This is a genomic window from Staphylococcus sp. MZ3 (genome assembly GCF_018622755.1).
GTDB classification, from domain to species: domain Bacteria; phylum Bacillota; class Bacilli; order Staphylococcales; family Staphylococcaceae; genus Staphylococcus; species Staphylococcus aureus.
Genome location: NZ_CP076026.1, coordinates 2,536,720 through 2,594,390, shown reverse-complemented (window position 1 = coordinate 2,594,390; position 57,671 = coordinate 2,536,720). Strand labels below are relative to the sequence as shown.

Annotated in this window: 50 protein-coding genes and 1 pseudogene (2 of these 51 only partly in view); 34 read left to right on the top strand and 17 right to left on the bottom strand. The window is 32.9% G+C overall.

Annotation, left to right across the window (positions count from 1 at the left end; all coding sequences use genetic code 11):
• Both KI230_RS12785 and KI230_RS12780 read right to left on the bottom strand, forming a co-directional pair.
• A protein-coding gene (locus KI230_RS12785) for a DMT family transporter (protein ID WP_072384847.1) crosses the window boundary here: on the bottom strand, window positions 1-920 show its 5' portion. The gene continues 16 nt to the left of window position 1, outside the view; 920 of the gene's 936 nt are visible here — the first part of the coding sequence; the start codon lies at window positions 918-920; the stop codon falls past the left edge of the window.
• Window positions 921-1,102: 182 nt separating this feature from the next.
• Window positions 1,103-1,306, bottom strand: a complete 204-nt coding sequence (locus tag KI230_RS12780) for a hypothetical protein (protein WP_001177186.1) — start codon at window positions 1,304-1,306, stop codon at window positions 1,103-1,105.
• A 549-nt stretch (window positions 1,307-1,855) separates the two neighbouring features.
• Here KI230_RS12780 and KI230_RS12775 point away from each other — a divergent pair.
• From KI230_RS12775 to KI230_RS12755, 5 genes are all read left to right on the top strand, one after another.
• Window positions 1,856-2,899 (top strand): PTS sugar transporter subunit IIC, encoded by a 1,044-nt coding sequence (locus tag KI230_RS12775; protein ID WP_000353634.1) that lies wholly within the window; start codon window positions 1,856-1,858, stop codon window positions 2,897-2,899.
• A gap of 2 nt (window positions 2,900-2,901) precedes the next feature.
• Complete coding sequence (gene sdaAB / locus KI230_RS12770) at window positions 2,902-3,582, top strand: L-serine ammonia-lyase, iron-sulfur-dependent subunit beta (protein ID WP_001140234.1); 681 nt, start codon at window positions 2,902-2,904, stop codon at window positions 3,580-3,582.
• Between the two features lie 13 nt (window positions 3,583-3,595).
• Entirely contained in the window at window positions 3,596-4,495 is a 900-nt protein-coding gene (gene sdaAA, locus KI230_RS12765; protein ID WP_000460421.1) for an L-serine ammonia-lyase, iron-sulfur-dependent, subunit alpha, read from the top strand.
• 18 nt (window positions 4,496-4,513) lie between these two features.
• Entirely contained in the window at window positions 4,514-4,612 is a 99-nt protein-coding gene (locus KI230_RS12760) for a hypothetical protein (protein WP_031789447.1), read from the top strand.
• 61 nt (window positions 4,613-4,673) lie between these two features.
• Window positions 4,674-4,844 (top strand): hypothetical protein, encoded by a 171-nt coding sequence (locus KI230_RS12755; RefSeq protein ID WP_001549802.1) that lies wholly within the window; start codon window positions 4,674-4,676, stop codon window positions 4,842-4,844.
• Between the two features lie 493 nt (window positions 4,845-5,337).
• Here KI230_RS12755 and KI230_RS12750 read toward each other — a convergent pair whose 3' ends face one another.
• Entirely contained in the window at window positions 5,338-5,829 is a 492-nt protein-coding gene (locus tag KI230_RS12750) for a GNAT family N-acetyltransferase (protein ID WP_000617355.1), read from the bottom strand.
• A 193-nt stretch (window positions 5,830-6,022) separates the two neighbouring features.
• Here KI230_RS12750 and srtA point away from each other — a divergent pair, with 193 nt between their 5' ends.
• The gene (gene srtA / locus KI230_RS12745) at window positions 6,023-6,643 is read left to right on the top strand and encodes a class A sortase SrtA (protein WP_000759359.1); all 621 of its coding nucleotides are present in this window, start codon (window positions 6,023-6,025) and stop codon (window positions 6,641-6,643) included.
• 161 nt (window positions 6,644-6,804) lie between these two features.
• Here the strand turns inward: srtA and yydJ are convergent, their stop codons facing one another.
• Together yydJ and yydI are read right to left on the bottom strand one after the other, a co-directional pair.
• Window positions 6,805-7,527, bottom strand: a complete 723-nt coding sequence (gene yydJ / locus KI230_RS12740; protein WP_000763020.1) for a YydJ family epipeptide exporter permease subunit — start codon at window positions 7,525-7,527, stop codon at window positions 6,805-6,807.
• A gap of 14 nt (window positions 7,528-7,541) precedes the next feature.
• Window positions 7,542-8,177: a YydI family epipeptide exporter ATP-binding subunit gene (gene yydI, locus KI230_RS12735; protein WP_000773921.1), complete on the bottom strand. Its 636-nt coding sequence runs from the start codon at window positions 8,175-8,177 to the stop codon at window positions 7,542-7,544.
• Window positions 8,178-8,497: 320 nt separating this feature from the next.
• On the opposite strand from yydI, the gene KI230_RS12730 reads away from it, so the two are divergent.
• Window positions 8,498-9,298, top strand: coding sequence for a Cof-type HAD-IIB family hydrolase (locus KI230_RS12730; protein WP_000237540.1), 801 nt, complete (start codon window positions 8,498-8,500; stop codon window positions 9,296-9,298).
• A gap of 246 nt (window positions 9,299-9,544) precedes the next feature.
• Here the strand turns inward: KI230_RS12730 and KI230_RS12725 are convergent, their stop codons facing one another.
• Window positions 9,545-10,537: a D-lactate dehydrogenase gene (locus tag KI230_RS12725; protein WP_045176560.1), complete on the bottom strand. Its 993-nt coding sequence runs from the start codon at window positions 10,535-10,537 to the stop codon at window positions 9,545-9,547.
• A 269-nt stretch (window positions 10,538-10,806) separates the two neighbouring features.
• Here KI230_RS12725 and KI230_RS12720 point away from each other — a divergent pair, with 269 nt between their 5' ends.
• Window positions 10,807-11,478, top strand: coding sequence for an NAD(P)H-dependent oxidoreductase (locus tag KI230_RS12720; protein WP_000069098.1), 672 nt, complete (start codon window positions 10,807-10,809; stop codon window positions 11,476-11,478).
• 120 nt (window positions 11,479-11,598) lie between these two features.
• Here KI230_RS12720 and KI230_RS12715 read toward each other — a convergent pair whose 3' ends face one another.
• Together KI230_RS12715 and KI230_RS12710 are read right to left on the bottom strand one after the other, a co-directional pair.
• The gene (locus KI230_RS12715; RefSeq protein WP_045176562.1) at window positions 11,599-12,405 is read right to left on the bottom strand and encodes a VOC family protein; all 807 of its coding nucleotides are present in this window, start codon (window positions 12,403-12,405) and stop codon (window positions 11,599-11,601) included.
• A 174-nt stretch (window positions 12,406-12,579) separates the two neighbouring features.
• Window positions 12,580-12,864, bottom strand: coding sequence for a GNAT family N-acetyltransferase (locus KI230_RS12710; protein ID WP_000067112.1), 285 nt, complete (start codon window positions 12,862-12,864; stop codon window positions 12,580-12,582).
• A 225-nt stretch (window positions 12,865-13,089) separates the two neighbouring features.
• Here KI230_RS12710 and mhqR point away from each other — a divergent pair, with 225 nt between their 5' ends.
• The 3 genes from mhqR (at window position 13,090) to mhqD (ending at window position 15,185) form a co-directional block, all read left to right on the top strand.
• Window positions 13,090-13,524, top strand: coding sequence for a MarR family transcriptional regulator MhqR (mhqR, locus tag KI230_RS12705; protein WP_000376235.1), 435 nt, complete (start codon window positions 13,090-13,092; stop codon window positions 13,522-13,524).
• Between the two features lie 77 nt (window positions 13,525-13,601).
• Window positions 13,602-14,561 carry a ring-cleaving dioxygenase MhqE gene (gene mhqE / locus KI230_RS12700; protein ID WP_045176565.1) on the top strand — a complete coding sequence of 320 codons (960 nt, stop codon included), beginning with the start codon at window positions 13,602-13,604 and terminating at the stop codon, window positions 14,559-14,561.
• A 30-nt stretch (window positions 14,562-14,591) separates the two neighbouring features.
• Window positions 14,592-15,185, top strand: a complete 594-nt coding sequence (gene mhqD, locus KI230_RS12695; RefSeq protein ID WP_045176566.1) for a methylhydroquinone degradation carboxylesterase MhqD — start codon at window positions 14,592-14,594, stop codon at window positions 15,183-15,185.
• Between the two features lie 104 nt (window positions 15,186-15,289).
• Here mhqD and KI230_RS12690 read toward each other — a convergent pair whose 3' ends face one another.
• The 4 genes from KI230_RS12690 to KI230_RS12675 all read right to left on the bottom strand — a co-directional run bounded on the left by KI230_RS12690 (window position 15,290) and on the right by KI230_RS12675 (window position 20,515).
• The gene (locus tag KI230_RS12690; RefSeq protein WP_176430956.1) at window positions 15,290-16,366 is read right to left on the bottom strand and encodes a YkvI family membrane protein; all 1,077 of its coding nucleotides are present in this window, start codon (window positions 16,364-16,366) and stop codon (window positions 15,290-15,292) included.
• A gap of 343 nt (window positions 16,367-16,709) precedes the next feature.
• Window positions 16,710-18,674, bottom strand: coding sequence for a fructose-1,6-bisphosphatase (locus tag KI230_RS12685; protein ID WP_000192168.1), 1,965 nt, complete (start codon window positions 18,672-18,674; stop codon window positions 16,710-16,712).
• A gap of 373 nt (window positions 18,675-19,047) precedes the next feature.
• A complete protein-coding gene (locus KI230_RS12680) occupies window positions 19,048-19,818 on the bottom strand; it encodes a DUF2705 family protein (RefSeq protein WP_000536959.1) in 771 nt (256 codons plus the stop codon).
• A gap of 1 nt (window position 19,819) precedes the next feature.
• Window positions 19,820-20,515, bottom strand: a complete 696-nt coding sequence (locus tag KI230_RS12675; RefSeq protein WP_000382901.1) for an ABC transporter ATP-binding protein — start codon at window positions 20,513-20,515, stop codon at window positions 19,820-19,822.
• A 408-nt stretch (window positions 20,516-20,923) separates the two neighbouring features.
• Between KI230_RS12675 and KI230_RS12670 the strand changes: the two are divergent.
• Window positions 20,924-21,023 (top strand): annotated as a pseudogene (locus tag KI230_RS12670) (hypothetical protein).
• Window positions 21,024-21,031: 8 nt separating this feature from the next.
• On the opposite strand, the gene uptA reads toward KI230_RS12670, so the two are convergent.
• A complete protein-coding gene (gene uptA, locus KI230_RS12665) occupies window positions 21,032-21,643 on the bottom strand; it encodes an undecaprenyl phosphate transporter UptA (protein ID WP_000435045.1) in 612 nt (203 codons plus the stop codon).
• Between the two features lie 546 nt (window positions 21,644-22,189).
• Here uptA and KI230_RS12660 point away from each other — a divergent pair.
• The 13 genes from KI230_RS12660 to galU all read left to right on the top strand — a co-directional run bounded on the left by KI230_RS12660 (window position 22,190) and on the right by galU (window position 40,608).
• The gene (locus tag KI230_RS12660; protein WP_000660709.1) at window positions 22,190-23,467 is read left to right on the top strand and encodes a pyruvate MFS transporter; all 1,278 of its coding nucleotides are present in this window, start codon (window positions 22,190-22,192) and stop codon (window positions 23,465-23,467) included.
• Window positions 23,468-23,660: 193 nt separating this feature from the next.
• On the top strand, window positions 23,661-23,864 hold the full coding sequence (locus KI230_RS13810; protein WP_001621913.1) for a hypothetical protein: 204 nt from the start codon (window positions 23,661-23,663) through the stop codon (window positions 23,862-23,864).
• A 511-nt stretch (window positions 23,865-24,375) separates the two neighbouring features.
• On the top strand, window positions 24,376-26,199 hold the full coding sequence (locus KI230_RS12655; protein WP_000586390.1) for an FUSC family protein: 1,824 nt from the start codon (window positions 24,376-24,378) through the stop codon (window positions 26,197-26,199).
• 138 nt (window positions 26,200-26,337) lie between these two features.
• Window positions 26,338-26,754 (top strand): DUF2188 domain-containing protein, encoded by a 417-nt coding sequence (locus tag KI230_RS12650; RefSeq protein WP_001117046.1) that lies wholly within the window; start codon window positions 26,338-26,340, stop codon window positions 26,752-26,754.
• Window positions 26,755-26,984: 230 nt separating this feature from the next.
• Window positions 26,985-27,677 carry a GTP pyrophosphokinase gene (locus KI230_RS12645; RefSeq protein ID WP_000289136.1) on the top strand — a complete coding sequence of 231 codons (693 nt, stop codon included), beginning with the start codon at window positions 26,985-26,987 and terminating at the stop codon, window positions 27,675-27,677.
• A gap of 164 nt (window positions 27,678-27,841) precedes the next feature.
• On the top strand, window positions 27,842-28,606 hold the full coding sequence (locus tag KI230_RS12640) for a MerR family transcriptional regulator (protein ID WP_000074018.1): 765 nt from the start codon (window positions 27,842-27,844) through the stop codon (window positions 28,604-28,606).
• Window positions 28,607-28,759: 153 nt separating this feature from the next.
• Window positions 28,760-29,440 (top strand): GntR family transcriptional regulator, encoded by a 681-nt coding sequence (locus KI230_RS12635; RefSeq protein ID WP_000990133.1) that lies wholly within the window; start codon window positions 28,760-28,762, stop codon window positions 29,438-29,440.
• 24 nt (window positions 29,441-29,464) lie between these two features.
• The gene (gene gntK, locus KI230_RS12630; protein ID WP_049296623.1) at window positions 29,465-31,018 is read left to right on the top strand and encodes a gluconokinase; all 1,554 of its coding nucleotides are present in this window, start codon (window positions 29,465-29,467) and stop codon (window positions 31,016-31,018) included.
• A gap of 116 nt (window positions 31,019-31,134) precedes the next feature.
• Window positions 31,135-32,493: a gluconate:H+ symporter gene (locus tag KI230_RS12625; RefSeq protein ID WP_000481425.1), complete on the top strand. Its 1,359-nt coding sequence runs from the start codon at window positions 31,135-31,137 to the stop codon at window positions 32,491-32,493.
• Window positions 32,494-32,875: 382 nt separating this feature from the next.
• A complete protein-coding gene (locus tag KI230_RS12620; RefSeq protein ID WP_001790696.1) occupies window positions 32,876-32,977 on the top strand; it encodes a hypothetical protein in 102 nt (33 codons plus the stop codon).
• Window positions 32,961-36,092 (top strand): fibronectin-binding protein FnbA, encoded by a 3,132-nt coding sequence (fnbA, locus tag KI230_RS12615; RefSeq protein WP_045176586.1) that lies wholly within the window; start codon window positions 32,961-32,963, stop codon window positions 36,090-36,092. Before KI230_RS12620 ends, fnbA begins: the two co-directional genes overlap by 17 nt.
• Before the next feature lie 680 nt (window positions 36,093-36,772).
• On the top strand, window positions 36,773-39,562 hold the full coding sequence (gene fnbB, locus KI230_RS12610) for a fibrinogen-binding adhesin SdrG C-terminal domain-containing protein (protein ID WP_214958281.1): 2,790 nt from the start codon (window positions 36,773-36,775) through the stop codon (window positions 39,560-39,562).
• Window positions 39,563-39,741: 179 nt separating this feature from the next.
• Window positions 39,742-40,608, top strand: a complete 867-nt coding sequence (gene galU, locus KI230_RS12605) for a UTP--glucose-1-phosphate uridylyltransferase GalU (protein ID WP_000721337.1) — start codon at window positions 39,742-39,744, stop codon at window positions 40,606-40,608.
• Between the two features lie 210 nt (window positions 40,609-40,818).
• On the opposite strand, the gene sarU is transcribed toward galU, so the two are convergent.
• Window positions 40,819-41,562 (bottom strand): HTH-type transcriptional regulator SarU, encoded by a 744-nt coding sequence (sarU, locus tag KI230_RS12600; protein WP_000386367.1) that lies wholly within the window; start codon window positions 41,560-41,562, stop codon window positions 40,819-40,821.
• Window positions 41,563-41,885: 323 nt separating this feature from the next.
• Between sarU and sarT the strand changes: the two genes are divergently transcribed.
• The 4 genes from sarT to KI230_RS12580 all read left to right on the top strand — a co-directional run bounded on the left by sarT (window position 41,886) and on the right by KI230_RS12580 (window position 48,837).
• Window positions 41,886-42,242 (top strand): HTH-type transcriptional regulator SarT, encoded by a 357-nt coding sequence (gene sarT / locus KI230_RS12595; RefSeq protein ID WP_000998872.1) that lies wholly within the window; start codon window positions 41,886-41,888, stop codon window positions 42,240-42,242.
• A gap of 304 nt (window positions 42,243-42,546) precedes the next feature.
• Window positions 42,547-47,046: an E domain-containing protein gene (locus tag KI230_RS13870; RefSeq protein ID WP_214958280.1), complete on the top strand. Its 4,500-nt coding sequence runs from the start codon at window positions 42,547-42,549 to the stop codon at window positions 47,044-47,046.
• A 383-nt stretch (window positions 47,047-47,429) separates the two neighbouring features.
• Window positions 47,430-48,623, top strand: a complete 1,194-nt coding sequence (locus tag KI230_RS12585; protein ID WP_000966101.1) for an MFS transporter — start codon at window positions 47,430-47,432, stop codon at window positions 48,621-48,623.
• Window positions 48,604-48,837 (top strand): hypothetical protein, encoded by a 234-nt coding sequence (locus KI230_RS12580; protein ID WP_010956661.1) that lies wholly within the window; start codon window positions 48,604-48,606, stop codon window positions 48,835-48,837. Before KI230_RS12585 ends, KI230_RS12580 begins: the two co-directional genes overlap by 20 nt.
• A 106-nt stretch (window positions 48,838-48,943) precedes the next feature.
• On the opposite strand, the gene KI230_RS12575 is transcribed toward KI230_RS12580, so the two are convergent.
• From KI230_RS12575 to KI230_RS12565, 3 genes are all read right to left on the bottom strand, one after another.
• Window positions 48,944-49,252: a hypothetical protein gene (locus KI230_RS12575; protein WP_000217723.1), complete on the bottom strand. Its 309-nt coding sequence runs from the start codon at window positions 49,250-49,252 to the stop codon at window positions 48,944-48,946.
• 143 nt (window positions 49,253-49,395) lie between these two features.
• Window positions 49,396-49,662, bottom strand: coding sequence for a SaeRS system activator ScrA (scrA, locus tag KI230_RS12570; protein ID WP_000678764.1), 267 nt, complete (start codon window positions 49,660-49,662; stop codon window positions 49,396-49,398).
• 283 nt (window positions 49,663-49,945) lie between these two features.
• Window positions 49,946-51,754, bottom strand: a complete 1,809-nt coding sequence (locus tag KI230_RS12565; protein ID WP_001792493.1) for a phospho-sugar mutase — start codon at window positions 51,752-51,754, stop codon at window positions 49,946-49,948.
• A 131-nt stretch (window positions 51,755-51,885) separates the two neighbouring features.
• Between KI230_RS12565 and KI230_RS12560 the strand changes: the two genes are divergently transcribed.
• From KI230_RS12560 to KI230_RS12540, 5 genes are all read left to right on the top strand, one after another.
• The gene (locus KI230_RS12560; RefSeq protein WP_000755946.1) at window positions 51,886-52,278 is read left to right on the top strand and encodes a (deoxy)nucleoside triphosphate pyrophosphohydrolase; all 393 of its coding nucleotides are present in this window, start codon (window positions 51,886-51,888) and stop codon (window positions 52,276-52,278) included.
• 1 nt (window position 52,279) lies between these two features.
• On the top strand, window positions 52,280-55,141 hold the full coding sequence (locus KI230_RS12555) for a DEAD/DEAH box helicase (protein WP_045176479.1): 2,862 nt from the start codon (window positions 52,280-52,282) through the stop codon (window positions 55,139-55,141).
• Window positions 55,142-55,443: 302 nt separating this feature from the next.
• A complete protein-coding gene (locus KI230_RS12550; protein WP_001549768.1) occupies window positions 55,444-56,220 on the top strand; it encodes a tandem-type lipoprotein in 777 nt (258 codons plus the stop codon).
• Window positions 56,221-56,331: 111 nt separating this feature from the next.
• On the top strand, window positions 56,332-57,126 hold the full coding sequence (locus tag KI230_RS12545) for a tandem-type lipoprotein (protein ID WP_000972290.1): 795 nt from the start codon (window positions 56,332-56,334) through the stop codon (window positions 57,124-57,126).
• A gap of 113 nt (window positions 57,127-57,239) precedes the next feature.
• Window positions 57,240-57,671 carry the 5' portion of a tandem-type lipoprotein gene (locus tag KI230_RS12540; RefSeq protein WP_214958279.1) on the top strand. 342 nt of this gene lie beyond the right edge of the window, so only the first 432 of its 774 coding nucleotides appear in the window; the start codon lies at window positions 57,240-57,242; its stop codon lies beyond the right edge, outside the window.

Below are 57,671 nucleotides of genomic sequence, written 5' to 3'. Positions count from 1 at the left end.
TCAGGTTGTCTTTTAAGTGATAGTAATAAAATTAAAATCATAATAAGAATGATGCCTACGATTTGAAATGGTTTGAATGCCACATGTAACCATAGACTGCTTGCGATAACGGCTACGACAGGTTCAACAGTTCCGAATAATGTTGTTTCTTTCGCTGATATGTATTGTAAACTGTCGATAAAGAAATAAAATGCGAGTGCGGTACCACCGATAATACCAAAGATTAAAAATAATATAATTGATATGTCCCATTTAGTGATATCAATGTGCCAAATTGGATGGCGTAAATTCATCGCAACACCAGAAATAAGCATTGCCCACCCGACAATTAGAATCGAACCGAAGCGGTTAAGTAGGTCTGAAGGATAAATTGTGTAAAAAGCGAGTGCTACACCAGCTAAAATCCCCCAGAATAAACTTGCAGGATTGACGACTAAATTAGAAAATGAACCATTCGTTAATAATAAAAATGTTCCTAATAGTGTCATGATAATAGCAAGCACATCAAATAATGTTAGTTTTGCAACGCCTCTTATGACAAACCAAATAATAATATAAACTGGCGCAATGTATTGTAGTAATGTTGCAATCGCAGCATTACCTGTATTAATAGATGCCATATAAGCATATTGTACAACTAACATGCCCAGTATACTGAAGGTAAGTAATTTGCCTAACATACGTCGATCTTGGAATACGCTAAATATAGAACGTTTGGGTTGCATCATTTTGTACATAATAAGTAAGAAAACACCACTGACTAATAGTCGAGCAGTGACGTACCAATCGACATTAATATTCTTATATTTGAACAAGAAATCAGAAACAGTACCACCTAATCCCCATAAACAAGCACCGACAATGGCAAGTATAATTCCTTTTAAACGCAAAGCTGAATGATTATTCGCCAAGTATCTCACCCCTTTAAAACTTAACACCAACAACTTAAAATATGTCGGTGTATGATAATGATTTAATTCATTATATCGACTTTTAAGAAAGAGTGAAATGAGAAAATAAAAAAATCATCTAAGATGTAGTGGTCTAGATGATAGATAAATGAATCGATATGGGAAATGAATGTTGAAACACAGAGGATAAACTATTTAAATGAGATTTCAGGAAGACTCAAATGTTTTTGCGTAAGAGATCCATGATGAGAATGCTGACTATCTAACACGAAATGTGATACATCATGTCCAGTCATACTCGTATATAAAATAATGACTAAATAAGAAGTGAACGTTATAAAGATAAGTGCTAAATAGATAGAAATTGCAACTTTAACGGAATGACTCAATTGCACCTTTATCGCCTCCACTAAGTTATACTAAATATTTTCATCTTCAGTATAACCAGCCATTGTTAAGTTGATGTAAATTTAGCTTTAAAAAAAGTAAAGATTCAACCTATAGACTATCATCATTCCTATCAGAAAACTAAAAATAATATCCTACTTTAATTATCTTATTGCAAATATATGTGTAATAAGTTATTTTTGAATATAGTGTGCGGTTTTATAAACACAGCACAAAAACAAAAAATAAATAGCTCGAAAGATAAAGTGTATAAATATTAAAGATTTTTAGAAATATTACTCACTTTCAGATGTAAAAAAGTTATCAAAAAACTGTCACACAACTGTTTGAAATATAGAGTAAAAAGTTAATTAGTAAATATTAATGACAACATAAGTAGTTTTTGAAACAATCCATTTTAAAAATCTTTCACAAATATGAAATATTTCACTTAAATATTTGATTTGATAACAGATAAAAGTTGAAAACGTTTTCTTAAGGGTGTACGATGTTTATGGTCTGAAAATAAAATAAACATAGAGAGAGGTTTTTGGGAAATGGATATTCTGTTAGGTGTAGGCACATTAGTCTTGGTTTTAGTGATCATGACGCTATTTTTAAAGTATGCACCGTACGGTAAACAAGGACTACAAGCATTATCCGGTGCAGCTTGTGCGACATTTCTACCACAAGCATTCTTAAGTTACGCTATTGGTGGCGTATTTGATATTAAATTTCTACAAGATATTGGGGATTTAGCAGGAAGTTTAAGCGGTATCGCAGTAGGTATTCTAACGTGCTTAAACTTAGGCGTTGCACCAGTATTTGCGGTTATTGTTGGTTTAGTATTACATGACTTTAAATTATTACCAGCATTCATCGCAGCTTATGGCGTAGCTTTTTTAATTAAATGGATTGAAAAGAAAGTTCCAGAAGGCTTGGACTTAATTGTGGTGATCTTATTTGCACCAGCAATTGCTTTCGGACTTGCATCAATCATTACACCTGGTGTGCTAGCAACATTAAAACAAATAGGTAGTGCTGTCACTGCGGTAGGTGATAACAATCCATATGCATTAGCGGTCATTTTAGGACTAGTGATTCCTGTTACAGGTATGACACCGCTAAGTTCAATGGTATTAACAAGTTTATTAGGACTGACAGGTGTTCCTATGGCTATTGGAGCACTAACATGTACAGGTAGCTCATTTGTTAACCTTATTTTATTCCGAAAATTAAACATTGGTGGACCGTCAAAAGCATTTGCAGTTTGTATTGAGCCATTGACGCAAATTGATTTAATAGCGCAATATCCAGTACAACTATATGGTACAAATGCACTGATTGGGGTCGTCAACGCATGTATCGTGACATTTAGCGGACTAGTAATAGGTGTCAAAGGTATGGCAACACCAATTGCAGGCGCCATCGTATTGTTTGGCTTTAATAATGCAGTGACATCAATTGTAACAATCGCAACAGTGATTATTGTCAGCATTGTCTTAGCCTATATTATTGGAACACTAATTAATAAGTTTAATTTAATGAATATCAACTTTAAAATGCCGAGCAAAAAGAATCATATTAAGGAGAGTGTTTAATTATGGCAAAGAGCTATGATTATCAAAGTGCTTTCGATATTATCGGACCAGTTATGATGGGACCTTCAAGTTCTCATACGGCTGGTGCAGTAAAGATTGGGAATTCAGCACGCGCAATATTGGGAGATATTCCTAAAAATATTGAAATACATTATTATGAATCATTTGCTCAAACACACCAAGGACATGGTACAGATGTCGCTATTGTGGGTGGAGCAATGGGATATTCAACATTTGATAACCGAATTAAATCTTCATTAGAAATTGCAGCTGATGATGGTATTAAAATAGATATCATCGAAGAAGAAGGCGATAGTATTGGTCAACATCCAAACTGTGCTTATATTAAATCATCTCGTAATGATGGTCGCTACATTGAAATTATCGGTATTTCAATCGGTGGTGGTACAATTAAAATTAAAGGTATTCATATAAATGGACTAGAAGTAGATTTAAATCATGGATTACCAATTTTAGTTGTTGACGGAAATATGACTAAAGCACAAGTAAATCATTTCATTAATGATATCAACGATATGAAATTAGACTGTAAAGATGAATTTATTAAGATAGATGAAGATAAATGCTTGGTTGTAATACCATTAAATAAAGCAATCTCAGAATCGACATTAAATACAATTAAAGAGAAATACAGTGACGTAAACGTTTCCTATATAAATTAGAGGGGGAATAAACATGTTTGATTCAATTAGAGAGACTATAGATTATGCCGTAGAAAATAATATGTCATTTGCGGATATCATGGTTAAAGAAGAAATGGAATTAAGCGGTAAATCACGTGATGAAGTGCGAGCGCAAATGAAACAAAATTTAGATGTCATGCGAGACGCAGTAATCAAAGGGACGACAGGTGATGGCGTTGAAAGTGTAACGGGCTACACTGGTCATGACGCTGCTAAACTACGTGATTATAATGAAACACATCATGCTTTGTCTGGATATGAAATGATTGATGCAGTCAAAGGTGCCATTGCAACAAATGAAGTCAATGCTGCGATGGGTATTATTTGTGCAACGCCAACAGCTGGTTCCTCGGGTACCATCCCCGGTGCACTTTTTAAATTAGAAAAAACACATGATTTAACAGAAGAGCAAATGATTGATTTCTTATTCACTTCAGCATTGTTTGGGCGTGTCGTAGCAAACAATGCAAGTGTAGCTGGTGCAACAGGTGGCTGCCAAGCTGAAGTTGGTTCAGCATCTGCAATGGCGGCAGCTGCAGCAGTAGCTATATTCGGAGGATCACCAGAAGCATCCGGGCACGCTATGGCATTAGCGATAAGTAATTTATTAGGTTTAGTTTGTGACCCAGTAGCCGGACTTGTTGAAATTCCTTGTGTTATGAGAAATGCAATTGGTTCGGGTAACGCTTTAATTTCAGCAGATTTAGCATTAGCAGGTATTGAAAGTAGAATCCCTGTTGATGAAGTTATTGAAGCAATGGATAAGGTTGGTCGTAACCTTCCTGCATCATTACGTGAAACTGGATTGGGTGGACTAGCAGGTACACCAACAGGCGAAGCAATTAAACGTAAAATCTTTGGCACAGCTGAAGATATGGTTAAAAATAATTAATGAGATAACAATAAGATATTGATAAAAAAGAAGCATCTTTCTGGATCATTAGTACCAGATAGATGCTTCTTAATTATCTCTGAAGAAGTTGAAAAATTTATGGGAAATACATGCTAATCAAAATAGTGATTGCAAAAGCGCCCCTGTATATCTAAAATAACTTAAAAGGAGTGATGATATGCTAAGACTATCAATCATCTTTATAGCATTCATCATTAACACAACGATTACATATGGATATACGACTGAGGGAACGTGGGTCAATCTATTATTTAAATCTTTATCGCTCAGCATGATTATCGTTTTCATGTTCTACTATATTCGTTTTGTTATTGAGAAAAAGCGTTAAATCAAAGCTATGGGGATAGTATTTGAAAAGAATAAATAAAAGGGACAATGTAAATCAATGTAATATGCTCTACAAAGTTATATTGGCAGTAGTTGACTGAACGAAAATGCGCTTGTAACAAGCTTTTTGGGCCCCAACACAGAAGCTGACGAAAAGTCAGCTTACAATAATGTGCAAGTTGGCGGGGCCCCAACAAAGAGAAATTGGATTCCCAATTTCTACAGACAATGTAAGTTGGGGTGGGACGACGATAAAGAAATACTTTTTCTATAGAAATTAGTATTTCTTATGCATGAGTTTTACTCATGTATTCCCATTTTTAAGTACACATTAGCTGTGGCTAATGTGTAAGAACCACTACATAATAAATCATTAGTGGCTCTTTATCATTTCTGTCTCACTCCCCTGAGAAGTTTAAAATTTTATATGTTGGCTTGTTATGTTAAGTGAATTGACATGGTCGTCTTGTTTATATTATGTGATTCAAACATTACTAGTCTTGTAAATCTAATTCGTAAAATGCTAAATCTAACCATTGATTAAATTTAAAACCTACATTGGTCAGTGTGCCGGCATGCTTGAAAGCAAACTTTTGATGTAATTTAATACTCGCTTCATTAGAAGCATCAATACCAGCAACAAGTGTACGATAACCTTTAGCTTTTGCCTCTACAATTAAACGCTGTAATAATTGACTAGCGATACCTTTTCCTCTAGCTGAAGCATCGACATAAATAGAATGCTCGATAGTATATTGATATGCTGGCCAAGGTCTAAACGAACCGAACGTCGCAAATCCTAATACACTTCCATTTTCCTCAAATACAAAGATAGGCTCATGATTACGTTGTTTCGTTTCAAACCATGCGATACGTTCGTCTATGGTTTGCGGTTTATAAGTATAAACAGCTGTTGTATTAATAATGGCATCGTTGTATATCGCTAATATAGCGTTTAAATCTTCTTTTTTAGCACATCGAATCATAATAATTCCCCCTTAGTAATTATTAAAAGCGTTTCGTTATTTGAATGCAAATATGTGTAATGAAATCTAACGTAAAAGCATACATGTAAATTTTATAGTATAAAATGAATTGCTATGAGTCATTTTGAAATTAATGGTATACTATATGAAATGTTAATAGGCATTGTGAAATGTATAAAAGGAGCCTTAACGTATGAAAAAATGGACAAATCGATTAATGACAATCGCTGGTGTGGTACTTATCCTAGTGGCAGCATATTTGTTTGCTAAACCGCATATCGATAATTATCTTCACGATAAAGATAAAGATGAAAAGATTGAACAATATGATAAAAATGTAAAAGAACAGGCGAGTAAGGATAAAAAGCAGCAAGCTAAACCTCAAATTCCGAAAGATAAATCGAAAGTGGCAGGCTATATTGAAATTCCCGATGCTGATATTAAAGAACCAGTATATCCAGGACCAGCAACACCTGAACAATTAAATAGAGGTGTAAGCTTTGCAGAAGAAAACGAATCACTAGATGATCAAAATATTTCAATTGCAGGACACACTTTCATTGACCGTCCGAACTATCAATTTACAAATCTTAAAGCAGCCAAAAAAGGTAGTATGGTGTACTTTAAAGTTGGTAATGAAACACGTAAGTATAAAATGACAAGTATAAGAGATGTTAAGCCTACAGATGTAGAAGTTCTAGATGAACAAAAAGGTAAAGATAAACAATTAACATTAATTACTTGTGATGATTACAATGAAAAGACAGGCGTTTGGGAAAAACGTAAAATCTTTGTAGCTACAGAAGTCAAATAATCTATTACGCTAATGGATGAATATATTGAGTGGAAAACAGTCTTGATTGCGAGACTGTTTTTTTGTTTGGTATGAGGTAGCAATGACGACGTGTCATTGGTGGAGATTGTAAAAATACATAATAAAAAGGAGCGACAATGGATGCCGCTCCTTTTTATGTACTACATACCGATTTTCAACCATCTCTTTCTACTTAGTAATAAGACAATAGTATTAACTATAAATAGAAGAACGAAGAATGATACTGTATTTATAATTTCAGTAGGACACATAAATGTTGACTCGTTATTCAATATTTTTTCTACGGCACGATACATCGTATTGCTCGCCTCAAATGGAGCAACGATACCAAATATATTTTTATTAATGGCAACTAAGATGACTGAACCAATCCAATATACAATGCTGATACCTAAGCTGATTAAAATATTAGGTGAAACCATACTAATCGTTCCAACAACTAAGATATATTGTAAGATAACGAGTGAAAATAAGATTATTAATAGTAAGTAATGTGAGAAATCCGAATATATAATTGAAATAATTGTGATACTTAGAATTATGAACACTAAACATTCAAAAAATAACACTGCTACCTTTTTATAGAAGAAGGTAAAGATATTATCGCCAATCAGCTTGTAAAATAATATATTTTTATTCGAATACTCTTTATTAATAAAATATGCAATAACAAATGAAAATAGTAAGAACCCTAATTGCGTTGCAACAGTATATGAACTGAAGAAAAACTGGCTATAGCTTAAACTTTTAACTTTGTCTATTCCTATTGGTAAAAAATACCCAAGTAAGAAAAGGAATATGAATAGCACACCAAGCGTGTAAATAATTTTATTGGAAATACTTTTTTTAAATTCTAATTTCAAAGTGGACACCTCAATTATAAATTAATGTAATCATTTATGACTTCTTCTTTTGATTGGTACTCTTCTATTTGAAGGTCTTTAAAAATAAAGTATTTACCCGGCAAAGCACTTAAATCGGATAAATTATGTGTAATATTGATAATAGTTTTAGTTTGATGGCTTTGAATAAAATCATTTAAAAATTCATAAATTTCATTAACTGTTTTCTTGTCTAAAGCGTTTGTAACTTCATCTAATATGATTAAATCATGATCTTCCAATAAGAAACTTAATAATTTAAGCTTTTGTTTTTGACCATCACTCAAGTTTTTTAGTAGTACGTTAGACGGTATTGCTTCGATGTTTAGTATGTTATAAATCTTATCGAATGTTTGTCGATTGTTTTCAAATTTTGATTTTAACAATGATAATAAAAAATCTTTTGTTATATCATTAGGAATATTTGATGAACTTGATATTAAGGTTACATTTTGAGAAATGGACTTAGGGATATTTCCACTATTATTTAGTAAGAAATCTTTAGCTAATAAAGATTTTCCTACACCATTTTTACCAACAATGTGATTGATCTGACCAAGATAGAAATTTAAATCACAATTGTCAACTAGTTGTTTGTTTTTAACTTTTAAAGAATAGTTATTTAGTTTCATGTATACAACTCCTATGTATAAAGGGATTTATTACACCGACATTTAATTATATTTTTAAAAATTCTTTCACATTATGTATAGATGTTATAAATTAGTATATCACACTATATTTTGTCCAAATGATAAATATAACGTTATATTTTTACAATATTCTGAAATTTATGTTCGCCTCCGAATGCTATATCCAGTGTAATGTGTTTTGCATATATGAAAGCAATTTCAAAATGTGAATATAGGTTCATTGTGGTATGACAAACTTCATTGCTTGTCATGAGATGGATATAATGAAGACGACTAAAAGAGCAATGAGGAGGATAATCATGGTTAAGGCTATTGCGGTAGATATGGACGGGACGTTTTTAGATTCGAAAAAGACATACGATAAATCAAGATTTGAAGCGATTTTTACTGAACTTAGAAATAGAGATATTACATTTATTGCTGCGAGTGGCAATCAATATGCGAAGTTGAAGTCTATTTTCGGGGATAGAGATATGTATTTTATTTCTGAAAATGGTGCAGTTATTTATAATGGCAATGAGTTATATAATTATAAAAGCTTTAATCGTCAGGTGTTTCAACAGGTTGTCGATTATTTAAATATGAACCAAAGTATTGATCAACTCGTCATCTGTGGTTTGAAAAGCGCGTATATTTTAAAACATACTTCTGAAGCATTTAAAGAAGATACGAGATTTTATTATCATCAGTTAAAAGAAATTGACAGTCTACAGCAATTACCTGAGGATGATTATGTCAAAATAGCATTTAATATTAATCGTGAGACGCATCCGAATGTTGACGAAGAAGTAGCAACGCAATTCAGCAATGATATTAAACTTGTCTCAAGTGGGCACGATAGTATTGATATTATTATGCCAAACATGACTAAAGGACAGGCTTTAAAACGATTGTTAGATAAATGGGGAATGTCTTCTTCAGAGCTCATGGCCTTCGGAGATGCGAATAATGATAAAGATATGCTTGCGTTCGCTAAGCATAGTTATGTGATGGAAAATAGTCATGATGAAGAATTGTTCAAGATTGCCTCTGCTGTCGCTCCAAGTAATGATAAGCAGGGTGTTTTAACGATTATCGAACAAGAAGTATTGAACAAGTAGGTAGTACATCATCAATGAAGCGGCTATTATGATACTAAATACATGTTAAATGAAAACTCTGAATACGAATCATCAAACATTAATATATCTCAAACAGGTTAGGCAATAATGCCATAGTAAAATAAGCGCACTACAATCAGTTGAATAGATGATAAAATAAAGCAGATTTTAATCAAACCGATTTTGATACAGATATACAAAATAAAAAGCAAAGGCACATGGCGCGCCTTTGCTTTTAAATATATATTAATTTAAACGTGTTTCACATGTACCAGTGTTAATGACAGATAATGCTGCGTTTAAACCACCTTCAACAAGGTTTTGTACTGCTTCATCAGAGAAGAAAGCAATATGTGGTGTTACTAAAATTCTTTCATGTTCGATTAACTCTAATAATGTTTTATCGTCAATGTCTTTATTAGTCCAGTCATTTGTGAAGTATGCTGCTTCATTTTCATAAGTATCAATCGCAGCACCTAACAAAGTACCATCGTTCACTGCATCGATTAAATCAGGTGTATTGATGACTGCACCACGTGCTGCGTTAACTAAGATTGCACCTTTTTTCACATGATCAAACATTGCTTTATCGAATAAATGATAGCTTTCTTTGTTCGCTGGAACATGTAAAGAAATAATATCGGCATCTTTAATAGCTTCTTTAACACTATCTTTATAAGTTAAAAAGTCTAAATCTTTATTAGGATAAGCGTCATAAGCTGTAATTGTAGCACCAAATCCTGCATATATTTTAGCTGTAGCAGCACCGATACGACCCGTACCGATAATTGCAACAGTCATATTTTTAACTGGTTTAGACATGATTTCTGCTTGCCAAGTAAAATCATGTGCTTGTACACGGCGTTCAATATCTGGGAAGCGACGCACTAATTGTAGGGCGATAGAAACAGAATACTCTGCAATTGTTTCAGGTGAATAACTAGGAACGTTAGATATCACAATGTTGTGTTTTTTAGCTAAATCTAAATCATACATATCAAATCCAGCAGTACGTTGTGCAATTTGTTTAATACCGTAAGATTCTAATTTAGGATAAACGTCATTTTCTAACTTACCAAATTGCATTGTAGTTACGCCATCGTAATCTTTTAATTGATCGACTGTAGCACTTGATAATAGCTCTTTAGAAGTAGTTACTTCGACATTATTCTTTTTCCCCCAATTTAATGCCATCTCTTTCTCATAATCACGCGTACCAAAGAACATAATTTTTGTCATTATTAAAAACCTCGCTTTTAAAAGATTGAAAAGTAAATGAGTGAAATTAAAGATTATTTACATTAAAATCACGCCACAATTTAATTGTGAAAAATATCACAAATATATTATAACACTAAATTTCCCAAAATTCAAAAGTGTGTTTTATTGCAGAAAACTTATAACATGTGCACAAGTTATAGCGAATTGCAAACGGATTACTTTAGTCTTTTTAAAACATGAAGTATAATTTGTATAGTAATAAATATAAAAATTGGAGGCTATGTTCAATGAGCAATATGAATCAAACAATTATGGATGCATTTCATTTCAGACATGCGACTAAGCAATTCGATCCACAAAAGAAAGTTTCGAAAGAAGATTTTGAAACAATATTAGAGTCAGGTAGATTGTCTCCAAGTTCTCTTGGGTTAGAACCTTGGAAGTTTGTCGTGATTCAAGATCAAGCGTTACGTGATGAATTAAAAGCGCACAGTTGGGGCGCAGCAAAACAATTAGATACAGCGAGCCATTTTGTGCTAATTTTTGCGCGTAAAAATGTAACGTCAAGATCACCGTATGTACAACATATGTTAAGAGATATTAAAAAATATGAGGCACAAACGATTCCAGCTGTTGAACAAAAATTCGATGCATTCCAAGCAGATTTCCATATTTCTGATAATGATCAAGCCTTGTATGACTGGTCAAGTAAACAAACGTATATCGCATTAGGCAATATGATGACGACAGCCGCATTGTTAGGTATTGATTCATGTCCGATGGAAGGTTTTAGTCTGGATACAGTGACAGACATTTTAGCAAATAAAGGTATCTTAGATACTGAGCAATTTGGTTTATCAGTGATGGTTGCATTTGGCTACAGACAACAAGATCCACCGAAAAATAAAACACGCCAAGCATATGAAGATGTTATTGAATGGGTTGGACCAAAAGAATAAATAGAATACAGTATGTCTAAATATATAAAATTAAAAAGTTAGCAATAAAAAAAGCCTGCGATTACATAAATGAATCGCAGGTTTTTGCGTGAAAAAATTGTATTAATAAAGTATGGATGATTATTTTTCTGGAACAAGGTCAGTATTTGAATGAACTGTGATGTCAAACCCTTCTGGTGCCGTAAATGTATGTGTTGAGGCGTCGGGTTGATAAATATCAACATGTGTTAATCCATAACTTTGTGCATTGTTTTGTCTTGCTTGATTGGATTGCCAAGTATTAGCAGCAATATGATGGTGATAATGATTCGTTGACATAAATAGCGCACGTGGAAAATCAGACACATGTTGGAATCCTAATTGTTCAATGTAACATTGATATGCTGCGTCTAAATCATGTGTTTTTAAATGTAAGTGTCCAATCATGCCTTTTGCTGGCATTCCTTGCCAACCTTCATCAGTACGATGTGTTAATAAGGTTTGGCTATCAACTTCTAAAGTATCCATTTTAACTTTGCCATTTTGCCATTCCCATGAAGATGAAGGTCTATCGCGATAGACTTCAATACCATTACCTTCGGGGTCGTTGAAATATAAAGCTTCACTTACTAAATGATCACCAGCGCCAATGCCCATATTTTTTTGTGCCACGAAATATAAGAAGTTAGCTAGATCCTCAGTAGTTGGTAATAAAAATGCTATATGAAAAAATCCTGCTTCACGTGGGGAAGTCTGACGGCCGTCTTCTAATAAATGTAACGTTAGAGTATGGCCACCAGTCCCAACAGATAATACGGTTGTGTTATCGTCAGAACTTTTAACGGATAGTCCTAAAATGTTTTTGTAAAATGTTGTCATTAAGTCTAAGTCTCTTACGTTCAGTTCAATGTTTGTCACTTGTGTTGCTGTTTTATCGTGAAATGCCATTATGCATCGCCTCGTTTTCTATTTTTCTATAAGTTGGTATAAAAAGTATACCAGAAAAGAAATTGAATTGATAGCATAAAGTTTGAAATGCAAAATAACATGATGTTTCGCAATTTTATATTGATACGAACAAATAAAAAAGCGATGGCACTGACGCACCATCGCGAGGTTTATTTAACCAAGATACACATCTTGATATGAATCTTCTTTTTCTAACATATGTTTGGCAAATGAACACGAGGCAATGATTTTTAAATGATTTTCGCGAGCATGTTCAACAACTGCTTTAACTAGTTTTTTGCCAACACCTTGACCACCGAGTTCATCAGATACGCCTGTATGATCAATGTTAATTTCATTATTATCCACAAAACGGTATGTGATTTCAGCTAAAGCATGATTTTCATCATCACCAATATAGAATTTGTTCTCGCCTTGTTTAATTTCAAGGTTACTCATACATATCAACTCCTATCATGATTGATTATAGTATTTCCCTATTCTATTTTAACTTAAACGAAGTCAAAGGTGCATGACAGTCATGTGACGACATTGCCACATTTATGTAGTCGTTTTTATTAAGCGCAGTTTGAAATGAAGATGAAAACACGTATCTTGACATTAAATTCATTCAGCTATATAATTTATCTCGAAATCGAAATAAATTAAAAAGTTGGTGATGATATGGATCGAACGAAACAATCGCTCAATGTCTTTGTCGGAATGAATAGGGCGTTAGACACATTAGAGCAAATTACAAAAGAAGACGTAAAGCGATATGGCTTAAATATTACTGAATTTGCAGTGCTCGAGTTGCTTTATAATAAAGGTCCGCAACCAATTCAACGTATTAGAGACCGCGTATTAATTGCAAGTAGCAGCATTTCATATGTTGTAAGTCAATTAGAGGACAAAGGTTGGATTACACGTGAAAAGGATAAAGATGATAAACGTGTATATATGGCTTGTTTAACTGAAAAAGGTCAAAGTCAAATGGCAGATATTTTCCCTAAGCATGCTGAGACATTAACAAAAGCGTTTGATGTGTTAACAAAGGATGAATTAACAATCTTACAACAAGCGTTTAAGAAACTAAGTGCACAATCTACAGAAGTGTAAAGCGTGCACTAAAAATTTACATTAAAATATCTCGATTTCGAGATAAATACATTAAAAAGACAAAGAGGGTATATAAAATGATAAATAATCATGAATTACTAGGTATTCACCATGTCACAGCAATGACAGATGATGCAGAACGTAATTATAAATTTTTCACAGAAGTATTAGGTATGCGCTTAGTTAAAAAGACAGTCAATCAAGATGATATTTATACGTATCATACATTTTTTGCAGATGACGTAGGTTCGGCAGGTACAGACATGACGTTCTTTGATTTTCCAAATATTACAAAAGGGCAGGCAGGAACAAATTCCATTACAAGACCGTCTTTTAGAGTGCCTAACGATGACGCATTAACATATTATGAACAGCGCTTTGATGAATTTGGTGTTAAACACGAAGGTATTCAAGAATTATTTGGTAAAAAAGTGTTGCCATTTGAAGAAGTCGATGGCCAAGTGTATCAATTAATTTCAGATGAGTTAAATGAAGGGGTAGCACCTGGTGTACCTTGGAAGAATGGACCGGTTCCAGTAGATAAAGCGATTTATGGATTAGGACCCATTGAAATTAAAGTAAGTTATTTTGACGACTTTAAAAATATTTTAGAGACTGTTTACGGTATGACAACTATTGCGCATGAAGATAATGTCGCATTACTTGAAGTTGGCGAAGGCGGCAATGGTGGCCAGGTAATCTTAATAAAAGATGATAAAGGGCCAGCAGCACGTCAAGGTTATGGTGAGGTACATCATGTGTCATTTCGTGTGAAAAATCATGATGCAATAGAAGCGTGGGCAACGAAATATAAAGAGGTAGGTATTAACAACTCAGGCATCGTTAATCGTTTCTATTTTGAAGCATTATATGCACGTGTGGGGCATATTTTAATAGAAATTTCAACAGATGGACCAGGATTTATGGAAGATGAACCGTATGAAACATTAGGTGAAGGTTTATCATTGCCACCATTTTTAGAAAATAAAAGAGAGTATATAGAATCAGAAATAAGACCATTTAATACTAAGCGTTAACATGATTAATTGGAATGAGGAGGATTTGTGATGGAACATATTTTTCGTGAAGGACAAAATGGTGCGCCAACACTAATATTGTTGCATGGTACAGGTGGCGATGAATTCGATTTATTGCCATTAGGCGAAGCATTGAATGAAAATTATCACTTGTTAAGTATTAGAGGACAAGTTTCAGAAAATGGGATGAACCGGTATTTCAAACGTCTTGGTGAAGGTGTTTATGATGAAGAAGATTTGGAATTTCGTGGACAAGAATTGTTAGCGTTCATTAAAGAAGCTGCTGAACGTTATGAATTTGATATTGAAAAAGCAGTACTTGTTGGATTTTCAAATGGATCAAATATAGCGATTAACTTAATGTTGCGTTCAGAGGCACCATTTAAAAAAGCATTGTTATATGCACCGTTATATCCGATTGAGGTAAGGTCAACAAAGAATTTATCAGATGTCAGTGTGTTGCTTTCTATGGGGAAACATGATCCAATTGTGCCATTAGCTGCAAGTGAACAAGTCATTAACTTGTTTAAGACACGTGGGGCAGTAGTCGAAGAAGTTTGGGTGAATGGTCATGAAATTACAGAAACTGGATTAACGGCTGGTCAACAAATACTTGGGAAATAACAGTTCTATTAAGAAGCGGAAAGATGGAAAAGATTTTTACTTTTCATCTGCCCGCTTTTTTGATTTTGAAGTGCTGTACTAAATTTTACAATAGTATAGATATTTTAATCGATATGAGATTTGCCGGTAATACGCTTAATTAAACCTTTATAGAGTACAGGTATGAGTAAGATGAAACCGAACAATCCCATAATAGGGAATACTTTTCCAATTAATGAAATGAAACCGATAAATGTACTAATATAAGTGATGACAGCCATTGTAATAATGATGAAGTAACGTCTGCTGAATGGAACGCTGAAACGTGACGCAAATGCATACATTAATCCAACAACAGTATTGTAGATGACAAGTATCATAATGACAGACATAATAATACCAATTGACGGAGACATTTGTGTCGCTAATTTTAATGTAGGTAGATCTACGTGTTTAATTTTATCGAATTGAGAAATTAAACCTAGATTAATCATCATGAGTAAAAATGTAATGATTAAACCGCCAATCAAGCCCCCGTATAACGTTGAGTCACGATATTTAACTTTACTACCCATCACTGATAAGAAGCTGAAGGCAGCAGCAATTTGCAAGCTTGCATAGTTAATCGCATCAAACCACCATCCAGGTGATAATGATTTCTGCTTATGAATCTGAGCATCATTATTAGCGGCAGTAAAATCAAGATGACTTGTTGTGAAATAGTAGACCGCAATCATAATGACAATCGCAATTAAAAATGGGGTAACACCGCCAAGCACAGCAATTAAACGATCGAATTTTAGAAACAGTGTTGCTAAAATAAAGGCGACTAATATGAGTGCGCTCAGCCAATACGGTAAGTTGAAACTTTGATGAATGGTTGACGCACCACCTGCAGTCATAATAATAGCTAAAGACAACATAAACATTGTTAAAATAATATCAAAACCTCTTGCAATAGAGGGGTATAAGAAATAGTTAATTGAATCAGAATGATTTCTGGACTTTAGATGATGACCTGTATGCATGACAACCATTCCACCTAAAGTAATCAATAGTCCTGTTACAATAATGCCTGAAATGCTATATGCGCCATGACTTGTGAAAAACTGGAAAATTTCTTGACCAGTAGCAAAGCCGGCACCAACGACAACACCAACAAAGGCAAATGCCACAATAATGGACTCTTTTAAGATACGCATGATTTAAAAATGTCCCTTCGTAATTTTAAGTAATATAGAAAATGTAACATACATGTTAATGAAAAATATAGTACTAATATAGTATTTTGTTAAATTGGAGTAGAAGCGAGGGTGTCGGTCATTTCATTAATTTATTAGTTGATTTTGCATTTTTTTGCTGTAAAGTTGTTATAATACAGTTAACAGGAATTAGCATAGATACACCAATCCCCTCACTACTCGCAATAGTGAGGGGATTTTTTTCGGTGTAGCTAGGTCGCCTATTTATCATCGTGTTTGCGTAGCCAATGCGTAAACACAGTACCACTAAATAAGTGCACGATACATGCATCAAATGTCGTCTTTAGTCTAAGTAACGATCATGCATTAACATTTTCAAAATATCTATTTGAGCTTGAAGATCTTTACCAATATTGGTATCACGAATCTTCTTACGTTGTAATTCTTTATCTACGACGCGCTTTATAGAAAGTTCATCGATACCTTCGGAAAGTATTTTTTCTTTAGCGTTAAATTGTTGGTGTGCAACGAGTTGCATACCGAATGAATTATACAATAGTGTATAGCCTGCAATGCCAGTTGTTGACTGATAAGCTTTTGAAAAGCCACCATCAATGACAAGCATCTTTCCATCAGCCTTGATAGGATCTTCGCCATTGATTTCTTTCACTGGTGTGTGACCATTAATAATGCGTCCTTCATCTGGATTTAATCCGAAATCACTGAGCATTTTACGAACCATATTCACATCTTCACGAAGATGATAGTACGGATTCTTTTCTTCTTTATGAGAAGCTTTATCTGCAATAAAGTATCGCTCAAACGTAGTCATGGCACGTTTACCAAATAGTGACGAATATTTCCCAGTCCATAAATACCAAACTAAATCCGTCGATAAGTCATCAGTATTTTCTTTTTCATCAAATGATTTACGGACATGATACTCAAACACATCTAATAATTCTTGGCCGCTGTAAGTATGACCATCAATTTCAAATGATTCCATCTCACCATTTTCATCAACTGGAATACAACCATGAATGAGTAAATTGCCATTATATGGTAAGTAAAGAGAGCCTTTACGCATCAAGAAAGACATATGACGACGTAATTTTTCAGATTGTTGGAATGACAATAATAGTTTATTCATGACTTCTTCTTCTTCAGGTAGTAATTCTGCTGGATTATCACGATTGACAGTTTGGAAACATGTGTCTTTCAATGGGTATGTATTACCATAAACTGTAATTTCATTTGTATCATAATTAACCTTTTCAAGCACAAGACGTTCTTCCATTTCGAAATTTGGACGACGTTTAATAATTGGTATTTCTAACTTGAATTGAATCATCGCAATAGCTTGATGAATTTTAGTAATTTGACTTTCTTCACGTTGAGTTAAACGTTCGTGTTTGTCAGGTCTTTTTTTAGGCTTAAAAGCAGGATTATCTGCGTCATAGTATTTTTCAGCTAAAGTAAGCAGTGGTCTTAAATTAATGCCATAAGCGTCTTCGATAATATCTAAATTATCATAACGTGCACAAATTCGAAGTAAGTTTGCTAAGCATACTTTTGACCCAGCATAGGCTCCAACCCAAAGCACATCATGATTACCCCATTGAATATCTAGGGAATGATAATTAATCAGTGTATCCATAATTTTATCTGGTTGTGGTCCACGATCATAAATATCACCGACAACGTGTAAATGATCGACGACTAAGCGTTGTACGGAATAAGCGAGTCCAATAATTAAATCATCTGCCTGTTTAAGTTCAATTACTTGGTTAACAAGTGTTTCGTAATATGATTTTTTATTTTGATATTCATTACTTTTATACAGTAGTTCCTCAATAATATAAACGTATTGTTTTGGCAATGCTTTACGCAGTTTTGAACGCGTATATTTTGAAGAACAATATTTAATTAACTCAATTAAATGTTCGATTGTTGTGATATACCAGACATTAAGTTGACCGCAATTTTGGAAATCACTTTTAATCAATTTTAATTTGTCTTCTGGATAGTAGACAAGAGCAGTTAAGTCATTAAGCTCCTTAGTTGAAAGTCTCTCTTTGAAAATATCATTGATTTTCGCTCGCACGTTCCCAGAACCGTTGCGTAATACGTGTTGGAAAGCTTCATATTCACCATGTAAATCGCTGACGAAATGTTCCGTACCTTTAGGTAATTCTAAAATTGATTCTAAATTGATAATTTCAGTTGCAAGTTTTTCTGGAGTATCAAAATTTTGGGATAGTAAATCTAAATACTTCTTTTTTAATTCTTTTTCAGTAATTTGAGTCATTACGTGTCACTCCTGTAGTATATTTCAAACGTTAGTTTATAAAATAAATGCGCTTACAATGATTATCAAGAAAACGTTAACATTTTTCAATAAGTATGCTTGAATTGATAAAAATAGAGGGCAGGATTTTGGTATTAGGAGCCGTTGCAGTTTAGTTAAGTAAAAGTGGGGAAGTGATATATCTATTTTAAAAATGAGAGAAGAGATTTGTTATATTCACTAGTTTCCTAAAAAATTACGATATGTAAAATGTGTAATTGCCAAAATTTGGATGAAAAAATCCCCGCACCATTATTTGGGTGAAGGGATTTGAAAATGATTTTGGAATACGATGGAATATGTGTGTATTTAGACATTTAATAACTTTAAGTTACTAAATATTTTTCTTCTTGAAAATAAATACTACAAGTATTAAGAAAATAGAAATATAAGCAATATTACCAATAAACAATTCATGAAGTTCTAATTTCGTCGACTTACTAAAACCTTTTTCAACTGTTTGAAGCATAATATTCATCATATTAATAGGATTCCACTTTAGCCAGTCTATTTTTTCTAAAAGTGCCGTTTGAATAACTGCTAAAATAGAACTTGCAAAATAAAAAACAATACCTACAGCAATGGCTACTCCCGTTGAATTTGTTGCAGATGATAATAGCAACGTTAAGCTTAAAACTAACCAAACGCCAACAAATGTGCCTAAACTAACTAATAATAATTGATTCAATAAAGATAATTGATTACCGCTACTTTCAAATATATTTAAATCATTAAAGAATAAAGAACCAATAACAATTGAAGCAATAATTGTAATAATAAAATAAATTAAAGAAATAATAAATAATGTGATGATTTTGCTAACAATCATAGTTGTTCTTGAATATTCACGATAGAGTAAATTTTTAATCGTACCGTAATGAAATTCCATTGAAATGATTGTACTTGCTTGAATAATTAATAAAAATGCAAACCATGAAAAACCATTATAAGCAGATGTGAAAGATTCCTGTGGCGTAAAAATTTCATTGTATTTTGTAGCGATATAACCTTGAGCAACCATTAGTAGAATGAAGACAATAGGTGCGATAAAAGTTGATTTCTTTTTAAATAATTTGAAACATTCTTGTTTAATTAAAGTTCCCATTTTATGCTTGGTCCTCCCTTTCTATGATTTCTAGTAATACATTTTCTAAATCATTATCTTTAAATTGTTTAAGTTCTTCTTCCGATGTTTCTGTAACAATTTTACCTTTGTTAATAATAAGGATAGAGTTTGTGATTTTAACTAATTCACTTAAAATATGACTCGAAATTAAGAAAGTAACACCTTCTTGCGCTTTTTGGACAATCAATTCACGTACATCTCGCACAGCTTTTGGATCTAAGCCATTCATTGGTTCATCTAAGATAATAAATTGAGGGTCATTTAAAAATGCTATAGCAATTCCTAATTTTTGTTTCATACCAAGAGAATACGTTTTAGCTTTTTTATGAATGTATTCATCCATATGAAGTTGTGAGACAATTTTATCGATATCTTGAGTGTTTTTTGATTCATTCAATAACTTCAAGTTTTCATATCCAGACATAAAAGGATATATTCCTGGATTTTCAATCAATGCGCCGATATTGCTTTTGCTGTCCTTGCTGTTAATAACATTAAAATTCCCGCTTTGGAAACTAGAGTAACCTAATATAACTTTCATTAAAGTTGTTTTACCTGCACCATTCGCTCCAACGAGACCAACTATTTGTCCGCGTTTCAGCTTAAATGATACATCTTCGAGAATCGTTTTGTTGCCTATCTTCTTTGTTAAATGTTCTATTGTTAAAACATCCATATCACTATCTCCTTTGCTATTAAATAATCTGAATCTTAAGATTTTATATATAAAATTAATTTTATCACATAGCAAGTGTTATAAAAATATGGATTTAAAAAACTTTAATAATATAAAACATAAATATGAATACGAGTATTTTTGTAGCATGCAAATGGCATTGCTACATTTATTAAAATTCGCAATTTGTTATGAGTAACTTTTTTGGATAGTAGGCACATTAAAGTGACGAAAACAGTTTGTGTGGAAGACAGGGTAAATTCTGCTTATTTAAGATGATAGTTTGTATTATAGATGGATTGTGAGATGCGTTTGCGGAATGTATACATACTGAGGGAACTGAACTTTGATGGGAAACTTCATTATATCTCTTAACGTAAAGGATTTTAGGTGACTTTCAGCTAAAGTATGCCAAATAAACTTAAAAAAGCAGTGAATCATTTCAATAGATGGAATGATTTTACTGCTTTTTGTGTATAGAAATTTAAAATTCATGCCTTTATACTAACAACAATATTATTTTACTCTCTTACGTTTACCAATGTAACGTATAGCAAAGTAAATGACTGCGATAATGATGACAACATACATAATACGTGAATATGTATGAAGACCAGTCATCAACATACCAAAGCTATTGCTCAATGTGCGTCCTAGTAAAATTAAACCGAAATTCCAAATTGTTGTACCTATTAATGAAATAACGGTAAATGTCACAACATTCATGCGGTTTACACCGGCTGGAATGGTAATCAATACACGTAATACAGGTATGAAACGACAGATAAATACAGCCCATACGCCATACTTTTTAAACCAATCATTTGCTCGCTTTAAATCCTTACTTTTCAATTTAATCCACTTACCGTGTCGATCAATAAAACGATATAGACGTTCTTCTGAAATCAAACGACAGATATAATATAAAATTAACAGCCCTATAAACGATGCGATGGTTGCAATAATAAATAAAGTTAAAATTGATAAATGTGATTTAACAGACATAAGACCAGCAAATGTCAAAATAATTTCCGATGGTACGATAGGTAAAACATTTTCTAATAAGATTAATATAAAAATCGCTGCATACCCAAAACGACTAATAAATTCAGTGATAATTTGTTCCATTATTAAAAATAAGCTCCTTTAATTTTCAGCAATTGCAGACAAATAGAAACTGGATAAATTCAAATGAATAATGAATGATGTCGTATGCGATGTTGAAACAAGCATTTGTCTTAAAATGTATTATAAGCAATAAATCAAAAAATTGCTTGCTATAAGTACGAAAAGTCAACAAATGATTATCTAAATAACAGGCGCTGCACAATGAATGAGCAATGTAGTTTTATGCAATTTAAAATGAATGTCGAATATGTAAGAAAGCCTGCAATATACGTTTTAAAACACTAGGATTGCAGTATTTTTAATTAACAAACGATAGGCTACTATGTAACTAAAAGTTCCTTTATATCGTTTTAATAGCAAAAGTTAAGCGGTATTTAATAAAATTTTTATAGATTCTATTGTAAACGCTTTCCATGTCTGATAATATTATAAAAAATAACTTTGGTACAATTTTGTGACAAAGTAGGGGTGGACATGCCAGATGTCCGAAAGTTTTATCGTTCTAGGGTAAGTTTTTAAAAATTAATAAGGGAAGTAGGAATAGTTATGAAGGAAAAACGAACTAACGTAAGGTGGATGTTCGCGCTTGCGTTCTTCTTTATTGGGGTTATTGCGTATATGGATAGAGCAAACATTTCATATATCGCTAAACAAATGATGGATGATTTAGGGATGACCAAACCACAATTTGGCTTATTGGCATCATTCTTCTCTCTAGGTTATGCATTAATGCAAGTACCATCGGGGATGTTGGCTGAAAAATTCGGTCCACGTAAGATGATTACAATTGCATTAGTTTGGTGGAGTGCATTTACAATCTTAACGGGTATGATTAAGAACCACGGTTTAATTTATTTAGTGAGATTCTTATTTGGTGTAGGTGAGGCGCCAATGTACCCTTCTAATGCTGTGTTTAACTCATTTTGGTTCTCTAAAAATGAAAAAGGTAGAGCATCAAGTGCATTATTAGCAGGATCATATTTCGGACCTGTATTAGCACCAATAGTTACAATTGCTATTGTTAACGCATTTAACTGGCAAGCAGTATTTTACATTTTTGGTGCAGTAGGTATTTTAATGGCTGTATTATGGGCGATTATTGCCAAAGACTTACCTGAGCAACATAGAATGGTTAATGAAGCGGAGAAACGTTTCATTATGGAAAATCGTGATATCGTAGCTACTGAAAAGTCATCACCACCATGGAATGATTTCTTTAAACGTTTTAGCTTCTATGCAATTGCAATTCAATACTTTGTTGTACAATTTATCATTACATTATTCTTAATTTGGTTACCGACGTATTTAACAGAAGTATTCCACGTTAACTTTAAAGAAATGAGCATTAGTTCATTACCTTGGTTATTAATGTTCTTCTTAATCTTATCAGCAGGTGCAATTTCTGACCGTGTATTAGGATTAGGTCGTTCAAAATTCGTAGCTAGAGGTGTAATTGCAATCGCAGGATTTATTGTGTTTGCAGTTTCAATTATCTTTGCTGTACGTACAGGAAATTTATATGTAAGTATTTTCTGGTTATCACTAGGTCTTGGTGGTATCGGTATTTCAATGGGTATGAGTTGGGCTGCAGCAACTGACTTAGGACGTAACTTCTCTGGTACAGTATCAGGGTGGATGAACTTATGGGGTAATATAGGTGCATTAATCAGTCCGCTATTAGCAGGTCTATTCGTAGAACATTTAGGTTGGACAATGACATTCCAATTGTTAATCGTTCCAGCAGTAATCGCTGTGATTATGTGGTTCTATGTGAAACCAGATCAACCTTTAATTGTTAGTGATGATAAAGCAATAGAAAAATAATTTAAACAAGCAGTAAGCTTTCACATTGTTGGGGCTTATTGCTTTTTTACGTTGAAATTGAAACTTTTTAAAACAGATATGGTTTAAGATGAACGGGAAGTTATTAAAATGATATATGTAAAGAAATAAAGTTTTAAAACATTAGTCAGGTAACGCTTGTAAAAGTACATATAAATTTTAGGAGGTTATACATATGAAGGAAAACTTAGAGAAATATATTAGAAGTTTGCCTCTTATAGGTCTGATTATAAGTATTTTTTTAATTATTTTATACTTCTTAATTTATCGAGTAGAAGGAAATTTTTGTGTAATCATTTTGTACTGCTTACTGCCATTATTTGTAAATACGTCACTATATATATTATACGTAATCATCTTTCGATATTTTAAGAAATGAACTGACATCGAATGTCATTTTAAATAACGAATATAGGAACTATTCAAGCTTATGAGGCAAATATGTTTTATAAACTTTCTTAAATTCACTATAGTTTGGATCATGAACCCTAGGAATAATATGAAGTAAATAAACCTTAAGTCTATGTGAATGTTTTTCTAACCCTAAATATCGTATTCACTAAAATAATTTCAACATGTCACAAATAAATCTTAACTAGCGCAAAGGTGGGCGACCAAAGGTTCAACGATGTTAAATAACATTAGAAAATAATTTTAATTGGACTTTAAAAGTTTTTGAATTTAGATAATTGAGTATAAGGTGTTATAATGACATATGTTGCGTAATTAAAATTTATAGCAACAAATTCATTTTAACTATGCTAATAAAAAGATTATGGAAATATTTTGACAAGGAAAGGAGAAGTCGAAATGACATCTTTTTGACATCACTCATAAAAATCAATCGACTTAACTTAGACTTTTATAAAGGTGTAAGACAGGGACTGTTAATGATTATTCCCGCAATAATCGGTTACTTATGTGGTAATTTCCAATTTGGATTATTAGTTGCAACCGGAACACTAGCCCATATTTATGTTTTTAAAGGTCCGTCGCGATCTAAGCTGCGAACTGTAATAATTTGTAATTTAGCGTTTGCAATATGTATGATGCTTGGTACGCTAACAGCAAAAACGCCACTCGTTTTTGGAATGACATTATTAATTGTTACGGTTATACCATTTTATATATTTACTGCCTTAAAAATAGCTGGACCGTCATCGACATTCTTCATTGTGACATTCAGTCTACCCATTAACTTACCTATAGCTCCCGAAGAAGCATTATATAGAGGCTTTGCGATTTTAGTAGGCGGTATACTTGCCACTATGATGGTGTTAATCACGATCGTATTTTCTAAAAACAAAGCTGAAGAACAAGCAATTCAAAATGATTTTAAACTCATATCTAAGTTGTTACACACTTATAATGATAAATCTGCATTTTTACAAGTAGCAAAAACAGCGGTGGATAGTTTTAAAGCATCTGATAAATTACTAATCACTTCTACTTCAAGTAACGATAAATTAAGTAGACGTTTCCAAAAATTATTATTATTACACACATCTGCCCAAGGGATTTATTCTGAACTGTTAGAGTTGAACGCTAAACAAATTCGACCATTGCCAGATGAGTTAATTGAAATGATGGATCATATCATTGCACAACTAGATAATAGTGATGAAAATGTAAGATATTGGCGAAAAGAAGTGACAGTAACAGAGGAATTTCAAAATTTATTCAACCATATATTGAAAATTGATGAAATGGTGCATGCAAATGAAGCGCGTATTGCGTATGAAGCAGACATGCGAAAACCTTTATATAGTAAACGCATTTATCAAAATTTAACATTAGACTCTATTGTTTTTAGAAGTACATTGAGATATACAGCGATTATGATGATAGCGATATTTATTGCGTTAATGTTTGATTTTGAAAAAGCATACTGGATACCGTTATCTGCACATACAATATTACTAGGAACATCAACTATACATGCAATCGAGAGAGGTATGGCACGAGGTTTAGGTACTATTTTAGGTGTGTTAGTACTTTCAGTCATATTGTTGTTTTCAATACCAACACCTGTTGCAGTAATTTTAATGGGCATTGCAGCATTGTTTACTGAAGCATTGGTGGGAGCAAATTATGCGATTGCGGTAGTCTTTATTACAATACAAGTTATTTTAATGAATGGATTAGCATCACAGAATTTAACAATTAACATTGCGTTTCCAAGAGTTATTGACGTTGCAATGGGTATTGTGATTGCAATCATAGGTTTATTTGTCCTTGGACAACGTACCGCATCCGCATTGCTTCCTAATGTAATGGCTGAAGTTGTTCGTAAAGAAGCAACGCTCTTCCATTATTTGTTTTCTGAAAACCAATATAAAGATGATGTGTATCAGAAAAACACGGCTATGAACCTATCTGTGAAATTAAATAATATGACGCAAGTTTATAATGCAGCTAATGGTGAATTATTTAGTGATAAGACATTGATTCAAAATTATTATCCTAGCTTATTCGCATTAGAAGAAATTAGCTTTATGTTAAATAGAGCCATGGCTAATGAAGATAGACTTACAATAAATGAACAATTAATGGGCGAGTATTTAGCAACATTTGAAAACATCGCTAAGCATTTCGAATTAAATACAGAATTAGAAATAAAGATATTACCAGATTTACCACAGTATAATTATATTCAATCAGCAATGATGAATATTCAACACAATGGTTTTCGTGAGAGAGACAAGAACGTTTAAAATTAAATATTTATCAGGTCAGACTAACGTTTGTCTGAAGTTATTATGACGGGAGTCTAAAAAATTGTGTTTAATATGTTTCATTTTATAATTATGGTGGTATATAACATGAATTATAACATATTGGAGGTTAAGGAAATGCCCTTTACAATGAAAGGTTACCCCGAAAAATGGAAAGATTTTGAAGTAATTAAACGGCAAAAAGCGATAGAAATTGCGAATGCAATGTTAAAAGAAGGATATCTTGAAAAAGATGTTGTTCCTATTGCGGCGAAAAAAGCGAAAGATTGGTATCGAGCGTTATCGAAAGAAGAAATCAAAGCACTAGAAGAAGAGAACTTCGTACAATTCCATACAGCAACAATGGAAAAAACAGAGGTGGATAGTGAATATGCAACAACTGATAATGAAGAACATATTCAAGAACAATCAAATCAAGATAAATCGTACTTTGATAGCGAATCAATTGGCAACCAAAGTGGTGGCGTTCGACAAAGAGAACCGCTTATGGATGGTGCACATCCAAAAGTTGTGGAATCATTTAAAGACGTATAACATCTCTATCAATTAAGCACTTGTACCTATATAACGGTAACAGGTGTTTTTTTGCGTTAAATCATTTTAAAATTACTTCCTGTAATTGAAGGTTTTGATACATAATTCGGATTGTTTGAGTTTCTTTGTGCTGTTTCAGTATCAGCCCAAAGTTCGATAGTTTATTAGTATTATCTTAATAAAATGTTAGGTACAATAAAGATGATTATATATCGGAGGTTAGTATAAAAATGTATGTAGATCGAAAACCATCACTATATTTAGAGGATTTGCGACATGATTTTAAAAATAGTTTAAGTAAATTTGAAAATGGTGATGAAGCATTTGATACGTTATTAGGTTTCGTAGAGTTAGATCATATTTATTCGTCAGCACTAAAGGAAATAAGCACTAAACTGAGTATTTTAGATGACAATTTCAATCACATTTATAAACACAATCCTATACATCATATGGAGCGACGTGTGAAAGAAATGCGTAGTTTAATAGAAAAGCTTAATCGTAAAGGATTACAGATTAGCGCAGAAACTGCCAAAGAACATATACTGGATATTGCCGGAATTCGCGTAGTATGTAATTACTTAGATGATATTTATTTGATTGAAGAGATGTTGCTTAAACAAGAAGACGTACAATTGATAAAACGTAAAGATTATATTCAGCACCCTAAAGAAAATGGTTACCGCAGTTTACATATCGTTGTATCTATTCCAGTCTTTTTAGCAGAACGCGTTGAGGTATTGCCTGTTGAAATTCAAATTAGAACGATAGGTATGGATATGTGGGCAAGTTTAGAACATAAAATACGTTATAAAAACAATGCAGAGACGGAAAAGTATCGAGATTTATTGAAAGAATGTGCGACAGAGATTACTGAAGTTGAAGATAAATTACAACAAATTCATTCTGAAATAACAGAGTAGACGTTTAGTAGGAGTGTTACTTAATTTGAGTGATTTTGTAAATCAACATGGTACGAAATCACAAAAATAAGACGCCTAGTATAATAAATTCCTTTAAAATGTGGAAATTGTACTTGCTCGTGACGTCGGGTCATCAACTATGGTAATTATAGGAGGTGGAATCTATGTCTAACTATTCGACTGGAGAACTCGCAAAATTATGCAATGTGACAACACGAACGATTCAATATTATGATCGCAAAGGTATTTTGAAACCACAAGGATTTACAGAAGGAAAGCGTCGTGTGTATACAGAACAACAGCGACAAACATTAGAGTTAATCTTATTGCTTAAAGATTTAGGTTGTGCGTTAAGCGATATAGATATGTTGCTAAAAGGTGAAGGTACTTTGAAGACGCTCAATACTTTACTAACTATGAAACAACAAGAAATTAATCAACAAGTCAAACAGCAACAAGCGGTATTAAACAAAATTAAAAATGTTCAATATTACGTAAATAAAGCGTCGACGTCTCCAATCACACATTTAAAAGACATAGAGCATGTCATGAGTAAATCAGCTGAAATGAAAAGTATTCGTCGTAACATTTGGATTAGTGCGGGTATTATAGGAATAATTCAATATTCTAGCATTATAAGTGCAATTTTGATGAAAAATAAATGGCCGTTTCTAATTGCGTTGCCGTTTATGATTGGATACGGCATTGGTGTTACTTTTTATTACCAACAAAAGGTTGCCTATTTATGTCCTAACTGCCAGCATATATTCTCACCATCTTTATGGCAAGTTATCAAAGCGAAACATACTGCTACAACACGTCGATTCGAATGTCCAAACTGTCATGAAACGCATTATTGCATTGAAGTACCTAAAGCGCATATGAGTACAGAACAATTAGAAATATCCCACATACAACATAACAATTAAATCATTCGTGTGATAGTGACCATTCCCTTTAAATTTACATTGAAAAGGGATGGTCACTATTTTAGTACGCGTAAAGAAAGCGCTTGCAAACGCTTAAGAACTATATTAACATACTTGTATACAAGTATGTCGTGTAATGAAGGAGTGACTTTGATGATGTATGGATATCCAGAGAAATGGTTGGAAGGTATGACAACTGGAGAAGGTATCGCGGCAGAATTACGATTAGGCATTGTGAATGGTCACATAGCTGAAGGTACGTTACTCACTGAAAATCAAATGGCAAAGCAATTTAATGTGAGTCGTTCGCCAATTCGAGATGCATTTAAATTATTGCAACAAAATCAACTCATCCAATTAGAAAGAATGGGTGCACATGTGTTGCCGTTTGGGGAACAAGAAAAGAAAGAAATGTACGATTTGCGACTGATGTTAGAGTCATTTGCATTTTCAAGAGTTAAAAATCAAGAGCGACTACCTATCGTAAAAGAAATGAAGAAACAACTTGAAATGATGAAAGTGGCAGTAAAATTTGAGGATGCAGAATCATTTACGAAGCATGACTTTGAATTTCATGAAACATTAATCAAAGCATCTAATCATCAATATTTAAACTCATTTTGGAGTCATTTAAAACCAGTAATGATGGCACTCGTTTTAACATCCATGCGACAACGTATGCAACAGAACCCGCAAGATTTTGAACGTATACATCATAATCATCAAGTGTTTATTGATGCAGTGGAACAATACGACAGTCAAATTTTGAAAGAAGCGTTTCATTTAAATTTCGACGATGTTGGTAAAGATATTGAAGGATTTTGGTTGAATTAAAATGAAAAGAAAGAAGGATTTGTCATGAAATATATGATTGGTGTCGACATTGGAACGACGAGTACCAAGTCAGTCTTATATGATGAAAATGGAACTTTCATCATGAAACATCAAATCGGCTATGATTTACACACACCAAACGTTGATGTCTCAGAAGAAAACCCAGATGAATTATTTGATGCGGTATTAATGACAATTAAATACATAATGAGGGAATCGAAAGTTAATCAAGATGATATTAAATTTGTGTCATTTAGTGCGCAAATGCATAGCTTGATTGCGATGGATCAGCAACATCAAAGATTAACAAATAATATTACTTGGGCAGATAACCGCGCTGCAAAATATGCAACAGTAATAAATGAAGTGCATGATGGCAATGCGATTTACCAGCGAACAGGCACACCGATTCATCCTATGTCGCCATTAGCGAAGATTTTTTGGATGAAACATGAATGGCAAGATGTGTTTCAACGTACTGCTAAGTTTGCAGATATTAAAACATACATTTTCTATCATTTATTTGATACATATATCATTGATTATTCAATGGCTTCCGCAACAGGGATGTTTAATTTAGAAACATTAGATTGGGATGTTGAGGCATTAGAACTGCTGGGTATTTCCAAGGAAATGTTGCCGGAATTAGTTCCAACAACGTATGTGATGAAAGGTATGAAAGAACGTTATGCAACATTAATGGGGCTTAATAAAGATACACCGTTTGTTATTGGTGCGAGTGATGGGGTCCTTTCTAATTTAGGTGTCAATAGTGTTGGTAAAGGAGAAGTTGCTGTCACAATCGGTACATCTGGGGCGATTCGTACTGTGATAGATAAACCGCGTACTGATTACAAAGGTAGAATATTTTGTTATGTCTTAACAGAGGACCACTACGTCATCGGAGGTCCTGTAAATAATGGTGGTGTCGTATTGAGATGGTTGCGCGACGAGTTGCTAGCGAGTGAAGTCGAAACTGCGAAACGTCTCGGTGTTGATCCTTATGATGTCTTAACTCAAATTGCAAAGCGTGTTAAACCAGGTGCAGATGGTTTAATATTCCATCCCTATTTAGCTGGAGAACGTGCGCCGCTTTGGAACGCAAATGCAAGAGGTTCATTCTTCGGTTTAACTTTATCTCATAAAAAAGAACATATGATTCGCGCTGCATTAGAAGGTGTTCTTTACAATTTGTATACCGTCTACCTTGCACTCATTGAAGTAATGAATGAAACGCCTAAGATGATAAAAGCAACAGGTGGTTTTGCGAAAAGTGAAGTATGGCGTCAAATGATGTCAGATATATTTGACACAGAGTTAGTGGTTCCTGAAAGTTATGAAAGTTCATGCTTAGGTGCCTGCGTGCTCGGACTTAAAGCTGTAGGTGACATTGAAGATTTTTCAATCGTTTCATCGATGGTCGGTGCTACAAATAATCATACGCCGTTTGAAGAAAATGTCGCTGTTTACCAAGAGCTCGTATCCATTTTTATCAATTTAAGTCGTTCTTTAACAGAGAATTATGAACAAATTGCAGATTTTCAACGCCAACATATGGCTGAAAATAAAACACAATAAATACGTCACTCAAGCATCTTAGATAAAGTTGTTGTGCCATGACTACTATATATTATCTGGAATACGTGCGCGACGACGGTGTTACATTCTATTGAAAAGAGAAAGAGGGGAATGTCATGTTTAACGAAATATGGCCGTTAATCAGTGTTGTTTTAGGTATCGTTATTTTATTAGTATTAATTATTGGGTTTAAATTAAATACATTTATTTCATTAATTATCACATCGATGATTACAGCGTTAATGCTAGGTATACCATTGACTAAAATTATGGAGACGATTGAGAAAGGGATGGGCAGTACGCTCGGCCACATTGCACTAATATTCGGTTTAGGTGCCATACTTGGGAAATTACTTGCTGATGGTGGTGGTGCAACTCGAATTGCAGACACGTTGATTCAAAAATTTGGTCAAAAACATGTACAATGGGCAATGCTTGTTGCAGCATTTATCGTCGGTATTGCATTGTTCTTTGAAGTAGGTTTAGTCTTACTGATTCCATTAGTATTTACAGTAGCAAAACGCGCAAATGTTTCAGTGTTAAAACTAGGACTACCTATGGTAACAGCTTTATCTGTGACACATGGCTTTTTACCACCACATCCAGGACCGGTAGTCATCGCAAAAGAATTAAAGGCAAATGTTGGAGATGTATTACTGTACGGTATGATTATTGCCATTCCAGTTACACTCATTGCAGGACCTATATTTAACAAAGTTGCACAAAAAATGATTCCGTCTGCGTATACACGAGAAGGCGATATTTCAGCGTTAGGTGCACAAAAAGAATTTACGGATCAAGAGATGCCAGGATTTGGTATGAGTTTATTAACTGCAACATTACCAGTCATATTAATGTTAGTGTCTACGATAACGCAACTTGTAACTGGGCACGACAAACCTACAAATCTATTTGAATCTATCATTTATATGATAGGAACAGCAGGGACAGCAATGCTAATAGCAGTATTATTTGCAATCGTTACGATGGGATTAATGAGAAAGCGTAAGATGAATCATATTATGGAATCAGTGACGAATGCGATTTATCCAATCGGAATGATGTTATTGATTATTGGCGGTGGCGGTACATTTAAACAAGTATTAATTGACGGCGGTGTCGGAAATACAATTGCTAAAATGTTTGAAGGTACAGAGATGTCTCCAATTTTACTAGCATGGATTGTTGCAGCTGTGCTACGTATCGCATTAGGTTCGGCTACAGTAGCTGCGATTTCAACTACAGGTATTGTCTTACCATTATTACAATCATCAGATGTAAATGTTGCATTAGTTGTACTTGCGATAGGTGCAGGTAGTGTGATTTTGTCTCATGTAAATGACGCAGGATTTTGGATGTTTAAAGAATATTTTGGTTTAACTGTAAAAGAAACATTCTTAACATGGTCATTATTAGAAACGATTATTTCCGTTTCAGGTATCATCTTCATTTTATTCATTAGCTTATTTGTTTAACTAAATATTAAGTAAACGTGTTTTTAGGTAATTGCAATATATTGCCTTGAAACACGTTTATTTTTATGCAGAAAATCGTCTGAAATACTCAGAATCCGAACGATATAAAAAGTATATTGGGTATTTTAGAGTAATGAAAGGCGTTTCAAGACATGTTTTTGTGCGTATTATACAGGCGATAATTATGAAATGTTTAGTATATTGTTTTAAATTAGATAATGATGAATTTAATTTAAAAAATAAGTATAAAAAATACAAGCCTTGTGTGACAAGGGTTTCTGATGACTTGAATACAATTTATAGGTATATTTCAAATAATAAAATTATCAATTAACATAAAATTAATGACAATCTTAACTTTTCATTAACTCGCTTTTTTGTATTGCTTTTAAAAACCGAACAATATAGACTTGCATTTATTAAGTTTAAAAAATTAATGAATTTTGCATTTAAAGGGAGATATTATAGTGAAAAACAATCTTAGGTACGGCATTAGAAAACATAAATTGGGAGCAGCATCAGTATTCTTAGGAACAATGATCGTTGTTGGGATGGGACAAGATAAAGAAGCTGCAGCATCAGAACAAAAGACAACAGTAGAAGAAAATGGGAATTCAGCTACTGATAATAAAGTAAGCGAAACTCAAACAACTGCAACTAACGTTAATCATATAGAAGAAACTCAATCATATAACGCAACAGCAACAGAACAACCGTCAAACGCAACACAAGTAACAACTGAAGAAGCACCAAAAGCAGTACAAGCACCACAAACTGCACAACCAGCAAATTTAGAAACAGTTAAAGAAGAGGTAGTTAAGGAAGAAGCGAACCCTCAAGTTAAGGAAACGACACAATCTCAAGACAATAGCGGAGATCAAAAACAAGTAGATTTAACACCTAAAAAGGCTACACAAAATCAAGTGGCAAAAACACAAGTTGAAGTGGCACAGCCAAGAACGGCATCAGAAAGTAAGGCACGTGTGACAAGATCAGCAGACGTAGTTGAAGCTAAGGAAGCTAGTGACGCGAAAGTGGAAACGGGTACAGATGTAACAAGTAAAGTTACAGTAGAAGATGAAAGTAAAATTGAAGCGCCAAAAGGAAATAATGTTCAGCCTCATGAAGGGCAACGTGTAGTATTGAAGTATAAACTGAAATTTCAAGATGGGTTGAAAACAGGAGATTATTTTGATTTTACATTATCAAATAATGTAAACACGCATGGAGTATCAACTATAAGAAAAGTTCCAGATATTAAAAATGGTTCATTAGTAATGGCTAAAGGACAGGTACTAGATAACGGCCGAATTAGATATACGTTTATTGATTACATCAAAGATAAAGTGAATGTTACGGCTAATTTAGAAATAAACTTATTCATAGATCCTAAAACAGTTCAAAGCAATGGACAACAAACAATTACTTCAAAATTAAATGGCAAAGAAACATCAGGAACTATGCAAATAACATATAAAGATGGTGTTAAAAATCAATATACAAATGTAAATGGTTCGATTGAAACGTTTGACAAAGAAAAAAATAAATTTACACACGTAGCATATATTAAGCCTATAAATGGAAACAATTCAGACAGTGTTACTGTAACGGGTATGTTGACACAAGGAAGTAATGAGAATGGAACACAACCAAATGTTAAAATATATGAGTATGTTGGAACTGAAAATGGGCTACCACAAAGTGTTTATGCAAATACAGCGGACAGCACACAATTAAAAGATGTAACGAATCAAATGAGTGATAAATTAAAAGTACAAAACAATGGTAGCTACTCATTAAATTTTGACAAATTAGATAAAACATATGTAATTCATTACACCGGAGATTATTTAAATGGTACGAGTGAAGTGAACTTTAGAACTCAATTAACTGGATACCCTGAAAATCGCTATAAAACATATTATTATAACAATGGCTATATATTAACATGGGATAATGGATTAGTTTTATATAGTAATAAAGCTAATGGTGATGGAAAATATGGTCCGATCGTAGACTCCAATAACTTTGAGTTCTCTGAAGATAGTGGTAATGGCTCAATCAGCGGACAATACGATGCGAAGCAAATTATTGAAACAGAAGAAAATCAAGACAATACACCGCTTGACATTGATTACCACACAGCTATAGATGGTGAGGGTGGTTATGTTGATGGATACATTGAAACAATAGAAGAAACGGATTCATCGGCTATTGATATCGATTACCATACTGCTGTGGATAGCGAAGCGGGTCACGTTGGAGGATACACTGAGTCCTCTGAGGAATCAAATCCAATTGACTTTGAAGAATCTACACATGAAAATTCAAAACATCACGCTGATGTTGTTGAATATGAAGAGGATACAAACCCAGGTGGTGGTCAGGTTACTACTGAGTCTAACTTAGTTGAATTTGACGAAGAGTCTACAAGAGTTATTGTAACTGGCGCAGTGAGCGACCATACAACAGTTGAAGACACGAAAGAATATACAACTGAAAGTAATCTGATTGAACTAGTGGATGAACTACCTGAAGAACATGGTCAAGCACAAGGACCAATCGAGGAAATCACTGAAAACAATCATCATATTTCTCATTCTGGTTTAGGAACTGAAAATGGTCACGGTAATTATGGCGTGATTGAAGAAATTGAAGAAAATAGTCATGTTGATATTAAGAGTGAATTAGGTTATGAAGGTGGCCAAAATAGCGGTAACCAGTCATTCGAGGAAGACACAGAAGAAGATAAACCTAAATATGAACAAGGTGGCAATATCGTAGATATTGATTTCGATAGTGTACCTCAAATTCATGGTCAAAATAAAGGTGATCAGTCATTCGAAGAAGATACAGAGAAAGACAAGCCTAAATATGAACATGGCGGTAACATCATTGATATCGACTTCGACAGCGTGCCACATATTCACGGATTCAATAAGCACACTGAAATTATTGAAGAAGATACAAACAAAGACAAACCTAATTATCAATTCGGTGGACACAACATTGTTGATTTTGAAGAAGATACACTTCCAAAAGTAAGCGGCCAAAATGAAGGTCAACAAACGATTGAAGAAGATACAACGCCGCCAACACCACCAACACCAGAAGTACCAAGTGAGCCGGAAACACCAACACCACCGACACCAGAAGTACCAAGTGAGCCGGAAACACCAACACCACCGACACCAGAAGTACCAAGTGAGCCGGAAACACCAACACCGCCAACACCAGAGGTACCAAGTGAGCCGGAAACACCAACACCACCGACACCAGAAGTGCCGAGTGAGCCAGAAACACCAACACCGCCAACACCAGAGGTACCAGCTGAACCTGGTAAACCAGTACCACCCGCAAAAGAAGAACCTAAAAAGCCTTCTAAACCAGTGGAACAAGGTAAAGTAGTAACACCTGTTATTGAAATCAATGAAAAGGTTAAAGCAGTGGCACCAACTAAAAAAGCACAATCTAAGAAATCTGAACTACCTGAAACAGGTGGAGAAGAATCAACAAACAAAGGTATGTTGTTCGGCGGATTATTCAGCATTCTAGGTTTAGCATTATTACGCAGAAATAAAAAGAATAACAAAGCATAATTAAACAAAAATTGACGGGTTTATTTCATAAATTATATGAAGTAAACCTGTTTTTTTAGATTAAATCAAATTTCTAATAGAAAATTAGAGTGTTTTCTGATTGCTGAAGCGCTTTATGTCTGATGATTGATTACAAAATGAGAGATAAAGTTAGAATTTAAAACTAGTTTGTTAGTACAAATTAGATTGAATCAATAAGACAAATTTGATAAATGCAATTATTAACTAGATGCAAATTTAGTTAAATTTAAAATGTCGTCTTGAAATACGGCTGTTTCTGTATAAATAATCATTAAAATCAAACAAAAACCGAACGATATAAAATTATAATGACGTTATTAATACAATGAAAGGCATTTCAGTGACTTGTTAATGATGCATTGTACAGGCGATTATTATGTATAATTTAGTATATTGCTTTAAATTAGATGAATTTGAATTTAATTTAAAAAATAAGTATAAAAAATACAAGCCTGTTATATCAAGGGATTAAAGAGTTTTGCATGCAATATATATGTGAGTTATAAATAATAAAAAACTCATTATACATAAAGTTAACAACAATCTTAACTTTTTATTAACTCGCTTTTTTTCATTGCTTTTAAAAACCGAACAATATAGAATTGCATTTATTGAGTTTAAAAAATAAATGAATTTTACATTTAAGGGAGAATATTATAGTGAAAAGCAATCTTAGATACGGCATAAGAAAACACAAATTGGGAGCGGCCTCAGTATTCTTAGGAACAATGATCGTTGTTGGAATGGGACAAGAAAAAGAAGCTGCAGCATCGGAACAGAACAATACTACAGTAGAGGAAAGTGGGAGTTCAGCTACTGAAAGTAAAGTAAGCGAAACACAAACAACTACAAATAACGTTAATACAATAGATGAAACACAATCATACAGCGCGACATCAACTGAGCAACCATCACAATCAACACAAGTAACAACAGAAGAAGCACCGAAAACTGTGCAAGCACCAAAAGTAGAAACTTCGCGAGTTGATTTGCCATCGGAAAAAGTTGCTGATAAGGAAACTACAGGAACTCAAGTTGACATAGCTCAACCAAGTAACGTCTCAGAAATTAAACCAAGAATGAAAAGATCAACTGACGTTGCCGTAGTAGCAGGAGAAGCTAAGGCGACAGGTACAGATGTAACAAATAAAGTTACAGTAGAAAATGGTAGTGAAATTGTAGGACATAAACAAGATACGAATGTCGTTAATCCTCATAACGCTGAAAGAGTAACTTTAAAATATAAATGGAAATTCGGTGAAGGAATTAAAGAAGGAGATTATTTTGATTTCACGTTAAGTGATAATGTTGAAACTCACGGTATTTCAACACTGCGTAAAGTTCCAGAAATAAAAAGTACAGATGGTCAAGTTATGGCAATAGGTGAAGTGGTTGAAGAAAGAAAAATTAGATATACTTTTAAAGAGTACGTTAAAGATAAAAAAGATTTAACTGCTGAATTATCTTTAAATCTATTTATTGACCCTACAACAGTGACAAAGCAAGGAAAGCAAAAAGTCGAAGTAACACTAGGTGATAAAACGATTGAAAAAGAGTTCGATATCAAATATTTAGACGGTGTTAAAGATAGAATGGGTGTAACTGTTAATGGTCGAATTGATACTTTGAATAAAGAAGATGGTAAATTTAGCCATTTTGCGTATATAAAACCTAATAACCGATCGTTAAGCTCTGTCACAGTAACTGGTCAAGTAACATCTGGACATAAACAAAATGCTAATAATCCAACAGTCAAAGTATATAAACACATTGGTTCAGATGAATTAGCTGAAAGTGTTTATGCAAAGCTTGATGATGCCAACAAATTTGAAGATGTGACTAACAAAGTAAATTTAAGTTACACAGGAGATGGCGGGTATTCTTTGAACTTTAATGATTTAGACAATACAAAAAACTATGTAATTAAATATGAAGGTGAATATAATCAAAATGCTAAGGATCTAAATTTCCGAACACATCTTTCAGGTTATCATAAAAATTACCCATACTATCCTTACTACCCATATTACCCAGTTCAATTAACTTGGAAAAATGGTGTTGCATTCTACTCTAACAACGCTCAAGGCGACGGTAAAGATAAACCAAATGATCCTATCATTGAGAAGAGTGAACCAATTGATTTAGACATTAAATCAGAGCCGCCAGTGGAGAAGCATGAATTGACTGGTACAATCGAAGAAAGTAACGATTCTAAGCCAATTGATTTTGAATATCATACAGCTGTTGAAGGTGCAGAAGGTCATGCAGAAGGTATTATTGAAACTGAAGAAGATTCTATTCATGTGGATTTTGAAGAATCTACACATGAAAATTCAAAACATCACGCTGATGTTGTTGAATATGAAGAGGATACAAACCCAGGTGGTGGTCAGGTTACTACTGAGTCTAACCTAGTTGAATTTGACGAAGATTATACAAAAGGTATTGTAACTGGCGCAGTGAGCGATCATACAACAGTTGAAGATACGAAAGAATATACAACTGAAAGTAATCTTATCGAACTAGTGGATGAATTACCTGAAGAACATGGTCAAGCTCAAGGTCCAATCGAAGAGATTACTGAAAATTACCAGCATATTTCTCATTCTGGTTTAGGAACTGAAAATGGTCACGGTAATTATGGCGTGATTGAAGAAATCGAAGAAAATAGCCATGTTGATATTAAGAGTGAATTAGGTTACGAAGGTGGCCAAAATAGCGGTAATCAGTCATTCGAGGAAGACACAGAAGAAGATAAACCGAAATATGAACAAGGTGGCAATATCGTAGATATCGATTTCGATAGTGTACCTCAAATCCAAGGTCAAAATAATGGTGACCAGTCATTCGAGGAAGACACAGAAGAAGACAAACCTAAGTATGAACAAGGTGGTAATATCATTGATATCGACTTCGATAGTGTGCCACATATTCATGGATTCAATAAGCACACTGAAATTATTGAAGAAGATACAAACAAAGATAAACCTAATTATCAATTCGGTGGACACAGTAGTGTTGACTTTGAAGAAGATACACTTCCACAAGTAAGTGGTCATAATGAAGGTCAACAAACGATTGAAGAAGATACAACACCTCCAATCGTGCCACCAACGCCACCGACACCAGAAGTACCAAGTGAACCGGAAGTACCAACGCCACCAACGCCAGAAATACCATCTGAGCCAGGTAAACCAGTACCACCCGCAAAAGAAGAACCTAAAAAGCCTTCTAAACCAGTGGAACAAGGTAAGGTAGTAACACCTGTTATTGAAATCAATGAAAAGGTTAAAGCAGTGGCACCAACTAAAAAAGCACAATCTAAGAAATCTGAACTACCTGAAACAGGTGGAGAAGAATCAACAAACAAAGGTATGTTGTTCGGCGGATTATTTAGCATTTTAGGATTAGCGTTATTACGTAGAAATAAAAAGAATCACAAAGCATAATCAATCCAAAATTGGCAGGTTTATTTCATAAATTATATGAAGTAAGCCTGTTTTTTAAAATTAAATCAAATTTCCCAAGAAATAATTACATACTCAATGACACTATGAAGGCGTTCTAATTAGTGTTAAAATGACGTTGATACATAGATTTAATACTTAGGAAAAGGAGCACATTAACTTTGAAAAAAATAAAAAAGGCAATCATTCCCGCTGCTGGTTTAGGGACTAGATTTTTACCAGCAACTAAAGCGATGCCAAAGGAAATGCTTCCTATCTTAGATAAACCCACAATACAATATATCGTTGAAGAAGCTGCAAGAGCTGGAATTGAAGATATTATTATAGTGACAGGTCGCCACAAACGCGCGATTGAAGATCATTTTGATAGTCAAAAAGAATTAGAAATGGTGTTAAAAGAAAAAGGTAAATCTGAATTACTAGAAAAAGTTCAGTATTCAACGGAACTTGCGAATATTTTTTATGTAAGACAGAAAGAACAAAAGGGTTTGGGGCATGCGATTAGTTCTGCGCGTCAATTTATCGGCAATGAACCATTTGCGGTGTTATTAGGTGACGATATTGTTGAATCTGAAGTACCAGCAGTGAAACAGTTGATTGACGTTTATGAAGAAACTGGGCACTCAGTTATAGGCGTCCAAGAAGTTCCAGAAGCAGATACTCATCGTTATGGAATTATTGATCCATTAACTAAAAACGGACGTCAGTATGAAGTGAAAAAGTTTGTGGAAAAGCCAGCACAAGGTACGGCACCATCAAACCTAGCTATTATGGGACGTTATGTATTAACGCCTGAAATTTTCGATTATTTAAAAACGCAAAAAGAAGGCGCAGGTAACGAAATTCAGTTAACAGATGCGATTGAACGTATGAATAATGATAACCAAGTGTATGCATATGACTTCGAAGGCGAACGTTATGACGTTGGAGAAAAATTAGGCTTCGTTAAAACTACCATAGAATATGCATTGAAAGATGACAGTATGCGAGAAGAATTAACACGATTTATTAAAGAATTAGGGTTATAACATTAAAAGCATGATACTCAATAAAATTGGAACACGAAATGGTGAACTAAATTGAATGAGTGTCATGCTTAATTTATGTGTTGTGATATATAGTAGGGTATTGAAATAATATAAAAACAAAAGAAAGTTAATTATGTATTTTTATTTATACTAAATTGAGAAGTATTATGATTGCTTATTTATTTTATCAAGAGGTAAATCTGTTTAAATTTAAAAGAAAAATTTTCTTGGTTTGAGAATCTTGGAAGTATCTGTGAATATGCTTTTAATAGTGTTATATTGTATTTTATTTATTTTGATTAACACAATCCTTTCATCTGCAAGGGATCGTTCTTTGATTAGCATACCTTTATTATTTAATCTATTAACTGACCTAACAATTTGAGGATACATAAATCTAATACTTTCAAACAAATCTTTTAAATTTAGTATCTCATTTTTTCGAGATGATATTACATATAAGATAGATAAATCAAGAAATGTTAAATTAAATCGATATTTTAAAAAATCTTTTGAGTACATAATGTTCATAAAAAGTATAAAAAATTCTTTGCTATATTTTGGAGCCCATTGATATTTTATGTAGTCTCTTTCCTTATTAAATCCTTTAATTATTTTATCTAACTCATTAATAACACAAGCAATCTTTTTACGTTGTATTGGAGTAACTGAAACAAAAATACGGCGTTCATCTGCTTCGTTTCTAGACTTATTTATAAATCCTTTTTTAGATAGTGACTTAATGTTCTTAACAACATCAGATTGTTTGTAAAGTATGTCACCAATGATTTCTTTTAGTGAAATACTGTGTTCATTTTTGTAATAAAAATATGCTAATATCAACAATTCTTTTAATGATAATTTATATTGTTGCTTTAACTCTTGAGTGAGAAAAAATATGTACGCTTCTACATTTATGAATTTATTGACCTTTTCGAAAGTTTGATAGTCCACCTTACATTCTCCTACTATTTTCTGATGTCCCAATACTTTATATTATTTAAAGTAATATAAAAGCAATCTCTTTTGAAGACATGTTAACCTAAATATTTTTATATATAATATATATAAAATATAAATAACTAAAAATCACGGAATAACAAATGACAAATTCATTTATTATCCAAAAACAAAAACAATTGAACAAAATCAAAATATAGTGTTATGATTCATTTGTGTTTATAGCTAGCACCACAAACTAAATATATTTGGAGTTATTACTAGTTAAAGACAAATATTATTTGACGTGACAATTAAAAGTAAGGGATGAAGACTTGATGAATGATTTGAAAAGCAAGAGCAATATTAAATTAATGAAAAGAGTATTAACTACATATGAGCTGCGTAAATATTTAAAAAAATATTTTTGTCTTACATTAGATAATTATTTAGTATTAGCATATTTAGATGTATTTAAAAATGATGAAGGTAAATATTTTATGAGAGACATTATAAGTTATATCGGTATAGACCAATCTAGAATTGTTAAAAGCGTAAAAGAATTATCAAAAAAGGGTTACTTGAATAAATGTAGAGACCCACATGATAGTAGAAATGTAATCATTGTTGTTTCTGTAAAACAACACAATTATATTAAAAATCTTTTGAGTGAAATAAATATTAATGAAACATAAAGTATGTTTCGAGATTTTAATATCTTGGTGCAGTTAAATGTATTTTTAAATGCGTTAAGGTATTTTTTATTTTAGAAATTCAATGCTATTGAGTTGATGGGTTTTTCCAACAGATAAGAATGAATTATTCATTGAAAACTAAAAATAATAATTTTATTTGTAGATTGTTTTAAGTGTGTCAATATATAAAATAATTTTATAAAGATAAGTGTTATATTCCATTGTGCAACTCCTATTGTATTTGTAAAATTACATGTAAATTCACTGTAAGTAAAGTGGAAAATATGGAAAAAGGAGTATGCAAATGAGAGATAAGAAAGGACCGGTAAATAAAAGAGTAGATTTTCTATCAAATAAATTGAATAAATATTCAATAAGAAAATTTACAGTTGGAACAGCATCTATTTTAATTGGCTCACTAATGTATTTGGGAACTCAACAAGAGGCAGAAGCAGCTGAAAACAATATTGAGAATCCAACTACATTAAAAGATAATGTCCAATCAAAAGAAGTGAAGATTGAAGAAGTAACAAACAAAGACACTGCACCACAGGGTGTAGAAGCTAAATCTGAAGTAACTTCAAACAAAGACACAATCGAACATGAACCATCAGTAAAAGCTGAAGATATATCAAAAAAGGAGGATACACCAAAAGAAGTAGCTGATGTTGCTGAAGTTCAGCCGAAATCGTCAGTCACTCATAACGCAGAGACACCTAAGGTTAGAAAAGCTCGTTCTGTTGATGAAGGCTCTTTTGATATTACAAGAGATTCTAAAAATGTAGTTGAATCTACCCCAATTACAATTCAAGGTAAAGAACATTTTGAAGGTTACGGAAGTGTTGATATACAAAGCAATCCAGAGGATCTAAAGGTATCTGAAGTCACTCGTTTCAATAATAAAAGTATTGGAAAAAACGAATTGACAGGAGCATTACAATTAAAGAATAAAGTTTCTTTTAAAAATGACTTTGAGTTTAACATTAGAGTAGCTAATAATCATCAATCGGTAACAACTGGCGCTGATGGATGGGGGTTCTTATTTAGTAAAGGTGACGGTAACGAATATTTACAAAAGGGAGGTATATTAGGTCCCAAAGGAATGGAAAATTCAGCAGGATTTAAAATTGATACAGGGTATAATTTTAAAGATCCCATGGATAAAGAAGAGAAACAGGCAGGACAAGGATTTAAAGGGTATGGTACGTTTGTAAAAACAGGTGCTGATGGAACTACAGCAAAGGTTGGAACAAACATACCAACAAGAGGTAAAGCGGATAATTCATTCCAATATGCAGATAATTCTATTGATACAACAGATGGAAAATTCCATGGTCAATTACTTAATAATTTAAAATTAGCGTACAATGAAAAATCGGGGATAATGAGAGCCGAATATGCTGGTAAAGTTTGGGAAGCTAATATATCAGATTTGGGATTGGATAAATCTGAAGCATATAACTTTTTAATTACTTCTAGTCAAAGACAGGGAACATCTCAAGGTGTATATGCAAATGGTTGGATGAGAACGGATTTAAATAACTCAACATTTAAACTAACGCCTAATCTAGTTAAGAAAACAGAAACAAAAACAGTAGAGATACCGTTTGAAACAAAACGTGAATTTAATCCGAAGTTACAACCTGGTGAAGAGCGAGTGAAACAAGAAGGACAACCAGGAAGTAAGACAATCACAACACCAATCACAGTGAACCCATTAACAGGTGAAAAAGTTGGTGAGGGTCAACCAACAGAAGAGATCACAAAACAACCAGTAGATAAGATTGTAGAATTCGGTGGCGAGAAAATACCGCAAGGTCATAAAGATATCTTTGATCCAAACTTACCAACAGATCAAACGGAAAAAGTACCAGGTAAACCAGGAATCAAGAATCCAGACACAGGAAAAGTGATCGAAGAGCCAGTGGATGATGTGATTAAACACGGACCAAAAACGGGTACACCAGAAACAAAAACAGTAGAGATACCGTTTGAAACAAAACGTGAATTTAATCCGAAGTTACAACCTGGTGAAGAGCGAGTGAAACAAGAGGGACAACCAGGAAGTAAGACAATCACAACACCAATCACAGTGAACCCATTAACAGGTGAAAAAGTTGGCGAGGGTCAACCAACAGAAGAGATCACAAAACAACCAGTAGATAAGATTGTAGAGTTCGGTGGCGAGAAAATACCGCAAGGTCATAAAGATATCTTTGATCCAAACTTACCAACAGATCAAACGGAAAAAGTACCAGGTAAACCAGGAATCAAGAATCCAGACACAGGAAAAGTGATCGAAGAGCCAGTGGATGATGTGATTAAACACGGACCAAAAACGGGTACACCAGAAACGAAAACAGTGGAGATACCGTTTGAAACAAAACGTGAATTTAATCCGAAGTTACAACCTGGTGAAGAGCGAGTGAAACAAGAGGGACAACCAGGAAGTAAGACAATCACAACAACAATCACAGTGAACCCATTAACAGGTGAAAAAGTTGGTGAGGGTCAACCAACAGAAGAGATCACAAAACAACCAATAGATAAGATTGTAGAGTTTGGTGGCGAGAAAATACCGCAAGGTCATAAAGATATCTTTGATCCAAACTTACCAACAGATCAAACGGAAAAAGTACCAGGTAAACCAGGAATCAAGAATCCAGACACAGGAAAAGTGATCGAAGAGCCAGTGGATGATGTGATTAAACACGGACCAAAAACGGGTACACCAGAAACAAAAACAGTAGAGATACCGTTTGAAACAAAACGTGAATTTAATCCGAAGTTACAACCTGGTGAAGAGCGAGTGAAACAAGAAGGACAACCGGGAAGTAAGACAATCACAACACCAATCACAGTGAACCCATTAACAGGTGAAAAAGTTGGTGAGGGTCAACCAACAGAAGAGATCACAAAACAACCAGTAGATAAGATTGTAGAGTTTGGTGGCGAGAAAATACCGCAAGGTCATAAAGATATCTTTGATCCAAACTTACCAACAGATCAAACGGAAAAAGTACCAGGTAAACCAGGAATTAAGAATCCAGACACAGGAAAAGTGATCGAAGAGCCAGTGGATGATGTGATTAAACACGGACCAAAAACGGGTACACCAGAAATAAAAACAGTAGAGATACCGTTTGAAACAAAACGTGAATTTAATCCGAAGTTACAACCTGGTGAAGAGCGAGTGAAACAAGAAGGACAACCGGGAAGTAAGACAATCACAACACCAATCACAGTGAACCCATTAACAGGTGAAAAAGTTGGCGAGGGTCAACCAACAGAAGAGATCACAAAACAACCAGTAGATAAGATTGTAGAGTTCGGTGGCGAGAAAATACCGCAAGGTCATAAAGATATCTTTGATCCAAACTTACCAACAGATCAAACGGAAAAAGTACCAGGTAAACCAGGAATCAAGAATCCAGACACAGGAAAAGTGATCGAAGAGCCAGTGGATGATGTGATTAAACACGGACCAAAAACAGGCACACCAGAAACAAAAACAGTAGAGATACCGTTTGAAACAAAACGTGAATTTAATCCGAAGTTACAACCTGGTGAAGAGCGAGTGAAACAAGAGGGACAACCAGGAAGTAAGACAATCACAACACCAATCACAGTGAACCCATTAACAGGTGAAAAAGTTGGTGAGGGTCAACCAACAGAAGAGATCACAAAACAACCAGTAGATAAGATTGTAGAGTTTGGTGGCGAGAAAATACCGCAAGGTCATAAAGATATCTTTGATCCAAACTTACCAACAGATCAAACGGAAAAAGTACCAGGTAAACCAGGAATCAAGAATCCAGACACAGGAAAAGTGATCGAAGAGCCAGTGGATGATGTGATTAAACACGGACCAAAAACGGGTACACCAGAAACAAAAACAGTAGAGATACCGTTTGAAACAAAACGTGAATTTAATCCGAAGTTACAACCTGGTGAAGAGCGAGTGAAACAAGAAGGACAACCGGGAAGTAAGACAATCACAACACCAATCACAGTGAACCCATTAACAGGTGAAAAAGTTGGTGAGGGTCAACCAACAGAAGAGATCACAAAACAACCAGTAGATAAGATTGTAGAGTTTGGTGGCGAGAAAATACCGCAAGGTCATAAAGATATCTTTGATCCAAACTTACCAACAGATCAAACGGAAAAAGTACCAGGTAAACCAGGAATTAAGAATCCAGACACAGGAAAAGTGATCGAAGAGCCAGTGGATGATGTGATTAAACACGGACCAAAAACGGGTACACCAGAAACGAAAACAGTGGAGATACCGTTTGAAACAAAACGTGAATTTAATCCGAAGTTACAACCTGGTGAAGAGCGAGTGAAACAAGAGGGACAACCAGGAAGTAAGACAATCACAACACCAATCACAGTGAACCCATTAACAGGTGAAAAAGTTGGCGAGGGTCAACCAACAGAAGAGATTACAAAACAACCAGTAGATAAGATTGTAGAGTTTGGTGGCGAGAAACCAAAAGATCCAAAAGGACCTGAAAACCCAGAGAAGCCGAGCAGACCAACTCATCCAAGTGGCCCAGTAAATCCTGACAATCCAGGATTATCGAAAGACAGAGCAAAACCAAATGAACCAGTTCATTCAATGGATAAAAATGATAAAGTTAAAAAATCTAAAATTGCTAAAAAATCAGTAGCTAATCAAGAGAAAAAACGAGCAGAATTACCAAAAACAGGTGCAGAAAGCACACAAAAAGGATTGATCTTTAGTAGTATAATTGGAATTGCTGGATTAATGTTATTGGCTCGTAGAAGAAAGAATTAAAATAATTCATAATTTAAATAATAGTTGATTTGCATTCACTATATTTAGTTTGTTAAAAACAACCTAGAATATGATGAGAATGATATACACCCCAAAAGTTGGATTGAAAGACCTAACTTTAAGGGGTGTATTTTTGTTATAAATTTGATTTTTTTGATAATATTTTCATATTTAATATAATCATAATTAGTAGAATATAACCTCTGAGTAGTCATTTTGGGGGTTATGTATGGTGTTTCAAGTAGTATGTATATTTCGAAATAATTGATATTTAACTGACTAAATTATATTAGAATTAATTGCGCTTTGGATAAAGAGAGTTTAGAAGAAGGTCTAAAAAGGCTGGTGGATGCATTCAATTATTTTTATGAGAGGTGATAAATATGTTGTACTTAGAAGTTTTGAAAAATAGAAACTTTACATATTTATTGATTGGTAATTTCTTACGTCGGAGTTGTTTTGTGCTGTTTTCGTTACAAATAATTTGGTTTACTGTTGAATTGACAAACCAATCATCTTTAAAATTATCAATGATGGTTATGAGTCAAACACTTCCATTTATTATATTTGGTATTTTCGGTGGCGCATATTCTGATAAACATAATAAAAAGAAAATACTTTATCTATCTGATCTTATACTAAGTTTGATTATAATAATTATTCCTTTACTTGCAATAACATCAAATTTAAATTATCTGACGCTTCTAACCATATCTACAGCTATCACCATTATTAACTGCTATACGGATCCTGCGTTTAGGGCAATTCTTCCTGAAATTATTGATGAGGAGCATTTAGCAACAAGTAATGCGTTAATCGATAGTTTGCAAAGAGGCTCAAATATTATTTTACCTGCTTTAATTGGTGTCATTGTAATACTAGTTGGTAATGTTGGCGTCTTTTTTATTTGTAGTATATTGCTATTTTTAGGATTTATTTTTAATGCACTTTTAAAATATACAAATAACAACATGATTGATAGACACTCAAAAGAAGATTTTTCTGAAACTTGGGAATTCTTGAAACAATCTAAAGAAATTCCATTTATTATAATCATCCAATTTGCCTGCATATTGATTAATACTGGCCTTTGGCGTGTTGTATTACCATTGTTTATTTCCAATATATTAAAAGAGGGCGTTGGTGTATATGGACTAGCTACATCATGTTTAGGTATAGCATCTTTATTAATGTCATTGATTATGGGTTTGCTGTCAGAAAAGCGATTAATCTTTAAATTTAGTATTGGTGTTTTAGTTTGGGGAATTGGCTTATCGATTATTAATGTGTTTCCAAGTGTGGCGATATTATATATAGGTGCAACATTATTGGGACTTGGACAATCTATAGAGGGACTAACAAGATCAGTTGCCATTCAAATAAAAACGCCAAATCATTTGATGGGGAAAGTATTTAGTATCTCATCTACATCGAATTACGCAGCGGATACATTGTCTTTAGGACTTATAAGTTTAATTATACCTTTACTAAGCTTAAGTAATATATTTATATCAGGAGGTGCAATTATTTCAATGCTTAGCTTAGCTGGGTTAAAGTTTGTTAAGAAGTCTATGTAAACATAATAGAATTTTAATCAATGCTATTAAGGTGGGAATTGAAATGAAATATAAAATTAGTTTGGCTTATAATTTAGCAATTATAATAGGGTCGCTAATTATATTATGTATACTAATATCTAGAGGTTATGATATTTATGTAATCTTGATTCCAATTTTGACTATTTTAGCTAGTTTAATCAATTTGTTTTGTGATATTAAAAAGCATAAATGATTCTATATTAATGCAACTTTGTATTCGTACAAGGTTGTATTTTTTCGCAAACAATTACTTACTGACAGCGCACCATTAAATCTAACCAACACACTATCACAACCATTTACGGGTATTTTGTAATTTTATAAAAGCAAACGTAGAATAATGCGATAAGTAATAATGCTATCGTTAAAAATAAGAATGCCAATGCAATAAAATCATATTCAAAGCATAGAATTGCAGACATTAAAAATACTGCACTCAAACTGATACATAGCGCAAATATATATGCAATTTGATTCTTGTGTTTATCTGCAATGGTCGTTTGATTTATATAAGAGATTAGTGTGAAATCTTTAGTTATTGCGACATAAATGCCTAATATAACCATACTGATACAGAACACGATAGAAACTACGATGTTGACGGTCATTGTTGCACCTTCCTGATAGAATATAATGTACTGTCTTTTAGTAATGGATGCGTTTCTTATATATGTATGTTTCTAAAAAACAGTACGTTTTTATCATTTTTTAATTTATTAGTTGAATGAATGGGGTTATGAAAAAGGAAGTTTTAATCTTTTGTCATGAAATAAATGGGATGAATATCACGACTAGAAGTAATGTTACGAACAGGAGCGTATAAATCTAGAGACGCTAAATTCGACATAGTATGTTGCTCAATTATGGCTGATGATGAATTTAAAGTATGTGCGTTGGAACTGTCGGATTTTTGTTCATAATGTTTTGCATATTGCGCCATGATGAATAGTGTAAAAATAAATAAAACAATAAGAGATATAATGCCCATAATCAAAAGTATTTGTTTAGAGCCTTTCATTATTTCACATCCTTTCTAAAATATATTTGTAACTAAATTTAAAATAGTTATTTTTGTAATTCTAAACCTTTTTCATCGCGAAAACAATTAAATAGGTCGCGGTATTAATTATTATATTATTACCGCTTAATATGAAAAATACATGAAAATTAATTTTCTAATATACTTTTGAAAAATTATTACAAATTAGCCCCTTCAAAACGCGAAAACATAAGGATTCTAGTTTCAAAAGGGCTGATAAGTATAAAATGAAATGTAATATTTCGATGTTTAAAATTTTTAATTAGCTAAAAATCATCGCATTAATTTTTTGAGCTACATCATCAAAATTCGGACATTTTAACGACACATATAATTTAATTTTAGGTTCAGTACCAGAAGGACGTAAAGCGATAAATCCTTCGTCAAATAAGACACGAATAACATTTGATTTAGGAGAATTAATCTGCGACGTTGTGTCTTTATCCAAATGATAAACCTCGCTAGTTAAATAATCTTCAATTGCTTTCACTTTCAGTCCCTGAATCTCTTGCGGTGGATTTGAACGGAAATGTGTCATAATTGATTCAATTTTTTTCTTACCTTCTAATCCTTCTAGCGTATGCGAGAATAATGTATCCTCATGTCTACCAACAGTTTGATAAATCTGTTCTAATTCATCTTTCAATGTTTTGCCATATAATTTTAACTCAGAAGCGTATTTTATAATGAGTGGCACAATTTGTACGGCATCTTTATCACGTACAAAAGGCTCTGATAGAAAACCGTAACTCTCTTCAAATGCGAAAATCATATTTTGATGATCATCCAGTTGTCTTATTTCCTGAGCAATAAATTTAAAGCCCGTCAGCACCTCTTTGTATTCAACATTATTATAGCGTGCTAATGACTTTGTTAACTCACTACTTACAATAGATTGAATCATTAAGCGGTGACGTAATTGAGACGTTTGTTGAATACGATAATTAAGTAACAGCGCACCAATTTGATTGCCATTAAAATACGTGATATGACCATGTGCATCACGTTCAGCAATGCCAAGACGATCCGCATCAGGGTCAGTTGATATTAATAAGTCTGCATGACTCTTATTTGCAAGTTCGACTGCTTGATCAAAAGCGCGATGATCTTCAGGATTAGCACTTTGAACTGAGCTAAAATTCGGATCAGGTTTACATTGTGCTTCTACAAGATTAAATTGATTGAAATTCAAAGATTTTAATAACTCAGGTACAATCGGAACACTTGTACCATGTAAACTAGTGAACACAACTTGTAAATCAGATTTAGGAATATAGCCAATCATATTTTGAATGTGTTTCATATAGTCATCAGTTACAGATTTCGGAAATGGCTTGATATAAGATGTATTTTGTTTTGAAGAAGGTATGTCAATCTGTAATGGATCGCCAACTTCTTCGATATAACGACTTGCAAGCTCAGATGCATCAGTTGATAGTTGCGCGCCATCAGAACCATATACTTTAATGCCGTTATAGTCTTTCGGATTATGACTTGCTGTAATCATAATGCCAGCAGTAGTATTAAGATTGCGCACCGCGAACGATAATTCCGGTGTCGTTTTATATGTATCAGGTAAATAAACTGTTATTTGATGGTTTGCTAATACATTAGCAATAATTTGGGCGAATTCAGTTGAAAGATGTCTAATATCATAATGAATGACTATTGTTGGATTGTTTGTTTGTGCATTTAAATAACGCGATAAACCTAATGCCAATTTTTCAATAGTAAACTTATTAAGTCGACCTTCACCAAGACCGAATTTTCCGCGTATACCCGCAGTACCAAATGTTAATTTACTTTCAAAACCTTCTCGCTGTTCAATGTCAGATTGCTGCTCATAAAAATGTTTAACTAAACTATCATTAGCTCTTTCTATCCATAATTCTTTATCCATTGTTGCTAAACATCCTTTCAAAATCTCAGTTAGACTTAATAAAACATGAAAACTAAAGCCCTTACATTTATGTAATGAATTATAAAGAAATACGTCCCAAAAGTAAAAAAACACAGCCCCAAGACAATACTTTTCACAAGTATTATATAATAGATGTGTATGAAAATGCATGGAGTAGATGTAAGAGTGATATATCATGCAGGAAATTGTAAAATATTAATTTTTAATATTGATTTATATATAGTTTTGTAATTTTTGATAGAATAACAATTAAGATGATTTTAAATTGAAGGGTGAGTCTTATGAAAAAAGTAATCAATGTAGTAGGAGCTATTATTTTTTCTGATAACAAAATTCTTTGTGCACAGAGAAGTGAAGAAATGAGTCTACCTTTAATGTGGGAATTTCCTGGCGGTAAGATTGAAAAGAATGAAACTGAAAAAGAAGCTTTGATCAGAGAAATTAGAGAAGAAATGAAATGTGATCTAATTGTTGGAGACAAAGTCATAACTACAGAACATGAATATGATTTTGGCATTGTTAAGTTAACAACATACAAATGTACTTTAAACAAAGAGTTACCAACTTTAACTGAACATAAGAGTATTGAATGGTTGTCAATAAACGAACTTGATAAATTAAATTGGGCCCCAGCGGATATACCAGCCGTTAATAAAATTATGACTGAGGGATAATATGAGTAGATTACTAAATGATTTCAATCAATCTTTAAAAAAAGGTTTTATAGACAAAGATATTTCTCATAAAGGGAATTATACACCGAAGCTTTTAGTAAATAATAAAAATGAAAAAGTCCTTTCAACAATTATAGATGAACTTCAAAAATGTGAAACGTTCTATTTTTCTGTAGCTTTTATAACAGAAAGCGGATTAGCCAGCTTAAAGGCTCAACTATTAGATTTAAGCAATAAGGGTGTTAAAGGGAAAATATTAACATCTAATTACTTAGGATTTAATAGTCCTAAAATGTATGGAGAATTACTTAAATTAAAAAATGTAGAGGTAAGATTAACTGATATTGCTGGATTCCATGCCAAAGGATATATTTTTGAACATAAGGATTATAGTTCTATGGTAATAGGAAGCTCTAATTTAACATCTAATGCGTTAAAGGTTAATTATGAGCATAATGTTTTACTGTCTACTATGAAAAATGGCGATTTAGTTGATAGTGTAAAAAATGAATTTGAATTGTTATGGCAAAAGAGTACCCCACTGACTCAGCAATGGATTAAATCATATAAAGAATCATTTGAGTACCGCTCCTTAGAAAAATTAGCGGAGGTTGAACAAACTCAAATGCTGCTAGCTGATAAGGTGAAAAAATCAGTGGAAATTGTACCCAATTTAATGCAAGCAGAAGCATTAAGGTCATTAAAAGCTATTAGGGATAAAGCCAAAGATAAGGCGTTAATAATATCTGCAACTGGTACAGGTAAAACGATTTTATGTGCATTAGATGTTAGAGAAGTAAACCCTAATAAATTTTTATTTATTGTTCATAATGAGGGGATTTTAAATAGAGCTAAGGAAGAATTTAAAAAAGTATTACCTATAAAAAATGATAGTGATTTTGGATTGTTGACAGGAAAACATAGAGATGTCGATGCCAAATATTTATTTGCAACCATTCAAACATTATCTAGAGATGATAATTTTAAGCAATTTGATGAAAATGAATTTGATTATATTGTTTTTGATGAAGCACATCGTTCTGCTGCATCTACTTATCAACGAGTATTTAACTACTTCAAACCTAAGTTCATGCTGGGAATGACTGCTACACCAGAAAGATCAGATGAATTAAGTATATTTGAACTGTTTGATTATAATATTGCATATGAAATAAGGTTACAAGCAGCATTAGAAAGTGATATTTTATGTCCATTTCATTATTTTGGTGTGACTGATTATGTACATCAAGGTATTAAAGAAGATGATGTAACTAAACTGAGATATTTAACTTCTGATGAAAGAGTTAATTATATTATTCAAAAGACAGATTACTATGGATATTCAGGTGAAATTTTACAAGGATTGATTTTTGTAAGTAGCAAAAAAGAAGCTTATGATTTAGCGGATAAACTAAGTTCAAAAGGGATTAAAAGTGTTGCTTTAACAGGAGATGATAGTGTTAATTATCGCCAAATTGTAATAGAAAAATTAAAAGAAGGTAAGATTAACTATATTATAACTGTAGATCTTTTTAACGAAGGTATTGATATTCCAGAAGTCAATCAAGTTGTAATGTTGAGACCAACAGAGTCTAGTATTATATTCATTCAGCAACTTGGTAGAGGATTAAGAAAAAGTTCAAATAAAGAGTATGTTACAGTAATTGATTTTATTGGTAATTATAAGACAAATTATTTAATTCCGATTGCGCTTTCTGGGGATCAATCGCAAAATAAAGATAATTATAAGAAGTTTTTAACGAATAACGATTCGATTAATGGAGTATCTACAATTAATTTTGAAGAAGTTGCTAAAAAACAGATTTACAATTCATTGGATGCAGTATCATTAAATCAAAATAAATTAATATTAAAAGCTTATGAAGAAGTTGAAAATAGATTGGGACACATGCCGTTACTAATGGATTTCATACAACAACATTCTATAGATCCAAGCGTTATATTTTCTAAATTTAGTAATTATTACGAGTTCTTAGTGAGATATAAAAAAATAGATACATTATTGACGGAAAATGAATCTAAAAATCTGGTTTTCTTTTCAAGGCAAATAGCACCTGGATTGAAAAGAATCGATAGTTTAGTTTTAGAAGAACTTTTAAAAAATGAATTAACATATGATGAATTAAAAAATAAAATGTTGAACGAAGTTAAGGATATAACAGAAGATGATATAGATACTTCATTAAGAATTTTAGATTTTTCATTTTACAACGCAGGAATTGAAAAAATCTATGGAAGTCCCATTATAGAACGTAATGAAAGAATGATAAGACTAAGCGATGCATTTACTAATGCTCTAAGTAATCAAACATTTAAAATATTTTTAGAAGATCTTATTGAATTATCAAAGTATAACAATGAAAAATACCAAAAAGGTAAAAATGGACTGATTTTATATAATAAATATTCAAGAGAAGATTTTAGCAAAATATTTAATTGGAATAAAAATGGTTCGTCTGTAATCATGGGATACATGATAAGAAGCCAAGAAATGCCAATATTTATCACTTATGATAAGCATGAGGATATAAGTGATAGCACAAAATATGAAGATGAATTTTTAAGTCAAGATGAATTAAAATGGTTTACTAAATCTAATAGAACGCTAAAATCAAAAGAAGTTCAGAAAATTTTGTCCCATAGAGCAAAAGGAATTAAAATGTATATTTTTGTACAGAAAAAAGATGATGATGGTATATATTTTTATTATTTAGGAACTGCTGGATATATAGAAGGTTCAGAAAAGCAAGATAAAATGCCGAATGGTTCAAACGTAGTAACGATGGATTTAGCACTGGATAAAGCTGTAAGAGATGATATATATCGTTATCTAACAAATTAATGTAAACCGAAAAATGAATGTTAGTAAAGTTGTATTTAAACATCAATTTTAATAAGTAAATACATTGAGTTTCAGTGTTATTATTTTAAATATAAGCGCAATTTATCTTAATTAATTAGTTGGTTAGGCCAATAAAAATTATAAAGATATTTGCGCTTTTTAAATAATTTGTGATGTTGATATGTGAAAAATACAACTAACAATTAAAATCCACGAGGATTTAATCATAAAATTTCCTCTAGTATTATTAAAATTGGAATTTGAACTTAACTTTGCATCAAAAATAAAAATGGGGATGTGAAATGATGATTCACTCAAAAAGGTTGAGGCTCTGGCTGTATTTAGTATTATTAGCTGTTTTTATAGGGGCTTGCGGAATGAAAAAGGAAGAAAGCAGTAAAGATAAACAAATTAAAGAAAACTTCAACAAAACGTTGAGCCTGTATCCAACTAAAAATCTTGAAGACTTTTATGATAAGGAAGGCTTTCGAGATCAAGAGTTTGAAAAGGGCGACAAAGGCACTTGGATAATTCACTCTAAAATGACAATAGAAACAAATGGAAAGAATATGGAATCCAGAGGCTTGGTCCTGTATGTAGACCGCAATACCAGAACGACAAAAGGTGAATTTATTGTGAGGGAATTATGGGAAGATAAAAAAGGATACTCACGTAGTAAAGAAAAAGAATATCCAGTAAAAATGGAACATAATAAAATTATCCCAACCAAACCGATAGCTGATGATAAATTAAGAAAAGAAATCGAAAACTTTAAATTCTTTGTACAATACGGTGACTTTAAAGATATTAATGATTATAAAGATGGTGACATTTCATATAATCCGAATGTGCCAAGTTATTCAGCAAAGTATCAATTAAGTAATGATGACTACAATGTGAAGCAACTTAGAAAGAGGTATGATATACCAACTAAGAAAGCACCTAAATTATTAATAAAAGGCGATGGTGATTTAAAAGGATCATCTATAGGACACAAAAATTTAGAGTTTACATTTATAGAAAATAAAGAAGAAAACATCTATTTTACGGATAGTATTAATTTCAAACCTACTGAATAGGGTTAATAGAAGTTTGAAATGAAAATTTCATAAAGTGTTCAAAATAATTTTTCGCTTTAGTTGTGTAAATTAAAGATTGAGTCAGTATTAAAAATATAAGGTGGAGAAATGATGATGCATTCAAAGAAATTAACGCTCGGTATATGCTTGGTATTACTCATTATATTGATTGTAGGTTATGTCATTATGACAAAAACAAATGGTCGAAACGCCCAAATTAAAGACACATTTAATCAAACATTAAAATTATATCCAACCAAAAATCTTGAAGACTTTTATGATAAGGAAGGCTTTCGAGATCAAGAATTTGATAAAAGAGATAAAGGGACTTGGATTATTAATTCTGGAATGAACATCCAATTAAAAGGGGGAGCCTTAAAATCCAGAGAGATGATACTTTACATCAATCGTAACACTAGAACAACGAAAGGATATTTTATAGTAGGGGAGATAACTAAAGATAAAAAGGGATATACACATGATAAAGATAAAAAATATCCTGTCAAGATGGAACATAATCAAATTATCCCAACAAAACCTATAAAAGATGAGAAGTTAAAAAAAGAAATTGAAAACTTCAAGTTTTTTGTACAATATGGCAACTTTAAAGATTTCAAAGATTATAAAAATGGGGATATTTCATACAATCCAAACGTACCAAGTTATTCGGCAAAATATCAATTAAGTAATGATGATTATAATATCCAACAATTAAGAAAAAGATATGATATACCGACTAAAAAAGCACCAGAACTATTGTTGAAAGGTGATGGCGATTTAAAAGGTTCATCCATAGGCTCTAAAGACTTAGAATTTACCTTTGTACAAAATAAAAGAGAGAATATCTATTTTACAGATTCGGTTGAATTTACTCCAAGCGAGGATACAAGTTATGAGTCAAACTAAATAGGGTTAATAGAAGTTTGGATTGAAAATTTCATAAAGTGTTAAAAAATTTTTCGCTTTAAATGTATAAATTAAAGATTGAGTCAGTATTAAAAATATAAGGTGGAGAAATGATGATTCATTCAAAAAGGTTAAAATTGTGTCTATGCCTGATAATACTATCTGTTTTTATAGGCGCTTGCGGAATGAAAAAAGAAGAAAGTAGTAAAGATAAACAAATTAAAGAAAACTTCAACAAAACGTTGAGCCTGTATCCAACTAAAAATCTTGAAGACTTTTATGATAAGGAAGGCTTTCGAGATCAAGAGTTTGAAAAGGGCGACAAAGGCAATTGGATTGTTGATTCTGAGATGGTAATTGAGCTGAAGGATAAAAAAATGGAATCTAGAAGTATGGTGCTCTATATAAATCGTAATACTAGAACAACGAAAGGTAATTTTATTGTTAGAGAATTGTGGGAAGATAGTAAAGGGTATGTACAAAGTAAAGATACAAAATATCCAGTGAAAATGGAACATAATCGAATTATCCCAACGAAACCGATA

Bases quoted from the DNA above. Each gene is read 5' to 3' on its own strand.
- KI230_RS12585 (WP_000966101.1), top strand. From the start codon at position 47,430: ATGTTGTACTTAGAAGTTTTGAAAAATAGAAACTTTACATATTTATTG.
- KI230_RS12720 (WP_000069098.1), top strand. From the start codon at position 10,807: ATGAGCAATATGAATCAAACAATTATGGATGCATTTCATTTCAGACAT.
- mhqR (WP_000376235.1), top strand. From the start codon at position 13,090: ATGGATCGAACGAAACAATCGCTCAATGTCTTTGTCGGAATGAATAGG.
- KI230_RS12555 (WP_045176479.1), top strand. From the start codon at position 52,280: ATGAGTAGATTACTAAATGATTTCAATCAATCTTTAAAAAAAGGTTTT.
- mhqD (WP_045176566.1), top strand. From the start codon at position 14,592: ATGGAACATATTTTTCGTGAAGGACAAAATGGTGCGCCAACACTAATA.
- uptA (WP_000435045.1), bottom strand. From the start codon at position 21,643: ATGGAACAAATTATCACTGAATTTATTAGTCGTTTTGGGTATGCAGCG.
- sdaAB (WP_001140234.1), top strand. From the start codon at position 2,902: ATGGCAAAGAGCTATGATTATCAAAGTGCTTTCGATATTATCGGACCA.
- KI230_RS13810 (WP_001621913.1), top strand. From the start codon at position 23,661: ATGAAGGAAAACTTAGAGAAATATATTAGAAGTTTGCCTCTTATAGGT.
- KI230_RS12635 (WP_000990133.1), top strand. From the start codon at position 28,760: ATGATGTATGGATATCCAGAGAAATGGTTGGAAGGTATGACAACTGGA.
- KI230_RS12565 (WP_001792493.1), bottom strand. From the start codon at position 51,754: ATGCATTTTCATACACATCTATTATATAATACTTGTGAAAAGTATTGT.
- KI230_RS12675 (WP_000382901.1), bottom strand. From the start codon at position 20,515: ATGGATGTTTTAACAATAGAACATTTAACAAAGAAGATAGGCAACAAA.
- mhqE (WP_045176565.1), top strand. From the start codon at position 13,602: ATGATAAATAATCATGAATTACTAGGTATTCACCATGTCACAGCAATG.
- sarT (WP_000998872.1), top strand. From the start codon at position 41,886: ATGAATGATTTGAAAAGCAAGAGCAATATTAAATTAATGAAAAGAGTA.
- KI230_RS12750 (WP_000617355.1), bottom strand. From the start codon at position 5,829: ATGATTCGATGTGCTAAAAAAGAAGATTTAAACGCTATATTAGCGATA.
- KI230_RS12655 (WP_000586390.1), top strand. From the start codon at position 24,376: ATGATTATTCCCGCAATAATCGGTTACTTATGTGGTAATTTCCAATTT.
- gntK (WP_049296623.1), top strand. From the start codon at position 29,465: ATGAAATATATGATTGGTGTCGACATTGGAACGACGAGTACCAAGTCA.
- KI230_RS12725 (WP_045176560.1), bottom strand. From the start codon at position 10,537: ATGACAAAAATTATGTTCTTTGGTACGCGTGATTATGAGAAAGAGATG.
- KI230_RS12640 (WP_000074018.1), top strand. From the start codon at position 27,842: ATGTCTAACTATTCGACTGGAGAACTCGCAAAATTATGCAATGTGACA.
- scrA (WP_000678764.1), bottom strand. From the start codon at position 49,662: ATGAAAGGCTCTAAACAAATACTTTTGATTATGGGCATTATATCTCTT.
- KI230_RS12575 (WP_000217723.1), bottom strand. From the start codon at position 49,252: ATGACCGTCAACATCGTAGTTTCTATCGTGTTCTGTATCAGTATGGTT.
- KI230_RS12730 (WP_000237540.1), top strand. From the start codon at position 8,498: ATGGTTAAGGCTATTGCGGTAGATATGGACGGGACGTTTTTAGATTCG.
- srtA (WP_000759359.1), top strand. From the start codon at position 6,023: ATGAAAAAATGGACAAATCGATTAATGACAATCGCTGGTGTGGTACTT.
- KI230_RS12690 (WP_176430956.1), bottom strand. From the start codon at position 16,366: ATGCGTATCTTAAAAGAGTCCATTATTGTGGCATTTGCCTTTGTTGGT.
- KI230_RS12645 (WP_000289136.1), top strand. From the start codon at position 26,985: ATGTATGTAGATCGAAAACCATCACTATATTTAGAGGATTTGCGACAT.
- KI230_RS13870 (WP_214958280.1), top strand. From the start codon at position 42,547: ATGAGAGATAAGAAAGGACCGGTAAATAAAAGAGTAGATTTTCTATCA.
- KI230_RS12715 (WP_045176562.1), bottom strand. From the start codon at position 12,405: ATGGCATTTCACGATAAAACAGCAACACAAGTGACAAACATTGAACTG.
- KI230_RS12710 (WP_000067112.1), bottom strand. From the start codon at position 12,864: ATGAGTAACCTTGAAATTAAACAAGGCGAGAACAAATTCTATATTGGT.
- sdaAA (WP_000460421.1), top strand. From the start codon at position 3,596: ATGTTTGATTCAATTAGAGAGACTATAGATTATGCCGTAGAAAATAAT.
- KI230_RS12755 (WP_001549802.1), top strand. From the start codon at position 4,674: ATGCTAAGACTATCAATCATCTTTATAGCATTCATCATTAACACAACG.
- KI230_RS12650 (WP_001117046.1), top strand. From the start codon at position 26,338: ATGCCCTTTACAATGAAAGGTTACCCCGAAAAATGGAAAGATTTTGAA.
- KI230_RS12545 (WP_000972290.1), top strand. From the start codon at position 56,332: ATGATGCATTCAAAGAAATTAACGCTCGGTATATGCTTGGTATTACTC.
- KI230_RS12685 (WP_000192168.1), bottom strand. From the start codon at position 18,674: ATGACTCAAATTACTGAAAAAGAATTAAAAAAGAAGTATTTAGATTTA.
- KI230_RS12775 (WP_000353634.1), top strand. From the start codon at position 1,856: ATGGATATTCTGTTAGGTGTAGGCACATTAGTCTTGGTTTTAGTGATC.
- KI230_RS12660 (WP_000660709.1), top strand. From the start codon at position 22,190: ATGAAGGAAAAACGAACTAACGTAAGGTGGATGTTCGCGCTTGCGTTC.
- KI230_RS12625 (WP_000481425.1), top strand. From the start codon at position 31,135: ATGTTTAACGAAATATGGCCGTTAATCAGTGTTGTTTTAGGTATCGTT.
- KI230_RS12560 (WP_000755946.1), top strand. From the start codon at position 51,886: ATGAAAAAAGTAATCAATGTAGTAGGAGCTATTATTTTTTCTGATAAC.
- KI230_RS12680 (WP_000536959.1), bottom strand. From the start codon at position 19,818: ATGGGAACTTTAATTAAACAAGAATGTTTCAAATTATTTAAAAAGAAA.
- yydI (WP_000773921.1), bottom strand. From the start codon at position 8,177: ATGAAACTAAATAACTATTCTTTAAAAGTTAAAAACAAACAACTAGTT.
- KI230_RS12550 (WP_001549768.1), top strand. From the start codon at position 55,444: ATGATGATTCACTCAAAAAGGTTGAGGCTCTGGCTGTATTTAGTATTA.